This window comes from Vibrio sp. YYF0003 (assembly GCF_036350715.1).
Taxonomy (GTDB): domain Bacteria; phylum Pseudomonadota; class Gammaproteobacteria; order Enterobacterales; family Vibrionaceae; genus Vibrio; species Vibrio natriegens.
Window position 1 is genome coordinate 1 of the sequence record NZ_JAZDWA010000009.1, and the last position, 57,671, is coordinate 57,671.

Below are 57,671 nucleotides of genomic sequence, written 5' to 3' on the forward strand. Positions count from 1 at the left end.
GTATCATTGAAACCTAATTTGAAACCGAAGTTTCTAATTGGATTATCATCAACGAGTGCCCACACAGATTGATAGGTCTATATTGTTAAAGAGCTTGCTTTGCGAGAAACTTTTCTCTCAAAGCGGAGGTGCATTCTAGCGATTTAATTGTAAGTGTCAAACACTTTTTTCAACTAATTTTTCGTAGAAGCTTTTTACCTCTCCGACCCTGCTGAAGCCTTATCGCGTCTGCCGTGTCGGTGGATGCGCATTATAGGGAGAAGAATTTCTTTGGCAATACTAAAAATGCAATTATTTCAAAAAAACATGCCAAGTGGACATTTTCCATCCAACCTTAAAATTACCCCAAAATAACACTCAGCATTTCTACATATTACCCACAAAACCCTGTGGATAACTAAGCGTCAGTATCGAAGAAGTATGAAATTCGAGAACGCGGATTAAGATACTCTTTTATATTCTCTGGCAGTTTAGAAGGATGTATTGCGTTTACTATCCTTAAATCCTTCGACGCTAAATCAAGTATTGGGGCTTGGGTTCTCGGTACTGAGGGGTCATAAACCAAAACATTAGGGAGTAATAGATTCGAAGCATTCACTGAGATAACTAACCCAATCATGTTATTGGTCAGCTGTACGACTGTTCCCGGTGGGAAGACGCCCATAAACTTAATCAGGAATTTGAGGTTTTCTTCTTTATATAGATGTTTGCAATTCTTATATAGATGGGAAAGTGCGGTATACGGGATCTTTTGTTCTGAAGTAATTCTCGTATGACACAAGTTATCAAATGCATTTGCGACAATAATGATTTGGGCAAACTCGTTTATCTCATCACCTTGCAACCCCTTAGGGTAGCCAGAGCCGTCTCTTAACTCATGATGCTGCTCAATAACTGTCTTTGCCGTTTCAGGAAAGTCCTCTATTTGGTTAGCCAGATCCAAACCATACTTAGTATGCAGCTTTAAATAGTTCTCTTCGGGAACTGTCAGTGGTTCTTGTTTTCTTAATATAGCTGTTGGAATTTTCACTTTACCCATATCGTGAAACAATGCGGCAAAGGACAGCTCTTTCAATTGTTCAGCAGAGTAACCTTTTGCTCGTCCAATCATCATCGCGATAACCGCAACATTCAGCGAGTGAAAATAGATATCTTCATATTCGTTTTTGCCATTCATGAGATGCAGCGTGACATTATCGTCACACATTAACTTATCTACGATATCTTCGGTTAGCTGCTTTGCTTCGTTAACCGCAGCGACCGGACGATTACGAATTTTCATCATTACTGAGCGCATACGAGCGAGAGAACGCTCAAACTCTTTTTCACATTGAATCACTCTGCGTCGATAAGCACTCAGCTTTTCTATTCGTTTCTGCTTCTCTTGCCATAATGCTTTCGTTTCTAGATCTAACGAATCATCGCTCTTTACTTTATCTTCCCTATCTTGGTTGACAGGTAAGGGCAATGAATCGCTTTGCTCAGGATTAAAGTACACGAACTTAACGCCAAGGTGACGAATCATCTCAACTTGTCCCTGATCTTTAATTTTAAAGCTATTAAGTAAGAATGGGTGATCGTTCCATTTCAACGGTAGACGGATATGTAACCCTGGCTGAATGCGATCTACGGTAAGTTTAATTGCTGCCACTATTCACTACTGACTGGGGTTTCAATATAAGCCCTCAATTTTAAGGGAATTTATAATAAAATTCATCAGTAATGATTATCAATGAGATCAATAGTATTCATCACCTAATTGCCACTACTTCTACCAAGTGAAATAACGCTTTTTCTATATTAAAAGATGATGCTTCAAAGCAGAAACTTTGGTCGGTGTTCAGTCACAAATCAATCGCTATCTCAGTTGTAAAGGCTTACTTCCATTTATCGTTCTATTTAAGCAAGGCATAATAAATTTGAACATTCTTTAAAAACCCGGAGTCAGTAAATGAAAATTCTCGTTACAGGTGCCAGCAGCGGTATAGGATTTGAGCTAGTAAAACAGCTCTGCGCGGAACATCACGAAGTTTTTGCTACAGGCAGAAATAAGAATAAGTTAACAGAGCTACATCAACTGACTGGTTGTAAGTTTGCCTCCTATGATCTCACTGAGTCTCAGCAAGTGATGGATATGTTCAAGCAAGCGACTGAAGAACTAGGCGGGCTGGATGTCCTCATTAACAACGCAGGCATGAATACTCGTAAATGTGCAATTGATGAGTTTTCGCTAGAAGAGTTTGAACAGCAGTACGCGATCAACTTAAGAGCGCCTGCAATTCTATGTAGAGAAGCGCTATCGTTAATGAAAGAGCAGAAGTCGGGCTACATCATTAACGTCACCAGTACCGTTGCCAAACGGGCGAGCGAAACGATGGCGGTTTACACAACCATGAAACAAGGGTTAGCAGGTTTTACTGGCGTGCTAATGAAAGAAGCTCAACCTCATGGTATTAAAGTTACCAACTTATACCCAGGCGGCACTGATACCAACTTTAGGGCAGCCAGCCGACCTGAGTACATGCAACCCGAAAGCGTGGCTCGTACTATTTTAGGGTTATTAAAGCTTCCGGAAGATGTGGTGGTACATGAAATGATCTTTAGACCGCTTGTTGAACTTGAATAGCTCAACCGAAAGCACCTATTACCCCCTGAGTAAGATTTAGTATTCAGGGGATAACAGGTGTTTGAAGCCTCAGTAAATACCTAACAAGATAAATACCTCAGCCGATAACTTAACTTGATACTTGTTAATCAGTTGAACCTATAGGCTATTAGTTACAGCTTTAGCTTTACGAGCCTTTTTGCTTGCCCAGTATCCAGCTAATAGAGAACCTGAAATGTTGTGCCAAACTGAGAATATTGTTCCGGCAATTGCCGATGCTGGTGAGAAGAACTTCATTGCGAGCGCCGTAGCCAAACCTGAGTTCTGTAATCCCACTTCAAATGCAATTGTCCGACAAGTCGATTCATTAAAGCCAAGTAGACGACAACAATAGTAGCCCGCCGTCAAACCTAGGCCATTGTGTAAAATGACGGCCAAAGCTACCAATGGCCCAATGGTATTTAAGTTTTCAGCGTTTAAAGCCACAACGATGGCGATAATAACGACGATAGCGAGCATTGATATCAACGGTAATATCGCATTGACCTTAGCAACGGCTTTAGGAATAAAGGTGTTAATAATGACGCCTATTGAGACAGGAAGTAGTACGATCTTAACTAAGCTCATCAACATCCCAGAAACAGGCACATCAACACTTTGACCAATCAACCCTTCTACAAGTAATGGCGTTAATATCACGCCTAATAATGTAGATATAGCCGTCATTGAAATGGAAAGCGCAACATCACCTTTGGCCAGAAATACCATTACGTTAGAGGATGTTCCACCAGCAACGCTACCAACCAGTACCATGCCGACAGTAAGCTCCGTACTAAACCCTAATAAGAAGCTGATGAGCAAAGCGGCAAGAGGCATAATTAAAAACTGAAGAAATACACCAACACCCACCGCCTTTTTATGCTTGAGAACATTGAGGAAATCACTAGGAGATAAACTGATTCCCATAGCAAGCATGATAATCGTAAGTAAAGGGACGATTTGAGATTTTAAATCGACGAAGAGACTTGGTGAAAAGTAAGCGGTTAAGGCGAATATAACTGCCCAAACAGGGAACAGTTGGGTTAATCTCCCTATCATTTAGATGGTCCTTTTCTTTTAATAGTGATGTTGGCACTCCACCAAACTTTGCCTTTTAGTAACAAAGTTTATGACGCCAAAATGTAGATAGTTAAGACGAGCATCTTTTCACATATCTCATTATCAAAAAAGACAACCATACCAATACGGTTTGATATTTCATCATTAAACATAGAGAGCTCAGCATTGCACCAAAGTAGTGAAAGTCACTAGTGCAAAGTTTGCAAACTTCCAGACCATACTAGTGAATACAACTTTCTCTTGGATAGCCTTCCTCTACCTTCGGCGAGCTTAACCAAAAACCTCCAGCGCCAGAAAAATATCGCGAACTTACCTCCGAACCAAACTAGTACACGGAAATGGCAACCGATGAACCAAATCATGAATCATCAGCAAAGTGAGGAAAAAGTTTATAGATAAAACTGGGCAAGCCTTAGATTTTCAAACGCCTAAAACGACGAAAAGTCGCTATAAAGCGACCTTTCTAATATGGTACTGGTGGGCGACTTGACTGGGCTTGCATCCAAGCCGCCACGATGGATTTGAATTCACAAACTCCAGAAACAACAAAGCCCCGACTTTCGTCGAGGCTCTGTCTTAAAATATGGTACCGGTGGGCGGACTGATTGGACAGGCATTCCTGCCGCCACCGCGAAGGCAACGCTTGAACGTCAATTTCAATTTTCAAACGCCCAAAACGACGAAAGGCCGCTATAAAAGCGACCTTTCTTTGTATGGTACCGGTGGGCGGACTTGAACCGCCACGCCCGAAGGCAACGGATTTTGAATCCGTCGTGTATACCAATTTCACCACACCGGCATCTCTGGGCTATTGCCCTTTGATGTCTGGCATTATACGTAAGCTTTTGACCTGCGCAAGCAGAAAAACCTTTAATAACTATCGTTTGCTGATAATTTCGCCACAAACTGTGACAAAGGAGAGCTCGAACCCCGTAATCTTATCTCCGCCCACCTAGTTTACAGCTATCTTCCCAATATCTATGGCGTTTATAACCTGTTAACCGTGATATCAGAAACATAGCCGTTACCGATGCTCGACACCGCATCATGAATCATTTGGGCCGCATCTTCTGCTTTCATAAAACTGCTGAGATCTAATGACTTGCCACTGGTTTCCCAAAACTCCGTCGCCATCCCTCCCGGATAGACCGCAATAATTTTCATTGGTTTGCCTTTTAGTTCTAAACGAACAGACTCTATCAGACCTTTTACCGCCCACTTAACTGCGCAGTATGTGGACTCCTGAGCTTTCGGTTGTTGCGATGCAGTCGACATAATCACAACCACATTTACCGAGTGATCCTTGTAACGCTTAACCAACTCTCGCAAGACATTAATGGCAGAATTAAGGTTGTTGTTAATCAACTTTTGAATCTGTTCTGGCTCTTGATCTTCCAACAGCCCAAAATAACCACTTCCCGCACTATGAATCACTGTTTGGGGAGGCTGGTCTAATTGATCAAATAATTGTCCAACATCCTGATGCAAAGAGAGATCACAAGCTTGGTAACCAATGTTGTTAGATAGTCTGTTTGTGATTTCAGAGAGCTTACCCTCGCTTCGTCCCGTAAGGTATGTTGGCTGACCATCTGAATCGTAAAGCTTAGCCAACTCAGCCCCAAGTCCGCTACTAGCGCCTGTAATTAGAATCATTTTTTTACCTCTCTACTTCACACCATCTGTACGTTTGAAAATATGCTGATATACGTGCCTTTTCATTATGACTCATCAAACATTAATCAGACTTCAAAAAATTTAACCTATGCTTTAACAATACTAACGTTTTGAATTTTATATCCACTTTCGAATTATTGTTCGATAGGAGTCAGAGAATGACAGGATCTAAATGGCAGTGGTTGTTAAAACAGGTAACCCGCAAACTATGGGTTCGAACATCATTATTCGCCTTACTTGCGGTCGCTACCGCTTTGATGTCGATTGTTCTAAACGAATTCGTCGTACTGCCTCCCGCGATTAACGTCAGCAGTGAACTACTGAATAACATACTCAATATTCTGGCGACCTCAATGTTGGCGGTAACTACCTTTTCGCTCAATATCATGGTCTCAGCCTACACCGCCGCCAGTGCGGGAGTGACACCAAGAGCCACGAAGCTATTAATGGAAGACAGCACAACGCAAAATGCACTGGCGACGTTTCTCGGTTCGTTCTTATTTAGTCTGGTGGGGATTATCGCGCTTGGTGTTGGTGCCTATCACGAACAGGCGCGCATCTATCTGTTCATCGTGACTATGGTTGTCATCGTGATGATCATACTTACGCTGTTGCGCTGGATTCAGCACTTATCGGTACTTGGAAGAGTTTCAGAAACAACGTCAAAAGTCGAACAAGCTCTGATAAGTGCGATTCGCAAGCGTGGAAATGAGCCTTGGCTTGGAGCCCGCCCCTGGAGTCACCCTGAGCATAAACCTAGGGGAAGCAAACCTATTTACAGCCAAGAAATTGGTTACTTACAGCATATTGATATGCACCATCTTGACAGCATTGCCGAAGAGAACCAATGTACTATTTACATAGAACGTCAGCCGGGTAACTTTGTTTACTCAGGGCAACCCATCGCTTGGTTATGTGGAGAGCTAGAAGAAGAAAGCGAAGTTAGCGCAGCTTTCACCATTCGAACAGAGCGTTCCTTCGACCAAGACCCTCGTTTTGGCTTGGTCGTTTTGGCGGAAATAGCTTCAAGAGCACTCTCCCCTGCAGTCAATGACAACGGCACCGCCATTGATGTACTCGGGCGCGCTATAAGGGCATTGTCACTTTGGGGGGAGTTACTAAAGCAAAGACCCATAAAAACGCGTTTTCCTCGATTGTTTGTGCCTTCATTAAGCTGCCAAGATTTGTTTGATGATGTCTTTTTGCCGATAGCACATGATGGCGCAGCACAACTCCAAGTTCAGATTCGCTTGCAAAAATCATTGTTAGCGATATCGAGCATGCATCCCAAATTCTTCGCATCTCCGGCCCAAAAACTGTCAGAAAAAGCATTGGAACTCGCAATGTCTCAACATTATACCGAAGACGAAAAACACCAACTATCTCAGCTTTCTCATCAGGTAATAGACCAGAAATTTCATGGCTGAAAACCAAAACGATTCGAACTGAATTGAAGAATTCCCAATACATTCTCTCTTATCCCCGCCCCTATCAACGATAAGTACGGCTGTAAAAGGCTGGATTTCGCCACAATTGGAGACTCTGTGCGTTGGCTCTCTTTTCACATGGGGAGGGAATCTATATTCTGACGCACAATTTGTTAAGGTAAGTGATGGAATTATGACTACTTCTACAACTCTTCCAACGGCAGGACTCTTTCGTCGATTAGCTGCTTTGGTCTATGACTCGTTGATTGTCATTGCGATAGAAATGATGGCAGCCGGCGTGGTTATGGCCATTGTCTTTGCACTCAATGCCGCAGGGTTACTGAGCTATGGGGAATATGTCGATGCTGCGGATATGTTATCGAAGCACCCTGTAATAAGCCCAATCTTTACGCTGTATTTAGCGGTAGTTTGGATCTATTTCTTTGTTTTCTTCTGGACTCGCGCAGGTCAAACACTTGGTATGCGTGCCTGGAAACTTCAAGTACGTAACGCCGCTGACGATGCACCAATCACTGTTACTCAAGCGCTGATTCGTATTGCAACTTCAGGCTTCGGTTTAGCCAACCTGACGGTACCCATCGATCCGCAGAAACGCGGTTTCCACGACATGTGGGCCAAAACTAAAGTGGTTGTGTTACCGAAAGCACAATAAAAAAGGAAGGCATTGGCCTTCCTTTTTCTTTTTACAATTTTCTTCTTAGTAGCGATACCGCAATAGCAAGGAATACCAGGCTTGGTGCCAATGCGCCAAACACGGGAGGTATCCCGTATACCAGAGTCAACGGTCCGAAAAACTCACTGGAAATATAGAAAGTAAAGCCAGCGACTACCCCTGACAACACCCTTGCGCCCATCGTCACGCTGCGCAGCGGACCAAATACAAACGACAACGCCATCAACATCATGACCGCAATGGAGAGAGGTTGAGTCAGTTTACGCCAGAACGCAAGCTCGTAACGTGAAGCATCCTGTTCTGATGCTTTCAAGTAGGTCACGTAATCGTACAAGCCGCTAAGTGATAACTCTTCTGGCTTAACCGTCACAACGGCAAGCTTGTCTGGCGCAAGTGACGTTTGCCATTCCATTTGGTCGACACTTTGCTTGGATATCACGGTCTCACCTTGCATATCGGTGATTTGCACGTCTTTCATGACCCAGTTGTTGTCTTGCTCATAATCCACTTCTTCAGCAAAAATCACTTTCTGGAGGTTCTTATCCTCATCGAAGCGCCACATATTCAGCGCATACAATTTGTCGTCTTCGACTTTGCCGATAAAGATAAAATCGTTCGCATCCCGAGCCCAAACTCCGGCCCGGACGGACACAATACTACCGCCAGATATTGCAAAGGAGCGTAGGTCACGAGCCATCTTTTGAGCTTCTGGCGCGCCCCACTGACCAAGCGTCATAACAATAAGCATTAAAGGCACGGCGGTTTTCAATACGGATAAACCGATATCCAATTTAGAAAAACCTGCAGCCTGCATAACCACCAGCTCAGAGCTTGATGCTAGCATCCCCAAACCAATCAAAGCGCCCAGCAGTGCCGCCATTGGGAAAAACATTTCAATGTCGCGAGGAATACTCAACAGTACAAAGTAAAGAGCATGCATTAGGTCATACACACCTCGACCAACTTTACGCAACTGTTCTACGTATTTGATGATGCCAGACAAGCCAACAAAGGTGGCCAAAACCAAGGCTGTGGTCGAAATAATGGTTCTACCGATATAAAGGTCTAAGATTTTGAACACGGCTTACGCTAGCCTCTTCTTGCGGAATTTTTCTTTCATTCGTCGAGCTGGAACGCTGTCCATCATGTTAGCCAAAATAGCGACTATTAGTAACATCGCATTGATTGGCCACATTCCAACGGTCGTCGGTATAGAGCCATCTTCCAGTGCCGATTTCGTTGCGCTGATCGCCAGGAAGTAAGCCAAATAAATCAGAATCGCTGGGCCCATTTTGGCGAATCGTCCCTGACGCGGGTTAACTGCAGACAGTGGAATAACCAACATCGTGAGCAATGGAATACATACAAACAGTGAAATTCGCCATTGCAGCTCAGCTTGCGCTTCAGGATCCGGGTGACCAATCAAATCGGCCGTAGGGTAAGCTTCCCAGTCCCTGCCTTTCTTTTTCACTTCGCGCTGACCAATCACCCCTTCGTACTGATCGAACTTGGTGATCATATACTCCACGCGAGTAGGCACACCTTCATAGCGCGTACCTTCTTTCATCGTGATGATCTGTCGTCCATCTGACAGCTCTTTCACTTCGCCTGAAGAAGAAAACATCACGCTAGGCAGAACAGAATCCCGAGGGCGCATCTGGGCAACAAACACATTGCTCAGCGTGTTGTCTTTAATATCATCGATGAACACCACAGAAGAGCCATCTGGCGTACCCTGGAATTGGCCTTTTTGAAGAAGGTCGACGCTATTTTCAGCCGCAACCTGCTCGTAGAGCTGTTCCACTCTTTCTTGCGACCATGGTGATAACCAAAGAGCGTTAAATGCCGCCACAGCAGAAGTAATCAGAGCTAAGTAAAGTGCCGCTTGCACCAAAAACTTGTTTCCGATCCCCGTCGCATTCATAACGACAATTTCACTCTCCGCATAAAGACGACCAAAAGTGATCAATATGCCGATATACAAACTCAACGGCAGCATCAATAAGCCCATTGCTGGCATATTCAAACCAACAATTGAGAAGATCAATCCAGCTGGAATATCCCCGTCAGAAGCGTCTGCGAGAACACTAATGAACTTTTGGCTCAGAAACACCAAAAAAAGTACGAAAAAGATCGCAAATTGACTCTTGAGTGTTTCGCGGATCAAATATCTAACAATAATCACGCTGAAATTACCTATACAAAACTTGTTTTTTTGGTCGAATCACTATAGTTTCCCGTTGAACCATTTATTTTTTGAAAAATTATAAACTAAATGTTAGTCGCTTAATTAGCTCTGCATGTAAGCCTGGAGCTAAAATTCAACAAGTAAGCGATCATTATCTAACATTTAGAGCAATTTGTCTTCAGGATGTAGGAGTACGCATGGAGTTCAGTGTAAAAAGTGGCAGTCCAGAGAAACAACGTAGCGCATGTATCGTTGTTGGTGTGTTTGAACCACGTCGCCTTTCTCCAGTAGCCGAACAACTTGATAAAATCAGTGACGGTTACATCAGTTCATTACTTCGCCGTGGTGATCTAGAGGGTAAACCTGGCCAGATGCTACTACTGCATCAAGTACCAGGAGTGTTGTCAGAACGCGTTTTACTTGTCGGTTGTGGTAAAGAACGTGAGCTAGGCGAGCGCCAGTACAAGGAAATCATTCAAAAGACGATCAGTACACTTAACGAAACTGGCTCAATGGAAGCCGTATGTTTTCTGACTGAGCTGCACGTTAAAGGCCGCGACACTTACTGGAAAGTTCGTCAGGCAGTTGAAGCGACTAAAGATGGTCTGTACACATTTAACCAGTTCAAGAGCGTTAAGCCAGAAACTCGCCGCCCACTGCGTAAGCTTGTTTTCAACGTACCAACTCGTCGTGAATTGAGCCTGGGTGAAAAAGCGATCACTCATGGTCTTGCTATCGCGTCTGGCGTAAAAGCGTCAAAAGACCTTGGCAACATGCCACCAAACGTAGCAAACCCAGCATACCTTGCGTCACAAGCTCGTCGTCTAGCAGACGATTACGAAACCGTGACCACCAAAATCATTGGTGAGCAAGAGATGGAAAAACTGGGCATGACATCATACCTAGCGGTAGGTCGTGGTTCGAAAAACGAATCTATGATGTCAATCATCGAGTACAAGGGTAACCCTGACTCAGATGCAAAACCGATTGTACTGGTTGGTAAAGGCCTAACGTTCGATTCAGGCGGTATCTCACTGAAACCTGGTGAAGGTATGGATGAGATGAAGTACGACATGTGTGGTGCGGCATCTGTATTCGGTACAATGAAAGCGTTGGCGAAACTAAACCTGCCTATTAACGTGATTGGTGTTCTGGCTGGCTGTGAAAACATGCCGGGTAGCAACGCTTACCGTCCAGGTGATATTTTAACAACGATGTCTGGTCAAACCGTTGAAGTACTTAATACTGACGCGGAAGGCCGTTTGGTTCTTTGTGACGCACTAACTTATGTAGAGCGTTTCGAACCAGATTGTGTGGTAGACGTTGCTACGCTAACAGGTGCTTGTGTTATCGCACTTGGTCACCATATCAGTGGCGTACTTTCAAACCATAACCCACTTGCACATGAGCTGGTAAACGCTTCTGAGCAAGCAAGTGACCGTGCATGGCGTCTACCTATGGCAGACGAGTACCACGAGCAGCTGAAGAGCCCATTTGCTGACATGCAAAACATAGGCGGTCGTCCTGCTGGTACTATCACTGCTGGTTGTTTCTTGTCAAAATTTGCTAAAAAGTACAACTGGGCACACTTGGACATCGCAGGTACTGCTTGGAAATCAGGCGCAGCGAAAGGCTCAACAGGCCGTCCTGTCTCAATGCTAGTCCAATTCCTTTTGAACCGCAGCGGCCAAGAGACAGAAGAATAATTTCTGAACTAAATCGAAAAGGGCCGCAAGGCCCTTTTTTATTGTCACCATATTCTCTATAACAAGAGTCGTAAGGTGAGATCAGAACTAAGCGAGAGAATGATGCAAACCGCAACTTTCTACATCATCAAAGAAGACAGCCCACAAGCGCAGCTCACTGGCTTTGAAGAGTATGTTGTATTTTTGGCTCAGCACTTTGCCCGCCAAGGCGCTAAAGTATATCTGAACTGCAACGACAAAATGCATGCCGAGCAGCTCGCTGAAGCTTTCTGGCAAATTGATGCAGACAAGTTCATGGCACATAATCTCGTAGGTGAAGGCCCTAAATACGCCACCAACATTGAAATTGGGCATCATGGTGTAAAACCGTCTTGGAATCGCCAATTAGTAATTAATTTGGCGGAAAATGAGACAACCTTTGCGAACAAGTTTGCTCAAGTGGTAGACTTCGTGCCCTGCGAAGAAAAAGCTAAACAGCTCGCAAGAGAAAGATATAAAATTTACCGACAAGCAGGCTACCAACTGCAGACGATAGAAATTCAATATCCTTAAGGGTCAATCCTTATAGTTAAGCTCTCTCTTTAGAGAGTTCACTTATAGAGATTGACTAAGATTTACCATTAACCAGAATCAAACCTCTAAATAGTTGAGCTTCGATTAAGGCAGTTAAAGCCACAATCAGCCCAAATATGACGAGGAAAAATGAGCGCTATGGAAAAGACATATAACCCAACTTCAATCGAACAAGCTCTGTATCAGACTTGGGAAGAGAAAGGCTACTTCAAGCCACACGGTGACACTACTAAAGAATCATACAGCATCATGATCCCGCCACCGAACGTCACTGGTAGCCTACACATGGGCCACGCGTTCCAAGATACGATCATGGATACGCTTATCCGTTGTGAACGTATGAAGGGTAAAAACACCCTTTGGCAAGTAGGTACTGACCACGCTGGTATCGCAACTCAGATGGTTGTTGAGCGCAAGATCGCGGCAGAAGAAGGCAAAACCAAAAACGATTACGGTCGTGAAGCTTTCATTGACAAAATCTGGGAATGGAAAGGTGAATCTGGTGGCACCATCACTAAACAGCTACGTCGTCTTGGCGCGTCAGTAGACTGGGATCGTGAACGCTTTACGATGGATGATGGCCTGTCAAATGCAGTACAGGAAGTTTTTGTTCGTCTGTACGAAGATGACCTAATCTACCGTGGTAAGCGTCTGGTTAACTGGGATCCAAAGCTACACACAGCAATCTCAGATCTAGAAGTAGAAAACAAAGACACTAAAGGCAACATGTGGCATTTCCGCTACCCACTAGCGGATGGCGTAAAAACGGCTGACGGTAAAGATTACATCGTCGTTGCAACCACTCGTCCAGAAACCGTGCTTGGTGATACCGGTGTTGCTGTAAACCCAGAAGATCCACGTTACAAAGATCTTATCGGTAAAGAAATCATTCTTCCTATCGTTGACCGTCGCATCCCTATCGTAGGTGACGAGCACGCGGATATGGAAAAAGGCACTGGTTGTGTGAAAATCACACCTGCACACGACTTCAATGACTACGAAGTTGGTAAGCGCCACCAGCTACCAATGATCAACATTTTGACTTTTGACGCGAACATCCGTGACGCGGCTGAAGTATTCAACACCAACGGCGAAGCAAGCGACGCATACAGCACAGAGCTTCCAGCTAAATACCATGGCATGGAGCGTTTTGCTGCTCGTAAAGCTGTTGTTGCTGAATTCGACGAGCTAGGCCTACTTGAAGAAGTGAAAGATCACGATCTACAAGTTCCTTACGGTGACCGTGGTGGCGTGGTTATCGAACCAATGCTAACTGACCAATGGTACGTACGTACTGCGCCTCTAGCGAAAACAGCGGTTGAAGCAGTTGAAAACGGCGACATCCAGTTCGTGCCTAAACAATACGAAAACATGTACTTCTCTTGGATGCGTGACGTTCAAGACTGGTGTATCTCTCGTCAGCTATGGTGGGGTCACCGTATCCCAGCTTGGTACGACAACCAAGGCAACGTTTACGTAGGCCGTACTGAGGAAGAAGTTCGTAACAACAACAACCTAGAGTCAGTCATTGAGCTTCACCAAGACGAAGACGTACTGGATACCTGGTTCTCTTCTGCTCTATGGACGTTCGGTACTCAAGGTTGGCCAGAGCAAACTGACGATCTGAAAGTATTCCACCCTTCAGACGTACTAGTCACTGGTTTCGACATCATCTTCTTCTGGGTTGCGCGCATGATCATGATGACCATGCACTTCGTGAAAGACGAAGACGGCAAGCCACAAGTACCATTCAAAACCGTTTACGTTACCGGTCTAATCCGTGACGAAAACGGCGACAAGATGTCTAAGTCGAAAGGTAACGTACTTGACCCAATCGACATGATCGATGGTATCGACCTAGAGTCTCTGGTTGAGAAGCGTACTGGCAACATGATGCAGCCTCAGCTAGCGAAGAAGATCGAGAAGAACACTCGTAAGACGTTTGAAAACGGTATCGAAGCATACGGTACAGACGCACTGCGTTTCACACTTGCAGCAATGGCATCAACAGGTCGCGATATCAACTGGGATATGAAGCGTCTTGAAGGTTACCGTAACTTCTGTAACAAACTATGGAACGCTAGCCGTTACGTAATGATGAACACAGAAGAGCAAGATTGTGGCTTCAACGGTGGTGACATTGAATACTCACTAGCGGACAAGTGGATCGAGTCTCAGTTTGAACTAGCAGCGAAAGCGTTCAACAACCATATCGACAACTTCCGTCTGGATATGGCGTCGAACACGCTTTACGAATTCATCTGGAACCAATTCTGTGACTGGTACCTAGAGCTAACGAAACCTGTTCTATGGAAAGGCACTGAAGCGCAGCAACGTGGTACTCGTCGTACGCTAATCACGGTTCTTGAGAAAACGCTACGTCTGGCTCACCCAGTGATTCCTTACATCACAGAGACTATCTGGCAAAGCATCAAGCCACTAGTAGATGGTGTTGAAGGTGAAACAATCATGCTTCAAGCTCTACCTCAATTCGACGAAGCGAACTTCCATCAAGAAGCGCTAGACGACATCGAGTGGGTTAAAGCGTTCATCACTAGCATCCGTAACCTACGTGCTGAGTACGACATCAACCCGGGTAAACCACTTGATGTAATGCTAAAAGCAGCAAGCAAAGAAGATGCGACTCGTCTAGAAGCGAACAAGCAAGTACTGATGTCTCTGGCGAAGCTAGAAGCGGTACGCGTTCTTGAAGCTGGCGAAGAAACACCAGCGTGTGCGACAGCATTGGTTGGTAAGTCTGAGCTGATGATCCCAATGGCGGGCCTTATCGACAAAGATGCAGAACTTGCGCGTCTTGATGGCGAAATCAAGAAAACGCACGGCGAGATCAAGCGTATTGAAGGCAAACTTGGTAACGAAGGCTTCGTAGCGAAAGCACCTGAAGCGGTTGTTGCTAAAGAGCGTGAGAAGCTTGAAGGCTACAAAGAAACACTGGCTAAGCTAGAAGAGCAAAAAACCACAATTGCAGCTCTTTAATCGCTAAAGCAAAACAGAAGCCAAATGCTTCTATGCTTGAATCAAAAAGGTTGGTCATCAAGGCCAACCTTTTTTGTATCTTCCCTTCGCAACGCACTCATTGATAGCTTTCCCCTATTGAATTAATACTCACCACCCATTGGCGACAATGAGAATTATTATCGATAATAAACTCATCGAAACAAACACGATGAGTAATTATCATGAAAAAGACACTAACTTTCGCTGCATTACATTTTACTATCGCATTTAGTGTCGCTTACGTACTTACTGGCGACATCTTGATTGGTAGTTTAATTGCCATGATCGAGCCATCAGTAAACACGGTCGCTTTCTACTTTCATGAAAAAGCTTGGACAAGTGTTCCCGCTTTAAAAGCTCGTCAATTCATGACCAAGCTAAAAACCGCAAGTTTCGCAACAGTACACTTTAGCGTAGCGTTTACGGTGGTTTACTTGTTAACGGGTGATGCATTCATTGGTGGTGTCATGGCAATGTTAGAGCCATCTATAAACACGGTGGCGTACTATTTCCACGAGAAAGTTTGGTTACGTAAATCTGCAAACCAAACACCTTCATCTCACTTTGGTTTGCATCGACATGCCTAACCGCAATATATTGAGCCCTTAAGGGCTCATTTTTGTAGGCAAAGCATGGAACAAATAGCACACTTCACTCTCCGCTCTCTCACACCAGAAGATAACCCAAACATAGCAAGCGTCATTCGTCAGGTCTCAGCAGAGTATGGACTCACCGCTGACAAAGGCTATGGCGTGGCAGACCCAACACTAGATGACATGTATTCTGTCTACAACCAACAAGGCGCAGCGTATTGGGTGATTGAGCACAATGGTGTGATCGTTGGTGGTGGAGGTTTTGCGCCACTGGCAGGAGAGCCTAACGTGTGCGAGCTACAAAAGATGTACTTCTTACCACAAACTCGTGGGTACGGGCTGGCAAAACGTATTGTGGCTCTGAGTCTGCAATTAGCAAAGCAACTTGGTTATCAGAAGTGTTATTTGGAAACCACCGAGTGCTTAAAAGAAGCCATTGGTTTGTATGAGAAGTTGGGGTTTGAGCATTTAGATGCCCCGCTTGGACAAACAGGGCATGATGCGTGTGAAGTCGTGATGCTCAAATCGCTATAAGAATTTAAGCACACCCAATTTTAGAGTACTAAGTGGGTAACACAAAGATCCTGGCTTAATGCCACTGAAAAATCTTGGCGTTGCCCATCTAGCTCTACTGACAATTGGTAGAGATCGCTTGGATTTGGGTTATTGAGATCAGCGTATTTTGGCGCTTCGATCTGAAACAGAGCGCTAGCATGCTCAGCACGCACATCAATTGGTATGTGGTAAGTCATGCCGTTGAATTTGACCGATGCAGAAACCAACCCCGGTGCGAATGTTTGATAATAAAGATCAACCTTAAACTCACAACCACCACCATGGTGCCAGATCTGCTCAGTGGCAACGCGCTCTAAACGAACGTTGCGAATAAATTGTAGGTAAGGCTCCCGCCATACACCTATGCGATCGTCGCTTTTCTTATACTCTTGATCGGTAAGAGCGCACAGTTCCGGCCGATCTTCCTCAAACAGTAAGTCTTCTTCTTCCTCTAAGAATAAAATCTCAAAGCGGTTACGTCCCATCTGCATGAACGGACGAATGTCTTTCTTATACACATTCTGAGTACCATCGCAGTCAAACAGTGCCACGCCGTTCAACCGTACTTCGGCATGGTAGTCGACGCCACCTAATACCATTTCTACCGCAGGGAATGCCATCATGGACTCATCCACTTCAATATCATGCATTAAGTGCCATTCTTGCTGACAGATTACTTCTTCTGACAATTCATCGGGAAGTACCTGACTTAATGGAGCCGGGAAAGTGATGTCATCCTGAGGGATAGATAGGTCCGTAAGTGGAGAGACTTGCCATAAACCGGCGAGTGACTGTTGCATATACACCTTGAGCTAGATCAATTTTCTACGCATTATGGTAAAAAAACCACACAAGCTCAATGTGAATTAGTTTCATACCTTATCGTTATCAATTGTTAGACATAAAAAAACCAGCTAAATAGCTGGCTTTTTCAATCAAGGAGAGACTATTCTTCGTCTTCATCATCTTCGTCAGAGTATAGAGCGTCTTCGCCCTCGTAATAGGTACCCCAACCGTCATAAATAATGTCGTACTTTTCAGCGAGATGAACCAGCTTCTCAACTTGAGCATCAATTGCTTCTGCATCGAGTGCAGATTCCATCGTCGCATCACAGCAAAGTAGTTTGTTGCCGTCTTCGTCTTCTGTCTCTTCTGCTTCAAGTACTTCAAAGCCCATCTTAAATGCTTCAACAACCGCTTTTTCTAGCGTATCGAAATCTTCTGCAAATAGGTGGTGCTCAATTTCGTATAGCGAATCTGGATCGCTGCCATCTTCTAGCAATGCTGCAATGATATCGCGAGTCTCTTCCTTTTGAATCTCAATTAATTCTTCTACTGATAGATATTCATCTTCGTGAGACATGTTTTGGCTCCAGATTAGTTACTTGGTGGAAACGATCCGGTGAAATATGGCACGGATTGCGACGAAAAGCCACTAACAAACACCAAACCACAGTGATTGTTGTCAATTATTCCTTGATAAATATTAAACCCCTCTCACAAGGTCACAAAAAGTTAACAAGAAATGCTGTTTTGTAATATTCAGAAGATCCTAATTCGCATAAATAGGGCACAAACCAGCTCTCAATGCGTGTTTATGGTCCTATATTGAATACCGAGACGCCTTGCATTCTCTACTCAGCGAATAAAGAGAACCCCAAAATGCATATTTTAGAATATATATGCACATTTTATGCACTAAGCATGTAATATGCTCAAGTCAGACCAAAAGAATAAAAACGCACTTAACGCCAAAGCATAAAAACAACACAAAAAACCACCAATAGTATCCAATATCAACAAATCTGGATTTTTAATTTAAAATTAAAACGATTAACAAAATATTATCAAAGTTAACTAACTTGCATCTTATCCATAAGGTTGTCATAAATAGCGGCTGGTAAATCTGTAAGGACACAAAATGAGTAAGCTGTACGTTGGATCAGAAGTTGGTCAATTAAGACGAGTTCTTTTAAATCGCCCTGAGCGCGCCCTAACCCACTTAACGCCATCTAACTGTCATGAGTTATTGTTTGATGATGTTCTTGCGGTAGAAGCAGCAGGCGAAGAGCATGATGCTTTCGCTCGTACTTTACGCGACCAAGATGTAGAAGTACTTCTACTTCACGATTTACTAGTCGAAACCCTCGCGGTTCCAGAAGCGAAAAAGTGGCTATTGGATACTCAGATCTCTGATTTCCGTTACGGCCCGACCTTTGCCCGTGATCTTCGCGCGTATTTTACAGAGATGGACAATGAACACCTTGCTTCAGTATTGCTAGGTGGCTTGGCCTACTCTGAGCTCCCTATCAAATCATCTTCTATGCTACCGAAGATGCGTCGCCCTCTAGACTTTGTTATTGAACCATTGCCAAACCATCTATTTACCCGCGATACATCTTGCTGGGTATACGGCGGTGTTTCTCTGAACCCAATGATGATGCCTGCACGTCAACGCGAAACAAACCATTTGCGTGCAATTTACCGCTGGCACCCAATCTTTGCAGGTCAAGACTTCATTAAATACTTTGGCGATGAAGACCTACACTACGATAACGCTAACGTTGAAGGCGGTGATGTTCTGGTTATCGGTAAAGGCGCAGTTCTGGTAGGTATGTCTGAACGTACCACAGCGCAAGGTGTAGAAAACTTGGCTGCTAACCTGTTTAAAGCGGGTCAGGCAACAGAAGTGATTGCGATTGATCTTCCTAAACACCGTTCATGTATGCACCTGGATACGGTCATGACACACATGGATGTCGATACCTTCTCTGTTTACCCAGAGATCATGCGTAAAGATCTGGATACATGGCGTCTGACTCCGAAAGGCACTGACGGTGAAATGAATGTTGAAGCATCGCACAACTACCTACATGCGATTGAATCAGCACTTGGCTTAGATCAGCTGAAAATCATCACAACCGGTGGTGACAGCTACGAAGCAGAGCGTGAACAGTGGAATGATGCCAACAACGTCCTGACCGTGAAACCAGGTGTGGTAATTGGTTACGAACGTAACGTCTACACCAACGAGAAGTACGATAAAGCCGGCATTCAAGTATTGACGGTACCAGGTAACGAGTTAGGTCGTGGCCGTGGTGGTGCTCGCTGTATGAGCTGTCCGATTGAACGAGACGATATTTAATCTCTTTCCGAATCAGTGAATAAAAACTAAGGTTGATGTGAATACATCAACCTTTTTTAGTTTTTAATTAAAATAATTATTCACAATAAAAGCATTTATATGTTTTAATGCAGTGATTCAAAATCAATCACACGTACAAAGGGACGAGCTATGGCTTTCAATTTACGAAATCGCAACTTTTTGAAGCTGTTGGATTTCTCAACCAAAGAAATCCAGTTCTTGCTCGAACTGTCTGCAGAGCTAAAAAAAGCGAAATATGCAGGAACAGAGCAGAAGAAACTCCAAGGTAAAAACATTGCACTCATCTTTGAGAAATCTTCTACTCGAACCCGATGTGCGTTCGAAGTTGCGGCCTTTGATCAGGGCGCTCAGGTCTCATATATTGGTCCTTCTGGCTCACAAATCGGCCACAAAGAATCAATGAAAGATACCGCGCGTGTATTGGGCCGTATGTATGATGGTATCGAATACCGTGGTTTTGGTCAGGCGATCGTGGAAGATCTCGGTGCTTACGCAGGCGTTCCAGTCTGGAATGGCCTAACCGATGAATTCCATCCGACGCAAATCCTCGCTGACTTCCTAACCATGCAAGAGCATGGACGTGGGAAGAAACTGCATGACATCACCTTTGCCTACCTAGGTGACGCTCGCAATAACATGGGTAACTCACTGATGGTCGGCGCAGCTAAAATGGGCATGAATATTCGTCTTATTGCGCCAAAAGCGTTCTGGCCTGAAGAAGAGCTTGTTGCCACATGTCAGGAAATCGCGCAGCAAACAGGTGCCAAGATCACTCTGACCGAAAGCGTTGAAGAAGGCGTTAAGGGCTGTGACTTCTTGTATACCGATGTTTGGGTATCGATGGGTGAATCTGCAGAAGCTTGGGATGAACGTGTTGCCCTAATGAAGCCTTACCAAATCAATATGGATGTGATTAAACAGACCGGCAATCCACATGTGAAGTTTATGCACTGTCTACCCGCTTTCCACAATGATGAAACCACCGTCGGTAAAGAAGTGGCTGAGAAATACGGCATGAAAGGTTTAGAAGTGACGGAAGACGTGTTTGAGTCTGAATATTCTATCGTCTTCGATGAAGCAGAAAACCGCATGCACACGATCAAAGCCGTGATGGTGGCAACGCTGGGAAGTTAACGGATTTTAGTAACAAAAACCATGATGTAATCGCTTGCACTAGTAAAAGTTAGGCGTATAATGCTCGGCAATTTGTCTGAGGATTAAGAAATGACCACGCTGATTGCTGCCGTAACAACGCGATTTGCTCTAACTAAGCGACTACGCTTGCGTGGTGTTATTTTCGTTAATTCTATCGATTTTTAAACCTCCCTATTTGGGAGGTTTTTTTATGTCCAAAATTCCTCAAGGTTAATTTTGGAGATAGTCATCACTGTTATAGGGAAGAAGATCATGGCGAACTCGCTTTACCAGAAGCACATCATCTCTATTCCAGAGCTTTCACGTGAAGAGCTGGAACTTATTGTCGCAACCGCAGGTAGCCTGAAAAAGAAACCTCAACCAGAACTGATTAAAAATAAAGTCGTTGCGAGCTGTTTCTTTGAGCCATCAACACGCACACGCCTGTCGTTTGAGACGGCAATTCAACGTGTGGGCGGCGACGTCATTGGTTTTGATAACGATGGAAATACTTCATTGGCGAAGAAAGGCGAAACCCTTTCTGATTCCGTACAAGTCATCTCTTCGTATGTAGACGCTTTCGTGATGCGTCACCCTCAGGAAGGTGCTGCACGTCTGGCGTCTGAGTTTTCAAACGGCGTACCGGTGATTAACGCAGGTGACGGTGCAAACCAGCATCCAACTCAAACTCTGCTAGACCTTTACACCATCGCAGAAACGCAAGGCCGCTTAGATAACCTTAATGTGGCATTCGTTGGTGACTTAAAATACGGTCGCACCGTTCACTCACTGACTCAGGCTCTGGCGAAGTTCAATAACATCCGCTTCTTCTTTATCGCTCCTGAAGCACTGGCAATGCCTGACTACCTTTGTGAAGAACTGGATGAAGCTGGTATTGAATACACCCTGCTCACTGACATGGAAACCGTCATTCCTGAGCTTGATATCCTCTACATGACCCGCGTACAGAAAGAGCGTTTTGATGAGTCAGAATACGCACACATAAAATCCGCTTACATCCTGACAGCCGCAATGCTGGAAGGCGCACGCGAAAACCTTAAAGTACTGCACCCTCTACCACGTGTAGATGAAATCACAACGGATGTTGATAAAACACCGCACGCTTACTACTTCCAGCAGGCTCAAAACGGCGTATACGCCCGTCAGGCTTTGTTGGCGCTAGTTCTTAACGAAACACTGTAATCGAGGAGAAAAGACATGGCTAAAGAAACTCAATTGCAGGTAGAAGCAATCAAAAACGGTACCGTAATCGACCACATTCCAGCACAAATCGGCATCAAAGTACTGAAGTTGTTCGATATGCATAACTCGTCTCAGCGAGTGACCATCGGCCTTAATTTGCCGTCGTCAGCGATAGGTCATAAAGACCTGCTGAAAATTGAAAATGTCTTCATCAACGAAGAGCAGGCGAGTAAGTTGGCACTGTATGCACCACACGCAACCGTGAACCAAATCGAAAACTACGAAGTAGTGAAAAAGCTGGCGCTAGAGCTTCCAGAAAGAATCAACGACGTATTTGAATGTCCAAATACAAACTGTATTTCTCACAACGAGCCAGTAGAGAGCAGCTTCAAGGTATTTGAGAAGAAAGAAGAGATTCGCCTGAAGTGTAAATACTGTGAAAAAGTGTTCTCAAGAGAGATCGTTACTGAGCGATAATTCAGTAAACATTTCAGACCTCTAATAAGTTTAAATGCCCTGTATTTACGGGGCATTTTGCTCTTTACCTACCATAGATTTAGAGGCACACTGACACTCTTTATTCGCTAAAACAGATGGAACAAATAAAATGACAAAAGTACTTCACACGGAATCAGCACCAGCAGCAATCGGCCCTTACGTACAAGGCGTAGATCTTGGCAACATGGTTCTTACTTCTGGCCAAATCCCTGTTAACCCTGCAACAGGTGAAGTATCTGCGGATATCGCAGAGCAAGCGCGTCAGTCTCTAGACAACGTAAAAGCTGTTGTAGAAGCTTCTGGCCTTAAAGTGACGGATATCGTGAAAATGACGGTTTTCGTTAAAGACCTGAACGACTTCGGCACAGTTAACGAAGTGTACGGCAAATTCTTCGACGAGCACCAAGTAGCAAACTACCCTGCTCGCTCTTGTGTTGAAGTTGCTCGCCTGCCTAAAGATGTTGGTATCGAAATCGAAGCTATCGCGGTTCGTAAATAAGTTAAACGCGTTAGTTCATTTGAATTAAAAATGGGTAGCCTGAGCTACCCATTTTTATATGCTTGTATTTGGAAGATTAAGCGGCGTTACGCTGTTTAACTTCTTCATCCAACTCTTGCAGCTTCTCTTTCATCTGCTCACGACAAGTGTTGGCTAACTCACGAATCCCTTCTTTGGTACAACCTTCTGTGCTAACTGGTGGCATCATTTCCACAATGACATGGCCGTTATTCCAGCGGTTCAGTTTGAGCTGATCAGTTGAACTACAAACGATAGGGATAATTGGCACGCCCGCACCAATTGCTGCGTGAAATGCACCTGTCTTAAATGGCAGTAAACCACGACCACGAGAACGCGTACCTTCTGGGAACATCCAAACCGACACATCACTCTCTTTCATGCTCTTAACCACTTGATCAATCGTGCCTTTCGCTTTTGAGCGGTTAGCACGGTCAATCAGAATGTTACCCGTCAACCAGTAAAGCTGACCAAACAGTGGCATCCACGCCAGGCTCTTTTTACCCACCGTTACCACTTTTGGTGTTACCGCCGCAGAAACCGTAAACATGTCCCAGTTGTTTTGGTGGTTTGCAATGTAAATGTGCTGACCACGCGAGTAAGCATCTTCGGGAAGACGTAGTTCAAGTTTAACCCCAAAAACACGCGACATCTTGGCAAACAGACGGCCAAAGGTGAATACGTGTTTAGGGTTTCGTGGACTTAACAGGCAGTAACCACAACCACCAATAAACATCACAATAGCAAAAATTGCGATAGCAAACACACGTAACAGTGCAATCATTCTTATTCTCCAGAAACCGACTTCTAACAGATACAGCTATTAATTTCTCTTACTATGAAAAAGAGAGTGATATAAAAAAGCCGAAACCTGAGTTTCGGCTCTTCATATCCAAATCATCTGCTGTGCAGTTTAACTTGTCACGCTCACGCGCTCAATATTTGCGCCAAGTGCAGCCAGTTTATTTTCAATTTTGTCGTAACCACGGTCGATGTGGTAGATACGATCGACGATGGTTTCGCCTTTCGCAATACAACCTGCAATAACCAGACTTGCAGAAGCACGTAAATCTGTTGCCATTACTTGTGCTGCGCTCAAAGATTCAACGTCACCACAGATAACCGTGTTGCCTTCGATCTCAGCTTTAGCGCCCATGCGCATCAGTTCAGGAACGTGCATAAAACGGTTTTCAAAAATGGTTTCCGTGATTACGCCGCCGCCTTTCGCCATCATGTTCAATAGCGTGAATTGCGCTTGCATATCGGTTGGGAAACCCGGGTGTGGAGCAGTACGGACAGTCACGGCTTTTAGCTCACGATCGGTCATATCAACAGAAATCCAGTCTTCACCGGTTTCTACCAAAGCACCCGCTTCTTCAAGTTTCGAGAGTACCGCTTCAAGCAAATGTGCGTTGGTATTGCGACATACAACTTTACCGCCAGATACCGCTGCAGCAACTAGGAATGTTCCCGTTTCAATACGGTCAGCAACAACACTGTGCTTACAACCGCCAAGACGCTCAACACCTTCAATCGTGATGGTATCTGTACCAGCACCAGTGATTTTTGCACCCAGTTTGTTTAGGAACTCCGCCGTGTCCACAATCTCAGGCTCACGAGCAGCGTTGTCTAGTGTGGTTTTGCCTTCAGCAAGTGTCGCCGCACACATAATAGTAATAGTGGCGCCTACGCTCACTTTATCCATCACGATATGCGCGCCCTTCAGGCGACCATCGACTTCTGCTTTTACGTAACCATCTTCTAAAGTGATGGTTGCGCCTAATTGTTCTAGACCAGTAATGTGTAGATCAACCGGACGAGCACCGATCGCACAACCACCTGGTAAAGAAACCTGACCTTGGCCAAAACGCGCAACTAGAGGACCTAAAGCCCAGATTGAAGCACGCATGGTTTTCACCAAGTCGTACGGTGCACAGTATTCATTGATGCTGCTTGGATCGACGTGAACCGAGCCGTTACGGTCTACTTTAGCGCCTAAACGCTTTAGCAATTCCATGGTTGTATCAATATCACGAAGGTGTGGCACATTCGCCACTTCTACTGGCTCTTCAGCCAAAATAGACGCAAATAAAATCGGCAGTGCTGCGTTTTTTGCACCTGAAATGGTCACTTCACCGACTAACGGTTTGTCTGACCCAATAACTCGAAACTTTTCCATCAATAAACCTTAAAGCGACATCAGTTTCTTATCACGAGCCCACTCTTCTGGTGTGAACGCTTTAATTGATAATGCATGAATGTCATTACGCTGGATGTAATCCATCAGAGGACCATAAATTAATTGTTGCTTCTTGACGCGGCTCATTCCCTCAAAGCAAGCATCAACAGCAACCACTTCATAGTGGCTACCTTCACCTTTCACATGCACTTCTTGAAGGTTTAGTGCTTCTTCTAATAACTGTTGTACTTTTGCGCTGTCCACAATTTACCCCTGATAATTCTGTATGTGTTTGTCCACTAACGATTCAACGTTACTTAGTTGAAACAGAGTGCGCAGTTGCGCGGGCACGAAACTGAGCATTATATGACAGTTTTGCTTTTTTGCATGCTCTATTAAGTGAATTAGCATCACCATTCCCGCAGAGTCGACTCGCACCACATCTTCTAGCGAACACTCAATCTCCGCTTGAGAAGGCTTCCATTGCAGAGCATGAGCCCACAATGAAGGCACTGAATCTCTGTCCAGCGCTCCAGAGAGCTTCAGGTTATTCGTGGTTAAGTTCCACTGAGCGTGAGACTGCGCCATTACTTTTTCGCCTCAAAACGAATCGGTTCCGCCGCCAATTTCTCAAGATCCTTCGCTACTGCCAAAATACCATCCTGGCGAATTTTCGAGTTCCACTCCGACTGCTTGCTTGATAAAAGGCTTATGCCTTCAGCAATCATATCGAACGCTTCCCATTCACTGGTTTTGTTATCTTTACGCAGTTTAAATTCTAGCTTGATGTTAGGACGCGGAGCATCAATGATATCGACTTTAACACTCGTAATTCGATCAGATGGATCAAGTTTTGGCTCCGGGCCAAACTCAATTTTCTGATCGCTGTACTGAGTCAGCACTTGCGCGTAAGACGCTATCAGGTAACCATGAAACGCATCAATAAACTCGAGCACATCTTCACGTTTAGTCCCTTTGAGATTTGGGCCTAACAATTTTAATGCGGCGTAACGGTAGTTGACGTAAGGCATCAACTCTTCTTCCACAACCACTTTAAGATGGTTGGGATCTTGTTTAATTTTTGGCTGCTCCGCTTTTAAGCGGTCAAACGTAACTTCTGACACTTGCTTCATCATTTGATAAGGCTGTGTTTTATCAACTTCTGCCGCATTCAAGTTAAAAGCTGCGAAAACCGCGACAACTGAAAGTAGTAATCTCTTCAACATAGTTATTCCTTACTTGAATCGTCTGAGCCACCCACGCTGTAAAGCACCTGACCAATTAAGTCTTCAAGTACTAAAGCAGATTTCGTGTCTTCGATGGTATCGCCATCAACCAACATCACTTCGTCATCAAAAACGAAGCCAGGTACCAAGCCAATGTATTGCTCGCCGATCAGTCCCGATGTCAGAATCTGAACACTCGATGTTTCAGGGAACTGATTGTATTGGCTATTGATCGATAAACTGACTTCTGGCAACAGGTTGTCTGGGTTGAGAGTAATATCACTCACTCGACCAATAACAACGCCACCTACCTTGACTGGTGAGCGGACTTTCAAACTACCAATATTATCAAACTCGGCTTTGAGGGTGTAAGTATCACCAGAGCCCATACTTTTTACGTCAGCAACTTGAAAAATCATCACAAGAATCGCGCAAATTCCCGCTAATACAAAGCTGCCAACCCATAATTCTGTTTTACGTGTTTGTTGCATGATTAATTCCCAAACATCAATGCTGTCAGTACAAAGTCTAGCCCCAGTACTGCTAAAGAAGAATGCACAACAGTGCGTGTAGTTGCTCGGCTGATCCCTTCCGAAGTCGGAATCGCATCGTAGCCATTAAACAGAGCGATCCAAGTAACAGTAATCGCAAACGCAAAGCATTTGATCATACTGTTGCCAATGTCCTGCCCCAGTTCGACAGAAGATTGCATCGCCGCCCAAAAACTGCCGTGGTCGACCCCTTTCCAGTCAACGCCGACAAGCTGAGCTCCCCAGATACCGACCGCCATGAAGATCATTGCTAGCAAAGGCATCGAGATAGCGCCAGCCCAAAAGCGTGGTGCAATCACTCGCTTCAACGGATCCACCGCCATCATTTCCAAGCTGGAAAGCTGTTCCGTCGCTTTCATCAAACCGATTTCTGCGGTTAAAGCAGAACCAGCACGTCCGGCAAACAGCAGTGCAGTAACAACAGGACCAAGTTCACGCAGCAAAGAAAGCGCAACCATTTGGCCAAGGCTGCCTTCTGCGCCGTAATCCACCAGTACAACATAACCTTGCAGACTCAATACCATACCGATAAACAAGCCCGATACGACAATAATCGCCAGAGACTGAACACCTACGGAGTAAAGCTGTTTGATGAGTAAAGGAAAGCCCTTCGTTGGTTGAGGCTTTGATAACAACGCGCCCAACAACATTAACGTTGCACGGCCAAAAGCTTCACAGATGGATAATGTGCGTCGACCTAATGAGGCGACAAATTGAATAAAGCTATCGACCATCAAATAAATCCTTTTCGATACTTTGAGAAGGGTAGCTAAACGGCACAGGGCCATCTGCATCGCCCTGTAAGAACTGCTGCACACGCGGATCAGGATTCTTTCTTAGATCATCTGGTGTACCAAAAGCGATGATTTTACCGTTGGCAAGTAAGTAAACCCAATCGGCAATACTCATGACTTCTGGCACATCGTGTGAAACGACGATAGAGGTCAACCCCAAAGCTTGGTTCAGGTTGCTAATCAGTTCGACCAACACGCCCATAGTGATAGGGTCTTGTCCAACAAATGGCTCGTCATACATGATCAAATCAGGATCGAGTGCTATCGCTCTGGCCAGTGCTGCGCGACGTGCCATACCACCAGAGAGTTCACTTGGCATTAACTGAGCCGCGCCGCGTAAACCAACCGCTTCGAGCTTGAGCAGTACCATTGTACGAATCAACTCTTCTGAAAGATTGGTGTGTTCACGGAGAGGAAAAGCCACATTATCAAATACATTCAAATCTGTGAACAAAGCGCCAGACTGGAACAACATGCTCATCTTTTTACGAGCATGATAAAGTTTTTTGCGTGACAGGGTTGGAATGTTATCGCCATCAAACCAGATCTCGCCTTGTTCGGGATACAACTGACCGCCGATCAAGCGTAACAGCGTGGTCTTACCGATTCCCGATGGCCCCATAATTGCGGTCACTTTACCTTCAGGAACGTGCAGATCGATACCATCAAAGATCGTGCGATTTCCGCGTGAAAAAGTGAGATTGTTAACGGTGACTAAATCGTTATTCGACATATCATCCCTTCTACTATCGGAGCGTTGGAACTCGCTGTATCATCAAGCCAACTCACGTCCGAATGTTTTTAATTTGTAACCATCGTGCTCCAACAACGTTAAGGTGTATGGTTGACAACCTTCGTACACAAGAGCGGTGGTTAGAAAGCGAAAAACGGCTTCGGTTCATTTATTAGGCTGCAATCATAAGCACATTAGCTGCGAATTAAAAGCACTGTTCGATTAAATAAAGTCGGTCAAATTCAATCAATTCTTGATGAACGATGACAGAGTCATGGCTTAATATTTAAATCTTAATGCAGAATCATTGCTTTAACAGTAGTGATTAGATGAGAGAAAATTAAACACAATTTCGTTACTAACCTTTAATTTATTCGTTGTTTATCTTCCATTTTCCGCTGCAAAAGGTCAAAATTAGCGGTTACTCATCACTCTCATTTAATAGTTAGGAATTATCATGCTCGAAGCCGTAGCGTTGCTTATCGTCGGTCTTGTTTTACTTGTCTGGAGTGCAGATAAACTTGTTTTTGGTTCTGCAGCCATAGCCCGCAACGTTGGCATTTCACCTCTTGTGATTGGTATGACAATCCTGGCTATGGGCTCCTCAGCCCCTGAAATGATGGTTTCTGCTACCGCAGCCCTGGATGGAAAGACCGACACCGCAGTTGGTAACGTTCTGGGTTCTAATATTGCGAATATTGCATTAATTCTGGGGATCACGGCGCTCATTAAGCCCCTTTCGATCAGTTCTGGAGTTATTCGTCGTGAACTGCCTTTGATGATAGCAGTCACATTACTTGCCGGTGTAATTCTTTGGAATAACCACCTCGGCTTTTACGAAGGTGCCCTTCTGTTTGTGCTGTTTGGGGCATTTTTATTTGTGATGTTGCAGATCAGCCGCAAAGAGCAAAAATCGGGTGACGCATTCCTCGATGATCAGGAATCTGAAATCCCAGAAGGTGTAAGCAACTCAAAAGCCGCAATCTGGGTAGTTCTTGGTTTAGTATTACTGCCTGTGTCAGCGAACATTTTGGTGGATAACGCGGTTATCATTGCTAAGCATTTTGGTATGAGCGATCTCGTGATCGGCTTAACCATCATCGCTATTGGTACCAGTCTGCCAGAGCTTGCCGCTTCTCTTGCTGGGGTACTCAAAGGTGAAGACGACATGGCAGTGGGTAATATCATTGGCTCGAACGTATTCAATATTCTCGCGGTAATGGGCATCCCTGGCATCATCAATCCATCCATGTTAAGTGAGTACGCAATGGGTCGTGACTTCTGGGTCATGCTGGGCGTTTCGCTACTGCTGGTTGCAATGTGTTTGGGAAGATCTCGCAGCATTAACCGTGTGGAAGGTGCCGTTCTTTTTGTTTGCTTCATTGGCTACCAAGTTTACCTGTTCGCGAACATGACCGCTTAACCACCTTATCTTTTCGTAGACATAAATTGGAGCTCTGATATGTCCCGTCAATTTGATTTTCGCGCTGCTGCAAAGCAAGTTCTTGATATTGAAGTTGCCGCTCTGCAAGAGCTGGATAAATACTTTGATGACCAATTTGAACAAGCTTGCGAAATGATACTTTCCAATAGCGGAAAAGTGGTCATCATGGGCATGGGCAAATCAGGCCACATTGGAAATAAAATTGCGGCGACGCTTGCAAGTACAGGGACTTCGGCGTTTTTTGTTCATCCGGGTGAAGCTTCGCATGGTGACTTAGGTATGATCAGCGCCGGAGACATTGTGATTGCCATTTCAAACTCTGGCGAATCCCATGAGATCCTGTCGCTGTTCCCGGTATTGAAACGCTTGAACATCAAGATCATCAGCATGACGGGCAAGCCAGAATCGAACATGGCGCAACTTTCAGATTTGCACTTACAGATCACGGTACCACAAGAAGCCTGCCCTCTTGGTTTAGCACCAACCAGCAGTACAACAGCAACGTTAGTCATGGGCGATGCCTTGGCGGTTGCGCTGCTTCAGGCTCGTGGATTCTCTGCTGAAGACTTTGCGCTTTCGCACCCTGGTGGCGCTTTAGGAAGAAAACTGCTGCTTAAGTTGTCTGATATTATGCATTTTGGAAATGCTCTGCCGAAAGTCTCTCCTGATTCGCTGATTCGCGACGCACTTCTGGAGATTTCTGAAAAAGGACTGGGTATGACCGCCATTGTCGATGAGCACGATGCTATGCTTGGTATATTCACTGATGGCGACTTACGCAGAACTTTAGATAAGCGTATTGATATTCATACAACCGCCATTGGCGAAGTGATGACGCAAAGCCCAACAACTGCGCATCCAGACATGCTTGCAGTTGAAGGTCTCAACCTCATGCAAAGCAAAAATATCAATGCGCTGATTTTATGTAATAACGGTAAAGTGGTCGGTGCACTTAATATGCATGATTTACTAAAAGCGGGTGTGATGTAAACTCATCACAACCACTTATTACACAGATTAAGGCAATAGTCAGGGACGTACTGAGCTAGAAGATAGGCCTCTAATTTATGAGTTTTACTCGCCTTATTTATTTGCTCTTGATATTCGTTATTGCATGGTGTGCTTATTATATAGTGACACCAAAAAGCACAGATACGATTCAAGTCGCACCAGATTCGGAACTGCCCATGTTCAGTGGTACTGGACTGGAAAATATCACCTATGGTGAAAATGGTGTTCGCAGTTACATCATTCGCTCCTCCAACTTAGATTATTATGCTAAGAGTGGAGAAACTATATTTAACAACCCGACATTAATGGTTTACCGTGAAGGTAGTGTCGTTGAGTGGAAGGTGACAGCTACAAGAGCTGTGTTAGATGAAAACCAAACGCTGACCTTATATGACAAAGTATTAATGCAGAACCTATTAGAAGGGGCAAGCTTTGATACCATGGCAACGGATAAGCTGGTGATTAACCTAACCAATCGTGATTTTAAAGCTGACCAACAAGTGATGTTGGTTGGACCACAATTTGAAACTACAGGAGGCGCAATGCAAGGGAACTTGAAACAGCATACTGCGACCCTGACAGATAACGTTCAAGGTCGATATGAAACCGTTACACCTTAGCCTACTAGCACTGGTTTTGGCGGCGCCTCATGCGCTGGCACTTAAGTCGGATACTCAACAGCCGGTTTACATAAACTCTGACACCCAACAGGTGGACATGAAGAGTAACCAGGTAATTTTCAGTGGTGATGTATCTCTTAAGCAAGGTAGCATCAATATCGATGCTGATAAGATCGTTGTCACTCGCGATCCTAAAACAGAAACAATTAATCAAATTCAGGCATTTGGCCAGCCAGCGACGTTCTCACAATTGATGGACGACGGTAAAACATTGAGTGGTCAGGCGACCGAGTTGGATTACCGTATATCGACTGACGAATTAACCATGAAAGGTCACGCTCAGCTAGCCCAAGACGGTAACACCATAAAAGGCTCGACAATCCGTTACCAAATCGGTCAACAAAAACTGGTGGCAGACAGCTCTGAAAACGAGCGTGTCACGACTATTTTGCAACCTAATCAGCTAGAGAAATAATATGGCGGTACTGAGTGCGAAAAACCTGGCGAAAAGCTACAAAAAACGCAAGGTGGTTACCGATGTCAGCTTAGAAGTGGAATCAGGTCAGATTGTTGGTCTACTGGGTCCTAACGGTGCAGGTAAAACGACATCCTTCTACATGATTGTCGGATTAGTGCCTCGTGATGAAGGTGTCATCACCATCGATAACCAAGACATCAGCATCTTGCCAATGCACAGTCGTTCGCGTCTTGGTATTGGCTACCTTCCTCAGGAAGCATCTATTTTTCGTAAGCTGTCAGTTGAAGACAACATTATGGCCGTTCTGGAAACTCGTCAGGAAATGACCAGAGAAGAACGCCAGGATAAACTGGAAGATTTGTTAGAAGAATTCCACATACAGCACATCCGAGCCAGCGCAGGCATGGCACTATCGGGTGGTGAACGTCGTAGGGTTGAAATTGCACGAGCTTTAGCGGCAAATCCTCAGTTTATTTTATTGGACGAACCTTTTGCTGGTGTTGACCCAATTTCAGTTGGTGACATCAAAAAAATTATTGAACACCTGCGCGACAGAGGCCTCGGTGTGCTTATCACCGACCATAACGTACGCGAAACACTAGACGTATGTGAAAAAGCCTATATCGTAAGTCAAGGACACCTAATTGCATCGGGAACTCCGGATGAAGTTCTCAACAATGAACAGGTGAAACAAGTTTATCTCGGTGAACAATTCCGTCTATGATTATATTAGGAACGGTAAGATTCTGAGCATTACAAGGTAAGTAACACTGAATGAAACCTTCATTACAATTAAAGCTAGGTCAGCAGTTAGCCATGACACCTCAGCTGCAACAAGCGATCCGTTTATTGCAGTTGTCGACCCTCGACCTTCAACAAGAAATTCAGGAAGCATTGGATTCAAACCCATTATTGGAAGTTGAAGATGGCCAAGATGAGCCTCTAGCTAACGGTGAAGATAAATCAGAGCTGGATGCATCTGAAAATAGCACCAGCGCTAACGAACCTACAGAAATTGACGTTCCTGACAGTTCCGATGTAATTGAGAAATCTGAAATCAGTTCAGAACTTGAAATCGACACCACTTGGGATGATGTTTACAGTGCAAACACTGGCAGTACAGGGCTCGCTCTGGATGACGATATGCCGGTGTATCAAGGTGAAACGACCGAGTCACTGTACGACTATTTAATGTGGCAGTTGGATTTAACCCCGTTTAGTGAAACCGACCGCACCATCGCAATGGCGATCATTGATGCCATTGACGAATATGGTTACTTAACCCTCTCTCCAGAAGAGATTCATGAAAGCTTCGATAACGAAGATATTGAACTTGATGAAGTAGAAGCGGTACGTAAACGTATTCAACAGTTCGATCCTCTTGGCGTGGCATCGCGAAATCTACAAGAGTGTCTGCTACTTCAATTAGCGACCTTCCCTGAAGATACGCCGTGGCTTGAAGAAGCCAGAATGATTCTGACCGATCACATCGATCATCTTGGTAATCGCGATTACAAACTGGTTATCAAAGAAACCAAATTAAAAGAAGCGGATCTGCGTGAAGTTCTCAAACTCATTCAGCAACTGGACCCTCGCCCGGGAAGCCGCATCACTCCAGATGACACCGAATACGTTATTCCTGACGTGTCCGTATTTAAAGATAATGGGAAATGGATGGTCTCCATTAACCCAGATAGCATTCCAAAACTAAAAGTAAATCAACAGTACGCCCAGCTCGGCAAAGGCAATAGTGCAGATAGCCAGTACATTCGTAGCAATTTGCAAGAGGCAAAGTGGTTAATTAAGAGCTTAGAGAGTAGAAACGAGACGCTACTCAAAGTTGCAAGATGTATTGTTGAACATCAGCAAGATTTCTTCGAGTATGGTGAAGAAGCCATGAAGCCGATGGTATTAAATGATGTAGCCTTGGCAGTCGATATGCATGAGTCCACGATTTCTCGTGTTACAACACAAAAATTCATGCATACGCCACGTGGTATTTTTGAATTGAAGTACTTCTTCTCCAGCCATGTTAGTACAGATAATGGTGGAGAATGTTCGTCAACGGCAATTCGTGCACTCATTAAGAAACTGGTCGCGGCAGAAAATACTGCAAAACCACTTAGTGACAGTAAGATTGCCGCTCTTCTGGCTGACCAAGGGATTCAGGTCGCGAGACGTACGATAGCAAAATATCGAGAATCCTTGGGTATCGCCCCTTCAAGTCAGCGTAAACGCCTACTTTAGGCACTAACTGAAAAGGAAAGTCTATGCAAATCAATATTCAAGGCCATCACGTTGATCTTACCGATTCAATGCAAGACTATGTTCAAACTAAGTTTCAGAAGCTCGAAAGATTCTTCGACCATATAAATCAGGTCCACGTTGTACTAAAAGTTGAAAAATTAACTCAAATCGCGGAAGCTACGCTCCACGTAAATCAAGGTGAAATCCACGCGTCAGCTGATGACGAGAATATGTATGCCGCGATCGATTCGCTGGTAGATAAACTGGTTCGCCAACTTAACAAGCACAAAGAAAAACTACACAGTCATTAATCATGCAACTGAGCGAAATACTGTCATTGGACTGCACGAAAAGTGCAGTCCACTGTACAAGTAAAAAACGAGCCCTTGAAATGATCAGCCGCATCGTCGCCGATCATACGGGTCAAGATTCTACCGAACTGTTCGAGTGCATGCTCAACAGAGAGAAAATGGGCAGTACTGGTATCGGAAACGGTATTGCTATTCCGCACGCAAGAATGCAATCAAGCGATAAAGCCGTTGCTGTGCTTCTTCAATGTGATGAAGCGATTGAATTTGATGCGATCGATAATCGTCCTGTCGATTTACTTTTTGCACTCCTTGTACCAGAAGAACAGTGCAAAGAGCATCTCAAGACTCTATCCTCTATGGCAGAGCGTCTGAGCGACAAGCAAGTACTCAAGTTGTTGCGCAATGCTCAAAGTGATCAAGAACTTTACGACATCATGATTCACCAATAAGCAGGACAATTAACCATGCGACTAATCGTTGTAAGCGGGCATTCCGGTGCGGGCAAGAGTATTGCGCTGCGTGTACTGGAAGACTTAGGTTACTACTGCGTTGATAACTTGCCAGTCAATTTGCTTGACGCATTTGTTCAGTCCGTTGCCGATAGCAAACAGAACGTTGCGGTGAGTATCGATATCCGCAACATTCCTAAAAAGCTCAAAGAATTCACAGGGACACTGGAAAAGCTCAAACAAGAGTTAGACGTGACCATGCTATTCTTAGATGCGGATAAGGAAACGCTACTTAAACGCTACAGTGAAACCCGTCGTATCCATCCCCTGTCACTTGGCAATGAATCGCTCTCGCTTGATCAAGCTATCGAACGAGAAAAAGAGATTTTGAGGCCACTTAAAACTCATGCGGATTTGGTACTTAATAGTAGTGGACAGTCGCTGCATGAGTTGAGTGAGACGGTTCGCATGCGAGTTGTGGCGCGCGAAAGCAAAGGGCTGGTGATGGTATTTGAATCTTTTGGGTTCAAATATGGCCTGCCTTCCGATGCCGATTATGTCTTTGATGTGCGATTTTTACCTAACCCACACTGGGAGCCGGGACTACGCCCATATACGGGTTTAGATGCCCCGATCGCCGCGTTTTTAGAACAGCATCAATCTGTCCTCGATCTAAAGCATCAAATAGAGAGCTTTATTGAGAATTGGCTTCCGCTGTTAGAAAAGAATAATCGCAGCTACCTCACTGTCGCCATAGGTTGTACGGGAGGGAAACACCGCTCGGTGTACCTGACACAACAAATCGGTGAGTACTTCGCGAAGAAGGGACACAAAGTGCAGATTCGTCATACCTCACTAGAAAAAAATGCTAAGGAGTAACGGTGGAATTAAGTCGCAAAGTATTGATCCAAAATCGTCTCGGCCTTCACGCGCGTGCCGCAGTAAAGCTAGTGGAACTGGCACAAAGTTTTGAAGCCGTCATCACCATTGATAACGAAGAAGACATCACCGCGACAGCTGATAGTGTGATGGGACTTCTTATGCTTGAGTCGGCTCAAGGTCAATACGTCACGATTCATGCCGCTGGCGACCAAGCAGAGCAAGCCCTTGACGCGGTGTGTCTGCTCATTGAAGATAAGTTTGAAGAAGGTGAGTAACACACTCACCTTTTATTTAATTTAATCAATGACTTCAAACCAAATCTTTCCAACTCCATTATCCTGAAGTAAGCAAACAACTTTGTGTTTGTCTTCAGTTTCAGTCATATCTCCTTCCGTTCTTTTACTGAGTTGCTTTCTTTTAGCAAATAATTTTGTTTAGTTTCACAAGTTGTTATTAAAAGGCGCCTAGAATTAAGTTATTATTCAACGCATTGTAAACATCAGGAATTGGGAGGAACGAATGGCAGAGCAAATAGAATTCGACCAAGCTCACCAAGCCCTCCAAGAAGTCACAGAAGCGTTGGAAAACGGACGCTTCGTCCATGTTCGCCGTCAACTCCAGGACATGGAACCTGAGGATATCGCTCACCTTTTAGAAGCGGCGCCACGTAAAAGCCGTGACGTGCTTTGGCAACTGACCGACCCTGAAGACTACGGTGAGATTCTTGACGAACTCAACGAAGACGTCAAAGACAACCTTGTATCCAAAATGGCCCCTGAAGCGCTTGCTGAAGCAACAGAAGGCATGGATACCGATGACGTTGCTTACGTACTGCGTAGTTTGCCAGATGACCTCTCACGCGAAGTCCTATCCCAAATGGACTCAGCAGATCGTCTTCGCGTAGAAACGGCCCTTTCCTACCCCGAAGATACCGCTGGTGGTCTAATGAACACCGACGTTATCACTATTCGTGGTGACGTCGACGTCGATGTAGTCTTACGCTATCTACGCATGAAAGGCGAACTGCCAGAAGCAACAGATGCACTGTATGTCATTGATGAAGAAAGCAAACTAATTGGTGAACTGCCAATCACAATGCTTATCACGACCCAGCCTGATGTCAAAATTATCGACATTATGGAAGACGCGGACGAAGCAATCACGGTGGATACCAGTGATTCTGATGTCGCGAGCCTGTTTGAACGTCGTAATTGGGTGTCGGCTCCAGTCGTGGATGAAAACCAACATCTCGTTGGCCGTATTACAATCGATGACGTGGTTGACGTTATTCGTGAAGACGCTGAACACTCGATGATGAGTATGGCGGGTATGGACGATGATGAAGATACCTTCGCACCTGTCGTTAAATCTGCGCGTAAACGCAGTATTTGGTTGGGTGCTAATGTTCTCGCTGCACTAGCAGCAGCCTCGGTTTCTAACATGTTTGAAGCGACTCTGGACCAAATGGCGGCGATTGCGGTCTTGATGACCATCGTACCATCTATGGGTGGGGTTGCTGGTAACCAGACAGTAGCCCTTGTCATTCGTGGCCTTGCCCTTGGTCATATCGGTGACGCAAACAAGCGAGAGCTGTTGATGAAAGAAGCGGCCATCGGTTTGCTTAACGGCATCATGTGGGCGCTGATCATCGGTGGTATTGTCGTAGCCTGGAAAGGCAACTGGATGCTGGGTGGCATTATCTCTGCCGCCATGCTGACCAATTTACTCGTTGCTGGTATCGCCGGGGTGAGCATTCCAATTCTGCTTAAAAAGATGAACATCGATCCGGCTCTGGCTGGTGGTATGGCGCTGACAACCGTCACGGATGTCATTGGCCTGTCGGTGTTCCTCGGGCTCGCAACCATCATGATCTAAAGTTGCCGCTAACGAATAAAAAAAGCCTGATGTTAAGTTAACATCAGGCTTTTTGGTATTTGAATCAGGCTTAAACTTACTCGCCAGCAACCTTCATAGTATCCAGTAAGATAGAGCCAGTCTGAATCTGAGAACGTGTTTCGACATCACTGCCAACGGCAACAATCTTGTTGAACATATCTTTTAAATTACCTGCAATGGTAATTTCAGACACTGGGTACTGAATTTCACCGTTTTCGACCCAGAAACCAGCCGCACCGCGAGAGTAATCGCCCGTGACGACATTCACGCCTTGCCCCATTACTTCAGTAACAAGAAGGCCAGTACCAAGCTCTTTCAGCATTTGCTCAAAGTTCTGTCCCGTCGATTTCACGTACCAGTTATGAATACCACCAGCATGGCCAGTTGGGTCCATTTTCATTTTACGCGCTGCATAACTGGTCAATAGATACGTAGCCAGTACACCATCGGTGATAATTTCACGATCTTGTGTGTAGACACCTTCACTATCAAACGGGCTAGATGCCAATCCGCGTAATACGTGCGGACGCTCTGAAACATTGAACCACTCTGGCAGAATTTGCTTACCAAGATGATCGAGAAGGAAGGACGATTGACGGTAGAGGTTGCCGCCACTTATCGCCATAACCAAATGCCCAATCAAGCCTGTCGCAACATCTGCAGCAAACATTATTGGGTATTGTCCAGTTTTGAGTCTCTGTGCATCCAGACGGTTAACGGTGTTTTCAGCGGCTTTACGTCCTACCGTTTCAGGTGTCCAAAGGTCATCACGATGACGAGCAACCGTGTAGCTGTAGTCACGCTCCATTTCACCGTTCTTACCCACGCCAATCACACAACAACTGGTGCTGTGACGACTCGAAGCGTAGCTTGCCAGCAGGCCGTGACTGTTGCCGTAGACCTTCACGCCATAGTGGCTATCGTAGCTCGCACCGTCACTTTGTTTGATTGCGCTGTCGTAGCTAAGCGCTTCTTTTTCTGCCGCGATCGCCACTTCTGCAGCGTAATCCGGATCTGGAGAGTCTGGGTGGAACAGGTCCAAATCTGGAATCGAGTCAACCATGTACTCTTTTGCTGCTGGCCCTGCGAACGGGTCTTCGGATGTGTAATGAGCAATATCCAGCGCCGCGATAACCGTTTGTTCAATCGCAGCCTCACTCAGATCGGACGTAGACGCACTGCCCTTACGCTGACCTCGGTAAACGGTAATGCCAAGTGCACCATCGCTGTTGAATTCGACATTTTCTACGTCCCCCATGCGGGTAGAAACACTTAAACCAGTGCTTTTAGTAATTGCGACTTCTGCGGCATCAGACTTAGTCGATGCAAGCTTTAACGCTCTTGCGACGGCCTGTTCTAGCTCGGTACGTTGCTCAGCAACCTGCTGTTTAATATCCATTGTCTTTCACATCTTGTATTTGATGTTCAATAGAATAACAAGAATTTCGCTTTCTCCCCACGATTCTTGTTAAAATAGTCATAATATTAATCAAAACACAGGCAACTGAAATGGCACGTAAGAATCAAAAAGCGCCATGGGAACCAGAAGAAGAGATCATCTGGGTAAGTAAATCCGAGATGAAGCGAGACATGGAAGAACTGCAAAAGCTGGGCGAAGAGCTTGTCGGCCTAAAGCCTTCAGTTCTCGAAAAGTTTCCATTGAGCGAAGACCTGAGAGAAGCAATTGCGGATGCACAACGCTTTAAAAACGAAGCGCGTCGTCGCCAATTGCAACGTATCGGTAAACTGATGCGTTATGAAGATCCAGAGCCAATCCAGGCAGCACTGGATAAAATTCGTAACAAGCACTCTCAATTGACGGCAGTCTTCCACAAGCTGGAAGCATTGCGTGATCGTGTAGTGGAAGAAGGCGATAAAGCCATTGATGACGTAGTAGAGCTGTACCCAGAAGCCGATCGTCAACGTCTACGTCAACTGGCTCGCCAGGCAGCGAAAGAGAAAAAATCGGGTAAACCAGCGAAAGCGTACCGCGAAATATTCCAAATCCTTAAAGGCCTTAACGAAGAAGAATACTAATTCTTTGAAAAATAAGCCCAAAAAAAGCAGACGACTTCGTCTGCTTTTTTATTGCGACAATGATGCTTATACAATGCGGTTTACGCTTTCTCCGCGTTCAAATGCGTTAATATTTTCAATTAAGATGTCAGCTAAACGCTGAATAGAAGAGTCACTGCCCCATGCTACATGAGGGGTCAGCAGCAAGTTTGGCATTGCCATGTTTGCGATCAAAGGATTGCTTTCATCAGCCGGCTCTTGAGTAAAGACATCAAAACCCGCCGCCGAAATTTCACCACTTTGTAGTGCATCCACCGTCGCCTGTTCGTCAACCAAACCACCGCGGCCGGTATTAATCAGGATAGCCGTGGGCTTCATTTGCTTTAACTCCGCGTCGGCAATGAGATTACGCGTGTGTTCACTCAATGGGCAATGCAGTGTAATTGCATCCGATTGCTTGAGAACGTCTTCAAACGGTACATAGCCTTGTCGGCATTCAGCTGCACCTTTTCGTTCAGCAAACAATACTTTCATTCCTAAAGCTTGTGCTAATTTTGCTGTTGCCTGCCCTAGCGCACCACTACCAATAATGCCTAATGTGCTTCCACTAATATCGCCAATAGGGTGAGTAAAAAAGCAAAACTGCTTGTTGCGTTGCCACTCGCCTGCTGCGATATCTTGATGGTAGCCGAAGAGGTTGCGGCGTAGCGCGAACAACATAGCAATCACGTGTTCCGGAACGGTTTGGATCGCATAGCCTTGAACATTCGCAACAGCAATATTATGCGCTGAGCAGTAATCCACATCGACGTTATTAAAACCCGTCGCGGCAACCGCTACCATTCGTAGCTTAGGTAATTGAGTCAGCACTTGCTGATCAAGAATGACTTTATTGCTGATGACAATATCAGCATCAGCTAGTCGTTCAACAACTTGAACTGGGGAAGTAAGACCATACTCAACCCACTCATGCTCAAAGCTAGGACGTGGTACTTGAATATGGTCAGGGATCGTAGCTCGATCAAGAAAGACGACTTTTGGCAGTAACATAACGACTCCTTGTTCACTGCCTTAGAATAAGTTTATGGACGTGGCAGTGTTTTGTAATCTGGTAATTTACGCTCTGGGTCGAAATAGTCAAAGATCATCTCTTCCGCTTCCGGATAAAAATCACACGGAACAAAAATACTGCGTAACCAATGGGTTTTTGGATGGTAAAAGCTCAACTCCGCTGCGTGTAACTCTAAGCGTTCTGAGAATGCCTTGGCCTCGTCCATTGCATAGAATTCATCGCCCACAATAGGATGACCCAAAGCTTGCATATGCACGCGGAGTTGATGAGAGCGCCCGGTAATAGGCAATAGACGCACGATCGTCGTCTTAACACCATTTTCGTGCTCTTCGAGTTTCGCAACCTGGAAAAGTGTTTTGGATGGTTTGCCATCTTCAAAGCAGACTTTTTGCAGCGGACGGTTCGGCCAGTCACAGATCAATGGAAGATCAATCTCACCTTCTTGCTGATCGATATGCCCCCACACTCTTGCATAGTAGATTTTGTGCGTTAAGCGAAACTGAAATTGTTTCTTCAAGGCACTCTCTGCTCGCTTGTTTTTCGCTAACACCATCAAGCCTGAAGTCGACATATCTAAGCGATGTACGACCTGAATATCTGGGTACTGCTCTTGCAGGCGGCTCCACATACTATCGTGATGCTCGGCAAGACGTCCCGGAACGGATAATAAGCCAGAAGGCTTATTCACAGCCAAAATTTGTTCGTCTTCAAAAACGATGTCAATCCAAGGGTCGGTTGGTGGCGTGTATTCAAGCATTGCCATTGGCAGAGTCTCAAGAAATTAAAAACGCCGCGATTATAACGAGGCCTTGTCAAAAAGACATTTTATTTGAAATTAAAAACCCCCACAAACTAAAAGGCATTACAATGTCAACAAGGGGGCAAAAAAACAAAAAATATCGGGATGTAAAATTAGTTTGACAAGGTAAGCAATAAGTTTATAGAGTGCTAGAGAAAGCCTGCTATTCCTGATGCTTCATATCCTTGAAGCCTCACTATTAGACATACAAAAAAATAAATACATTCAGGTTCAAACACATCATTTTTAAACATTACCGTGCGCTTAACGCCATTACTTCTCAGATATAGCGAAATAATGCTGTGAGGTGCTCCCCAAGGCTCGCTTGGGAACAAATAAAATAACAAGGACACGAAGCATGGACTCCGCCGTAACATCACCACCCCAATCCAAAATATCCTTATTCTTTCGCTCGCTAGGCCCAGGGATCCTTATGGCTTCTGCGGCCGTCGGTGGCTCTCACCTGGTTGCGTCGACAAAAGCCGGTGCTATCTATGGCTGGCAACTCGCTGCGCTAATTCTGCTGGTAAACTTTTTTAAGTACCCATTTTTCCGCGCAGGCGTGCAATACACCATGGGCACAGGCAAAACACTGGTTGAAGGCTATGCGGAAATGGGCCGCCCTTACCTCTGGGCATTTTTATTCTTAAGCGCCGTTTCCGCCGTGATTAATACCGCTGCCTTGTTAATGTTCAGTGCGAGCCTGCTGGGCTATTTCATTCCATTTTCGTTATCTATGGCTTCGCTGAGCATCATTGTGATCGCGACGTGTCTGATCATTCTTTTTGCTGGGCACTACAAAGCGCTCGACACGCTATCTAAAGTCATCATGTCGGTATTGACCATTGCAACTCTGCTTGCCGCTGCGATTGCGTTTGGCAATCCGGTAGAACAAGTTGCGAATTTTGAATCACCATCAGTGTGGTCCATTGCTGCAATTGGCTTTATTGTTGTGACGATGGGCTGGATGCCAGCCCCTATCGAGATTTCGTGTTTAACCTCTGCATGGTTAAAGCGTCAGTCCAGCGAGCAAGAAGTGACGGCCCGCTCGGCTCTGTTCGACTTTAACGTCGGCTACATTGGTACAGCGATTCTTGCGATTGTCTTTTTATCGCTTGGCTCACTGATGTTGCATGGCTCAGGTGTTGAGCTGAAAAGTTCTGGCGTCGGTTTCTCTCACCAGCTTGTGGGATTGTATGCCTCAACGATCGGTGAGTGGTCTCGTTACCTAATCGCGGTCATTGCATTCTTCTGTATCTTCGGTAGTACGATCACTGTCATTGATGGCTACTCACGCGTGATTTCGGACTCGCAACGTCTGTTACGTTCGCAGCCAGACACAAATCCGAAAGCAACCTCAGCTATCATGCTAGTGGTCTCTTTGCTAGCGCTGGGTATTGTGACCTTCTGGGCTTCGGCACTACTACCAATGTTGAACTTTGCAATGATTCTGGCGTTCATGACCACACCATTCTTTGCGCTATTAAACTACATTCTTGTGAGTAAAACTGACTTGCCTAAAACATTGGCAGTTGGACCTAAACTGAAGTGGTTGTCGATTGTAGGTTTGATTTATCTGTTCGGCTTCCTGGCGGTGTTTGTCTGGTGGAAGTGGCTAATGTAATTAGCTTCAAAGTATCTAAAACGTACGCAGATAAAAAGAAAAAGGCCTTCAATAGAAGGCCTTTGTTATTTGGTTTAAATACGGATTATTAGTTGTGGCTGACAACAATCAAACGTAATGAGTCCAGCTGTACCTGAGCTTGATTAATGTAGCCTGTCAGCTCTTTAATCTGTGCATCAATCGTTTCAATTTCTTCGTCACGAATGTTCGGGTTGACTGCTTTCAGTGCCTGCAAACGCTCAAGCTCTGCGTTCAAGCTATGCTGCATATCTTGCTGAGCCTGCTTGCGCACTTCTTCGACTTTCTGCTCAACCAGTCCATCACCTGCTTCAATCAAACGGTGCACATCTTTTTGTACCGACGTCACTAGCTTACTGCCAAGATGGCGGTTTACCGGGCTCAGCTGACGGTTGAAGCTTTCAAACTCAACTTGCGCAGATAAGTCGTTACCGCGCGCATCCATCATTAGGCGAATTGGTGTTTTTGGCAGGAAGCGGGCAATGCCGCTGCGTTTCGGAGCCTGAGCATCCACAGCGTAAATCAATTCAAGCAGAATCGTACCAACTGGCAGTGCTTTATTCTTCAGTAAAGAAACAGCAGACGTACCCACGCCTTCACTCATCAGAAGATCGATACCACCCTGGATCATCGGGTGTTCCCAGCTGATAAAGTGCATATCTTCACGCGACAGCGCAGTTTCACGATCAAACGTAATGGTCGCACCTTCATAAGGCAGACCCGGGTAGCTCGGTACCATCATGTGTTCAGATGGCGTCACAACCAATGCGTTTTCGCCTTTGTCATCCTGGTTCAGGCCAATAGTATCGAACAGTGACAAAGCAAAAGTCACCAGATTGGTATCACCATCCGTTGAAGAAATTTTTTCAACGATTTGCTGCGCTTTTTCACCGCCGTTAGAGTGCATTTCTAGCAGACGATCACGACCTTGCTCCAATTGAGATTTCAGCTGTTTGTTCATTTTCGCTGATTCTTCAATAATGTCGTCCAGTTCACTGGTGTCACCAGATGCCAGAATCTCAATCAGAGCATCCGAGTATTTATCGTAAACCGCACGACCGGTTGGACAAGTCTCAGCAAAGGCATTCAAGCCTTCGTCGAACCAACGAGCCAGAATCGCTTGTGACGTACCTTTCAGGTAAGGAACGTGAATATCAATGTCGCGGTTTTGACCGATACGGTCTAAACGACCGATACGCTGTTCAAGCAAATCTGGGTTGAACGGCAGATCAAACATCACCAACTGGTTAGCGAACTGGAAGTTACGACCTTCTGAGCCAATTTCACTACAGATAAGAACCTGAGCGCCACCCTCTTCCTGAGCAAAGTAAGCCGCGGCTTTGTCTCGTTCTAGAATTGACATGCCTTCGTGGAACACGGTCGCACGGATGCCTTCACGTTCACGTAACGCCTGCTCTAACTGCAATGCGGTACTGGCACGCGAAGCGATAACCAGGATCTTCTCACTGCGTTTTTCTGTTACTTTTTCCAGTAACCAGTTCACACGTGAGTCAAATTGCCACCAGCTTGATTCGTCACCTTCAAACTCCTGGAAAATCTCTTCCGGATAGAGGTTTTTCATCGCACGAGCTTCAGAACTCATCTTGCCGCCGATCATGCCAGCGACACGCATTGAGGTTGTGTATTGCTGTGGGATATCCATTGGCATCAAGTGCACATTACGCGCAGGGAAACCTTTGATGGCCGCACGTGTGTTTCGGAACAAAACACGACCTGTACCGTGGCGATCCATCAGGTTGTCGATCAATTCCTGACGGGCTGACGCTTTGTCTTCTTCATCGCTGTTGCTTTCAATAATTCGGAAAAGCGGCTCAACATCCTGCTCAGACAACAGTTCAGTTATTTGGTTTTTAGCGTCGTTAGGCAGTTTTTCACCAGTAAACAGTGAAGTAATCGCATCAGCAACGGGTGCGTATTGCTCTTCTTCCTCAACAAACGCTTCGTAATCGTAGAAACGATCAGGGTCAAGCAGGCGCAGACGAGCAAAGTGACTCTCACGACCTAATTGCTCAGGTGTTGCGGTCAGTAGTAATACGCCTGGTGTGCGTTCAGCCAAACCTTCAACGACTTGGTATTCACGACTTGGTTTGTCCTGGCTCCACTCTAGGTGATGCGCTTCATCGACAACCAGTAGATCCCACTCTCCTTCCAGAGCTTGCTCAAAGCGCTTACGGCTTTTGCGCAGGAAATCCAGTGAACACAATACGTATTGCTGGGTATCAAATGGGTTTTCTGCATCCGCGAAGGCTTCAATACAACGCTCTTCATCAAAGATTGAAAAATGCAGATTGAAACGACGCATCATCTCTACCAGCCATTGGTGTTGCAGTGTTTCAGGCACCACAATCAAAATACGCTCAGCGCGACCCGACAAGACTTGCTGGTGAATGATCATACCCGCTTCGATGGTTTTACCCAGACCAACTTCATCGGCCAGGAGTACACGAGGCGCGTGACGGCGACCGACTTCATGCGCAATGTAAAGCTGATGGGGAATCAGACCAGCACGCATACCGCAAAGACCACGCATTGGGCTCTTATGTTGTTCAAACTGATTGGTGAGTGCACGGTAACGCAGAACGAAGTTGTCCATACGATCGATTTGACCTGCGTACAACTTATCTTGAGGTTTGTTGAAGCGAATTTGGTTGCTGAGGAAAATTTCGCGCAGTACGACTGCGGTTTCCTGAGTATCTTCACGGGTACCGAAGTAAGTGTACAGACCTTCATCTTCCAGCACTTCTTCGACCTTCAGAGACCAACCTTCCTGGCAATCGATAACATCACCAACGTTAAACGTCACTCGGGTAACAGGTGCATCATTGCGTGCGTAAACTCGGTTTTCCTCTGATGCTGAAAACATCAACGTCACAGTACGAGCATCCATCGCAACTACCGTACCCAAACCTAAATCGCTTTCCGTATCACTAATCCAGCGCTGCCCCAAAGCAAATGTCATGAATTGACTACCTCGTTATTAATTCTTGATTCGTATTTCTTGTCGGTCTACTCATGCCCTCAGGCATGGATAATAGTTTAGATCTGATTCTGGCTTCTGCTACGCCGATCGCACTTGTCATGCCACTTTAGACTGAGCAATATTTAGTCAGCTCAACATGATAAATTGCTCGTAGCCTATACGCAGAAAAAGGCCGCTAATATTACTTTAAGCTGTGATTTAGGTCACGTCGAAACCGCACTAACAGGGAACTTTTTTTCCCAAATCGTAAGTGCAATCAAATTGTAAAAAAACCATGTCAATTATTACATTGCTGCAAGCAAATATTACGTATACTTTTGATTAGGAGCGTTTAAATTTATTGCATATACCATTGGCATAGAGTTTAAGCGCATAGGTACACGATTAGGATCAACACGGGTTTGCATAAGTTGTCTTGCTACTCAGTTGCACACTAACCGACGATAGCCCGACAACCTCTATTGCAAGCAATCAGAGTTAAGTCAGTTCACCCTTAAAGTGACTTAACAACTCGCAAGCACAGCCGCACTTAGGCAAGGAGACGCTATGGGCGATACCGATCGGAAACTTTTTGTACTTGATACCAATATTCTTCTTCACGAGCCCTTCGCTATATTCTCTTTCAAAGAACACGATGTCGTCATACCTATGACCGTTTTGGAAGAACTCGACCGAATTAAAGACAGCAAACGCGATGTTGCACGAGATGCTCGTGTTGCGATTCGCGCTTTGGAAGACATGTTTAAAGATGCTACGCCAGATGAGATTTCAGAAGGCATTCCAGTATCAAAAGACAATCCAGATCAGGGAGCTATTTCTATTTTGGCGGACTTCGAATTGCAGGAAACCGTCAAAGCCTTCGCCGACAAAGCTGGTGACAACCGCATCCTCAACGCGGTGCTTTATCTGCAAAACAAACGAGCACCACGTGAAGTGGTGTTAGTAACAAAAGACATCAACATGCGTCTTCGCGCCAAAGGAGCTGGCGTACGTTTTGTTGAAGACTACCGAACCGACCAACTGATTGACGATGTTCAATACCTCACCAAAGGCTTTCAGCAACGTGAAGGCGATTTCTGGAGTGGCATTGATGAAGTCGAAAGCTACGCTCTGGGCGGAAAAACCTACCACAAGCTCAGCCGTGAGCCTTTTGATCCAACATTCATAAACCAATATGTGATTGATGAAGACAGCGACTTTGCTGGCCGCGTTGAAACCATCAATGAAGACAAACTTACCCTGCTCGACCTTAGTCGCGAACGTATGATGCATCGCCGAGTCTGGGATATTACGCCGAAGAACATCTACCAAGCGATGGCATTAGATGCACTCGTCGATCCGGACATCGATTTGGTGATCCTGACAGGTGCTGCGGGTAGTGGTAAAACCCTGTTAGCCATGGCGGCGGCCCTTGAACAAACCATCGAGAAAAAGATGTTCGATAAGATCATCGTAACCCGTAACACGCCAGATATCGGCGAATCGATCGGGTTCCTGCCTGGCTCGGAAGAGGAAAAAATGATGCCATGGTTGGCTGCGGTGACCGATACGTTGGAAGCGCTGCATAAGCACGACCATTGCACAGAAGGATCTCTGAAATACATTTGCGATAAAGCCAACATTCAGTTCAAATCGATAAACTTTATGCGAGGCCGTTCGATTCAAAATGCGTTCGTACTTCTTGATGAATGCCAAAACTTAACCGCTTCACAAATCAAGACCATCATCACCCGTTGTGGTGAAGGCACCAAAATCGTCTGTTCCGGTAACCTGGCCCAGATCGATTCCCATTACCTAACACCAGTTACATCTGGTTTGACTTACATGGTTGAACGCTTCAAGAACTTTGAAGGCAGTGCGAACATTCACCTTAACGGTGTGGTACGTAGCCGTCTGGCAGAGTTTGCGGAAGAAAACCTATAGGCTTAAATTCTCTTTTACTCAAAACAAAAGGGCGCTCCAATGAGCGCTCTTTTTATGATTTGTAGCGTTAACGTTACTCTGTACCACCAACCGTCAGTGAGTCCAGCTTCAGCGTTGGCTGACCTACGCCAACAGGAACACTTTGCCCTGCTTTACCACATACACCGACGCCTTTGTCGATGCTCAGATCGTTACCGACCATCGAAACCTGCTGCATGGCTTCTATGCCAGAGCCAATCAGTGTCGCCCCTTTCACCGGACGCGTGATTTTACCGTTTTCAATCAAATACGCTTCAGACGCAGAGAAGACAAACTTACCTGAGGTAATATCGACCTGACCGCCACCAAAGTTTGGCGCGTACAGACCTTTTTCCACAGTAGAGATGATCTCTTCAGGTGTGTGTTCACCCGGCAGCATGTAAGTATTGGTCATGCGTGGCATCGGCAAGTGCGCGTAAGACTCACGGCGGCCGTTACCGGTTGGGTTAACACCCATTAGGCGCGCGTTAAGCTTATCTTGCATGTAGCCTTTCAATACGCCATTTTCGATCAGTGTATTGTACTGGCCATTGACGCCTTCATCGTCGACGTTCAAAGAGCCGCGCAGATCTTTCAGTGTGCCATCGTCCACAATGGTACAAAGCGAAGACGTCACTTGCTGCCCCATTTTACCCGAGAAAACCGACGATTCTTTACGGTTAAAGTCACCTTCTAAGCCGTGGCCTACCGCTTCATGCAGCAAGACGCCCGGCCAGCCAGAGCCAAGTACCACAGGCATCATGCCAGCTGGTGCCGCTTCGGCTTCTAAGTTAACCAAAGCCATGCGAATCGCTTCGTCGGCATAGTGGAAGGCTTGCTTCACGCCGTCCGTTTCAGAAAGGAAAAAGTCGTAACCAAAACGACCACCACCGCCTGCACTACCACGCTCGCGGCGTTCCCCTTTCTGGGCTAATACGCTGATAGACAAACGCACTAATGGGCGAATATCGCCTGCGTAAGTCCCGTCTGTTGCGGCCACTAGCATTTGTTCATGTACGCCACTGATGCTGATAGAGACTTCTTTGATCAACGGCTCTTTAGTACGGATGTAAGCATCAAGCGATTTCAGCAGTTCGGTTTTTTGCTGTTTTTCCCAACCTGCCAGAGGGTTAACCGCTTCATAATAAGCTTGGTTATCCGTGCGTTTAAAGGCCTGCACCTTACCATTTTGACCTTGCTGGGCAATGCCTCGCGCCGCGATAGCACTTTGTTTAAGACCGTCCAGATTAATTTGGTCGGAGTATGCGAAGCCGGTTTTTTCACCGGTTACAGCACGAACACCGACACCACAATCAATATTAAAAGAGCCATCTTTGATGATGCTGTCTTCTAGAACCAGAGACTCATGCCAGCTGGACTGAAAGTAAATGTCCGCATAATCGATCTGACGTGTCGCAATGCTGGCGAGTGTGTCAGCAATGTCTTGTTCTGTCAGACCATTTGGGGCGATGAGTGCCTGTTCTATTTGGTTTGTGCTCATAGTTAGCTCTTTTATTTCCGTCTCAATTCATTTTGAAAGCGACTGTGTTGAGTCAGCGGCATATTCTGCCTTACTTGCTGGGTTTGTGACAAATCTATCTCTGCCACCAACAAACCGACTTGGTCTTGAAATTGTTTGTGAATGCGTCCCCAAGGGTCAACGACCATCGAGTGCCCCCACGTTTTTCGTCCGCAAGGATGGGTACCAGTTTGATTGCTGGCCAATATCCAGCACTGAGTTTCTATCGCTCTGGCACGCAATAGTATCTCCCAATGTGCTTCACCAGTCACAGCGGTGAAGGCAGCAGGAACGACAATGATCTCCGCACCAGCTAAACGCAGCTCTTTGTATAATTCAGGAAAACGTAAGTCATAGCAAATACTCAAACCAACACTGCCGATATCTGTTTCTGCGACCACCATTTGGTTACCCGCTGTAAAGGTATCAGATTCTCGATAGCTGCCATGGCCGTCTGCAACTTCAACGTCAAACATATGCAGTTTGTCATAATGAGCAATGCACTTACCATGCGGCGGAAGGACTACGGTAGTTGTCGTCACGCCTCTGGCCGTTTGAATAGGCATGCTACCGACGATCAAAGTCAGTTGGTTGTGTTTAGCAATATCAGCCAAACGCTGTTGTAACACACCACTTCCGAGCGGTTCGGCATGTTGATGGTACTCTTCACGGCTGGCAAACAATACTGAATTTTCGGGAGTAAGAACCAGTTTCACTCCCTGACTAGCCGCTAATTCACACTGTTTTTCGATAAAGGCCAGATTCTCTTCGATATCTGGACCAGAAGTCATTTGAATGATGCCAACACGTTCCATGTGTTTTTCCTTCCTTAAATTCCTTTGAAAACTGAGGTGGTTTATTGTGCCTGCTCACGCAGCTTTTCTGGCAGCTTATATTCACCCTGACTACGCGATATCTCTTTAACCGTCGGTGATTCGAGCGGCCCTTTGACTTCATAGTTGACTTGAGTAAATACCTCAACCACTGGAGAAATCACCGTCGAGATAGCCAACACGTACAAAGCGGTTTGTGGCGCTACGGCGAAGGCTGTCAGCATTGGTAAACCAGACGTAATATCAGGAGTAAATTTCACCTCAGCATCCACTAATCTTTTCGTTACGTCAGCCATGCCACGAATCTGCATTTCCCCGGCGAGCGCATCCATGACGATATCATTGGTGACGAAGATGCCATCTTGAATCTTGCCCGTGCCAGTAATCGAATTGAACGCCATTCCGTTATCAAATACGTCGGTAAAATCGAGCTGCATCTTACGAATGATAGAGTCCAGACTGAACAAGCCAAGCAAACGAGCCGCTCCACTTACTTCGCTGATGACCCCTTTGCCAAATTCCGTCGATACATCACCCTGTAGTGTTTGGGTTTTCATCGACCAAGGTGCGCCATCCCACTCCATATTGGCATTAAGTTCAAATGGCGCTTGCTGGATCCCTGAAGTAATGCCAAAGCGTTCCATAAGATCGGTATTGTTATCGCCTTTAACCTTGAAGCTCAAATTGGAATGACTGCGCTCGTCAGTCAGTTCCCACCAACCACTCATATCAATGCTGTTCTTGCCACTACTGAAGTTAAGCTTTTTCCACTCCAGACGATCATCGCTACGTTGCAAGTCGACATTCACCTTGCCCACTTTATACCCTTGCAACCAGAAATCATTAATTTTCAGTTTTAAGTTTGGCATTTCATCGTGAAATTGGCGGTCAAATTTGGTGATTAACGGCGCACTTTGATCTTCACTAGCAAAGATGGAGCTTCGCTCTTTCTCGATTTCATCGAAACCTGGAATGTACAAATGCAGATGATCTAACGATACCGACAAGTCATTCGGTTTCAGATAGTTCGCTGTGCCTTTTACTTCCTGACTGTTCACCCGCATTCGCCAGTTTTCTTTCTTTTTACTGGCATTAAGGTCAACGTCATGAAATTCAATCTTGGCGAGCTTTAAGCTCTGAGTCTCAATGTCTACCCGGGTTGGTAACGGGATTGTCGGCGTCTTCATATTGGAGAGTACTGAAGGGGCACTATTCGAAGGTACATTCAGCAATTCTAACCACTTGTCGACATCAATTTCATCAAGACGTATTGAGGCATCATGTCCGATAACTGGGGTCGTCTTGAAACCACCTTGTCCAACCATCAAATTGGTCGCAGTGAGGAGCGGTACCTCACCAGTAATGTCTATCTCCGTCTGGTATTTTGCGTTAGGAATCTCCAAACGGGCAGAAATGTTCTCTTGGTTTCCTGATGCCTGTAACTTCGCCAGACCAGACTCGCCCGCTTTTTTCGCTAGCGGATACGGATACTTACTGACGACTCGATTGAGTTGCGCTAATACGTCAACTTGATAGGTAAAACCCACATCATTAAGCTGTAAGCCGATGTCCATTTGCCACGGTGCGTGACCAGAAACTAAGTTCAGCCATCGCTCCCCAACATAAGGTTTGAGTGGTTCTACGTCCCAGTCGCCCAGCGTATTGATAGTTACATCGTAGCCTTGCTCAGCACTTTCGCCGCGGAAATCGACTGAAATTGGCTGCGTGAGTAATTCTGCTGCGAGGCCTGAAGTCGTGACCACATCATTATCAAAATTGATGCGTCCGGTCGCGTTTTCCAAAGTCATTGGCGGCGCATCAATATCGACGCGATTGTCTTTCAGATCCGCGTAACCCCACGCTCTAGGTTCATTCTCTTTATTAAACGGAATATTGAGCTGGAACTCTGAGTAAACCGAACCACTGACTTGTAACGCCGTCAACGCCGCACCGACCGAGTCAACTAATGGCGTCGCCATCATGTAATCGCGGACTTCATTACCCGGCGCTCTGGCTTTGGCTTCAATCTCAATATGTCCGTCCGGAGCCAGTCTCGGAATGCGGCCAGTAATTCGCTCAGCAGCAACGCCATTGAGTGTCGCCGACTTTGAATCCAGGTACATGACATCATTTTCGAACAACAAATCCAACTGTAAATCGGTAATAGATGGCCAAGCAGTATCAAAGCTGAATTTTGCGTCTTTAAGGCCGACCCAAGCCTGAAACATACCGTCATGTTGCTTATACGGGAAATCGCCAAGTTCGCCGTACCACAGCAACTTGGCGGTATTCACTTTACCGCCTTGAATCGCGGTAGAAAGGTAATCGGTCAGGTCTTGCCCTAAAGCTAAGGTCGGTAAGTAACGCCAGGTTTCGCCAGCATTGTACAGATCCGCCTCGGCGTAGAATGACAGGAACGGACTTTGGTCTTTCGGGAAATCTAAGCGGAAAGCACCCAAAACCTGTAAATCGGGGGTAGCGGCAGTCACTTTATCTGCCCACAAACGCCAGCCTTGTTGGTCTTGTTGCCAGACAATCTCGACTTCGCCTTGTTTAATATTCAGCGGCGCCTGAAAAACGTCACCATAAGGGAAGACATCATCAATCACCGTCACATTGGCTTTAGCCTGATTAACGTTACCCGACACGCTTCCCTGAACATGCTGGAAACCCGGCAACAGCTTCCACTGCGTCAAACCCAGCTCATCAAGTTCAGCGGAATAGCGCAACGTCTCCCATCCACCATTCATTGATAGACGGATATCTTCCAGTCGTCCTTTCGGCTCTATTTGATTGATAAATTTACTGGTCGACTCAGACTCTGGCGCAAGCTTTATCAGCGGCGTGATGGATTCAATATCGATTTCAGAGAGGTTAAGCGCCCACCCGGAAGGCTGCCAGTCAAACGCAACGTCTAGCTCTGGCCATTGCTTTTCATCTGTACGAACTTGAAGTGAGTGACCATTTACTTTCCATCCATTTTTATCGGGTAGCAGCTTAAAGATACCGGATTCAATGAATAGTTCATGGCTGCCATTTTCGTTCCAGACTAACTCTGACGGCTGCAGTTCTACATAAGCATAATTAGGCTGACTGTGTTTCAGGGTTAGCCAGGTATTTAAGCTCACTTTACCGGACTCGACGCCGGATTCCACTTGCATATACGTGGTTAGCCAAGGCGCAACAGAGACATCCTGAGCACTAACATAAAACTCACCCGAGACATCGCGCAATGAACCATGGTCTTTAAAGTTAGCACTTACCAACAGGGAGTTAATCTTAGCATCGGCGATACTAACCGTCCCTTCTGCTAGATGGCGCTTACCCTGATTGCTCCAACGGAGTCTTTCGATATCCAAGCGTCTCGTTTCACCGGAAACGGATTTATACCAGATACGCGAATTCGTGATGGTGAAGTCTTCAAACTGACGCAGCAACAGTGAATCTAATTGGTCGATTAGCTTCACTTCACTTTCCCCGGATGTCGCCACGGGCATTTCGCTTTCAGCATTCGGCAGAAGACTGACGCTGCGAATATCCAGCGCTAAATTGTGGATGGTGAGATCCGCTACGACGGGTTTGAACTGGAGAAGTGACTGAATCAAATCAAATTCAATCTGAAGTTCATCAACGGCGAAACGCGCTTCCTTGTTGTTCGGCAGGTTCGCTTCTAAACCAAGTAACGCAATAGACGGGTGGCTGTTTTGCCAAGAGCCAGCAACGCTGGAGATAGAAAAGTCAAAACCTGTGCCTTGTTTGACCCAGGTTTTGATCTCATCTTGGAAATGGTCGAGCTGTGGTAATGTGACACGCAATGTCGTCACGACAATCGCGAGTAAAACCAAAACAGTGGCTAAACTCCACGCACAAAATCGCCCCAAACGGTTAAAACCAAAATTCACAAATGTCCCAATTACATCATTACAACGTCAAACTGTTCCTGAATGTACAGAGGCTCAGCCTGAATTCGAACTTGCTTACCAATAAAGACTTCGAGTTCTGCCAGCGCATGTGACTCATCACCAAGTAATGCTTCTGCAACGAACGGTGACGCATAAACAACAAAGTTGTCAGCATCGTACGCTCGATTCACTCGGGTGATTTCGCGCAGAATCTCGAAACATACTGTCTCGACCGTTTTCACTGTGCCGCGACCTTCACAAGTAGGACAACCAGAACAAAGAATATGTTCAATACTTTCGCGCGTACGTTTACGAGTCATTTCAACCAGACCCAGTTGCGTAAAGCCGTTAATGTTGGTTTTTACGCGGTCTTTCGATAACGCAGCTTCAAGAGAAGTGAGAACACGTTGACGATGCACTTCAGAGGCCATGTCGATAAAGTCGATAATGATGATGCCGCCAAGGTTACGCAAGCGCAGCTGACGAGCGATCGCCTGCGTGGCTTCAATATTGGTGTTGAAAATCGTCTCTTCTAAGTTACGACGTCCGACAAACGCACCAGTGTTAATATCAATGGTCGTCATCGCTTCGGTTTGATCAATGATCAGGTAACCGCCAGACTTAAGCTCAACTTTACGTTCCAATGAGCGTTGAATCTCGTTCTCCGTATCGTACATATCGAAGATAGGCTTATCGCCTTCATAAAGCTCAAGTTTGTCGGTCAGTTCAGGGACATATTCCGAGGTAAACTCTTGTAGATTGTCATACTCCAAACGCGAGTCGACCAGAATCTTATCCAGCTCTGTGCCAACAAAGTCACGCAGAATACGCTGCGCGAGGCCGAGCTCACCGTAAAGCGTCGAACGCGTTTTATATTTAGAACGACGCTCCATAACTTTAAGCCATAAGCGCTTTAAAAAGGCCGCGTCCTGAGAAAGTTCTTTTTCATCCGCACCTTCTGCCGCGGTACGAATAATGAAGCCACCGTGTTCATCACAGTATTGGTTAACGACTTTCTTCAAGCGTTCACGTTCACGTTCACTTTCAATGCGTTGTGATACGCCTACGTGGCTTGCGCCAGGCATGAAAACCAAGTAGCGGGAAGGAAGGGTAATGTCGGTCGTTAAACGTGCGCCTTTGGTGCCAAGCGGATCTTTAACCACTTGCACAACGATATCCTGCCCCTGGCGAACCAGCTCAGAAATATCACGAACCTGAAACTGTTGCTTTTCGTTTTCGGCAACACACTCTGTATGCGGTACGATATCAGACGCGTGCAAAAATGCCGCTTTATCTAAACCGATATCAACGAAAGCCGCCTGCATACCCGGAAGTACGCGGCTGACTTTACCTTTATAAATGTTACCTACGATACCGCGACGAGACTCGCGTTCGATATGAATTTCTTGTAGCACTCCACCTTCAATCATGGCCACACGAGTTTCACTCGGGGTCACGTTTAGCAGCAATTCTGCACTCATGTGCACACCTCAAAATAATTATAAAAATTCTTGAATTAGCTGATCGGTTTCGAACAAAGGTAAGCCTACTACTGCGTGATAACTGCCTTCGATTCGGGTGACAAAACGTCCTCCGAGTCCCTGAATACCATAACTTCCAGCTTTATCGCATGGTTCGCCTGACTGCCAATATTGTTCGATTTCTTCGTGAGTCAATGGCTTGAACCAAACATCAGTGATAACCACCACTGAATGTTGTTTTTGCGATGAAACGACACTCACCGCGGTCATTACCTGATGGCGACGACCAGATAAGCGAGTAAGCATACGCTTCGCATCTTCGAAATTTGTTGGTTTCTCTAACACGTGGTCATCACATACCACCACAGTGTCAGAGCCTAATACAACGGAATCAGGCTTAGCCAACGCTAAGCCTGCCTGAGCTTTTTCCAGAGAAAGGCGCAACACATAATCTTGCGCCTGCTCATGGGCCTGTTTGGCTTCCTCAACATCTGGCAATACGATGTCAAAATCGTAACCCAGTTGAGCAAGCAACTCCTTTCTTCTTGGAGAGCCCGAAGCGAGAACGAGTGATAAGCTTTTTTTCACACTTTTACCTAACGTGCCATGCTCGACGCACTCGTCGCATTAATAAAAACATCCATGGCCAAAGTATACAGTTTATTGCCGCCGTCCACAGGGATAATGGGTTAAATACTACGTCCTGGTTCAAATATTCCCCACAGAATATCAAAAGTTCCAGTAACACGGTAAAAAACGCAATTAAAATCGATTGTTGCCACAATGCCATATTACGGATTAACAAGAAGTTCAGCGCGACCAAATAGATGATGATCGACATCATCATGCCCCGAATTCCCAACGTCGAACCGACTAATATGTCCCATATCAGGCCCAGAATTAAAGCACTACCAACGTTAACGCGGTTCGGCAAAGCCAACACCCAGTAACAGGTGACTAAAAACAGCCATGACGGACGGAATAGCTCCAGATCTCCCGGCCACGGAATAGTTTGCAAAACCAGCGCAACAAAGAAGCTAACGCCAATAACCATTCGGCTTCGAAATACATTACTCGCCATCAGTTACCTCTTGTTCCACTTGCTCTGCATTTTCATCAACATTGGATTGCAACACTTTGTGCTGACGATCTTCATTTGGCCAAATGAGTAGAAGGTATCGCAGACGATCAAACTCAACCACTGGCTCCGCTTTAATGGACGCGAACTCCTGACGAGTATCGTGATCCACGATAGTGACATTCGCAACCGGATAACCTTCTGGATAAATACCGCCTAATCCTGACGTCACTAACAAATCGCCAACCTGAATATCAGTGCTGGTTGGAATATGTTCGAGTTGGATTTCATCCATTTCACCATTGCCGGACGCGATCACTCTGATGTCGTTACGGATAACCTGAACAGGAATGGCGTTCTTAGCATCAGTCAGAAGCAATACTCGAGCGTTATGCGCTGCAACAAACGTTACCTGACCCACAATGCCTTTTTCGTTGATAACTGGCTGACCCACGTACACACCGTCGATCTGGCCTTTATCTATCACGACCTGATGGCGATAAGGTGACGTGTCGACCGCCATAACTTCTGTCACGACTTTCTTCTCATCGCGGACAAAGGATGATCCCAACAGTTTGCGTAAGCGTTGGTTTTCTTCTCTATATTGATCGAGCAAGATCAGCTCGCTTTTCAGACGTAGCACTTCTCGCTTTAAATTACGATTGCCTTCCACGAGCGTCTGACGAGTATTAAAACGCTCAAAGACACCATCGAACATACTACGAGGTAAATTAGCGGCATACTGAATTGGCGCGACAGCACTGTTCAGTAAAAATCGAACGTTAGAGAACGTATCCAGACGACTATCCGCCAGCATTAAGCTCGCCGACATGATGACAGCAAAAAACAGACGTAATTGCAGAGATGGTCCTCTGCCAAAGATCGGATTCATCTTG

Annotated in this window: 52 protein-coding genes, 1 tRNA gene and 1 pseudogene; 27 read left to right on the top strand and 27 right to left on the bottom strand. The window is 45.6% G+C overall.

The annotated features are described in order from the left end of the window. Positions 1-397: 397 nt before the first annotated feature. Entirely contained in the window at positions 398-1,651 is a 1,254-nt protein-coding gene (locus V1U08_RS20250; protein WP_330471323.1) for an HD-GYP domain-containing protein, read from the bottom strand. 300 nt (positions 1,652-1,951) lie between these two features. Here V1U08_RS20250 and V1U08_RS20255 point away from each other — a divergent pair, with 300 nt between their 5' ends. Then, positions 1,952-2,626 (top strand): SDR family oxidoreductase, encoded by a 675-nt coding sequence (locus tag V1U08_RS20255; protein ID WP_330471324.1) that lies wholly within the window; start codon positions 1,952-1,954, stop codon positions 2,624-2,626. Positions 2,627-2,764: 138 nt separating this feature from the next. Here V1U08_RS20255 and V1U08_RS20260 read toward each other — a convergent pair whose 3' ends face one another. The 3 genes from V1U08_RS20260 to V1U08_RS20270 all read right to left on the bottom strand — a co-directional run bounded on the left by V1U08_RS20260 (position 2,765) and on the right by V1U08_RS20270 (position 5,377). Further along, positions 2,765-3,703 (bottom strand): bile acid:sodium symporter family protein, encoded by a 939-nt coding sequence (locus V1U08_RS20260; protein WP_014233048.1) that lies wholly within the window; start codon positions 3,701-3,703, stop codon positions 2,765-2,767. A 735-nt stretch (positions 3,704-4,438) separates the two neighbouring features. Beyond that, positions 4,439-4,523, bottom strand: a tRNA-Leu gene (locus tag V1U08_RS20265). Positions 4,524-4,711: 188 nt separating this feature from the next. After that, complete coding sequence (locus V1U08_RS20270; protein ID WP_330471325.1) at positions 4,712-5,377, bottom strand: SDR family NAD(P)-dependent oxidoreductase; 666 nt, start codon at positions 5,375-5,377, stop codon at positions 4,712-4,714. A gap of 179 nt (positions 5,378-5,556) precedes the next feature. On the opposite strand from V1U08_RS20270, the gene V1U08_RS20275 reads away from it, so the two are divergent. Both V1U08_RS20275 and V1U08_RS20280 read left to right on the top strand, forming a co-directional pair. Beyond that, the gene (locus tag V1U08_RS20275; RefSeq protein ID WP_330471326.1) at positions 5,557-6,825 is read left to right on the top strand and encodes a DUF2254 domain-containing protein; all 1,269 of its coding nucleotides are present in this window, start codon (positions 5,557-5,559) and stop codon (positions 6,823-6,825) included. Between the two features lie 193 nt (positions 6,826-7,018). Beyond that, positions 7,019-7,498 carry an RDD family protein gene (locus V1U08_RS20280; RefSeq protein WP_014233051.1) on the top strand — a complete coding sequence of 160 codons (480 nt, stop codon included), beginning with the start codon at positions 7,019-7,021 and terminating at the stop codon, positions 7,496-7,498. Positions 7,499-7,529: 31 nt separating this feature from the next. On the opposite strand, the gene lptG is transcribed toward V1U08_RS20280, so the two are convergent. Further along, positions 7,530-8,600, bottom strand: coding sequence for an LPS export ABC transporter permease LptG (lptG, locus tag V1U08_RS20285; protein ID WP_014233052.1), 1,071 nt, complete (start codon positions 8,598-8,600; stop codon positions 7,530-7,532). Positions 8,601-8,603: 3 nt separating this feature from the next. Then, a complete protein-coding gene (lptF, locus tag V1U08_RS20290; protein ID WP_020334475.1) occupies positions 8,604-9,704 on the bottom strand; it encodes an LPS export ABC transporter permease LptF in 1,101 nt (366 codons plus the stop codon). Positions 9,705-9,904: 200 nt separating this feature from the next. Here lptF and pepA point away from each other — a divergent pair, with 200 nt between their 5' ends. The 5 genes and pseudogenes from pepA to V1U08_RS20315 form a co-directional block, all read left to right on the top strand. Beyond that, positions 9,905-11,413, top strand: coding sequence for a leucyl aminopeptidase (pepA, locus tag V1U08_RS20295; RefSeq protein ID WP_020334476.1), 1,509 nt, complete (start codon positions 9,905-9,907; stop codon positions 11,411-11,413). 102 nt (positions 11,414-11,515) lie between these two features. Further along, entirely contained in the window at positions 11,516-11,965 is a 450-nt protein-coding gene (locus V1U08_RS20300; RefSeq protein ID WP_014233055.1) for a DNA polymerase III subunit chi, read from the top strand. A gap of 159 nt (positions 11,966-12,124) precedes the next feature. Next, on the top strand, positions 12,125-14,983 hold the full coding sequence (locus tag V1U08_RS20305; protein ID WP_330471327.1) for a valine--tRNA ligase: 2,859 nt from the start codon (positions 12,125-12,127) through the stop codon (positions 14,981-14,983). A gap of 203 nt (positions 14,984-15,186) precedes the next feature. Then, complete coding sequence (locus tag V1U08_RS20310; RefSeq protein WP_065297407.1) at positions 15,187-15,591, top strand: DUF2061 domain-containing protein; 405 nt, start codon at positions 15,187-15,189, stop codon at positions 15,589-15,591. 69 nt (positions 15,592-15,660) lie between these two features. Further along, positions 15,661-16,131: pseudogene (locus tag V1U08_RS20315) on the top strand (GNAT family N-acetyltransferase); the annotation flags it as partial. A gap of 20 nt (positions 16,132-16,151) precedes the next feature. Here the strand turns inward: V1U08_RS20315 and V1U08_RS20320 are convergent. Further along, positions 16,152-16,952 carry a glycosyl hydrolase 2 galactose-binding domain-containing protein gene (locus tag V1U08_RS20320; RefSeq protein WP_330471328.1) on the bottom strand — a complete coding sequence of 267 codons (801 nt, stop codon included), beginning with the start codon at positions 16,950-16,952 and terminating at the stop codon, positions 16,152-16,154. Between the two features lie 146 nt (positions 16,953-17,098). Beyond that, positions 17,099-17,515 (bottom strand): ribonuclease E inhibitor RraB, encoded by a 417-nt coding sequence (rraB, locus tag V1U08_RS20325; RefSeq protein ID WP_014233060.1) that lies wholly within the window; start codon positions 17,513-17,515, stop codon positions 17,099-17,101. Positions 17,516-18,073: 558 nt separating this feature from the next. Between rraB and arcA the strand changes: the two genes are divergently transcribed. The 5 genes from arcA to V1U08_RS20350 all read left to right on the top strand — a co-directional run bounded on the left by arcA (position 18,074) and on the right by V1U08_RS20350 (position 22,652). Beyond that, entirely contained in the window at positions 18,074-19,297 is a 1,224-nt protein-coding gene (gene arcA, locus V1U08_RS20330) for an arginine deiminase (RefSeq protein WP_014233061.1), read from the top strand. 150 nt (positions 19,298-19,447) lie between these two features. Then, positions 19,448-20,452, top strand: a complete 1,005-nt coding sequence (locus V1U08_RS20335) for an ornithine carbamoyltransferase (RefSeq protein ID WP_330471329.1) — start codon at positions 19,448-19,450, stop codon at positions 20,450-20,452. A gap of 273 nt (positions 20,453-20,725) precedes the next feature. After that, entirely contained in the window at positions 20,726-21,655 is a 930-nt protein-coding gene (pyrB, locus tag V1U08_RS20340; protein ID WP_330471330.1) for an aspartate carbamoyltransferase, read from the top strand. Positions 21,656-21,670: 15 nt separating this feature from the next. Beyond that, positions 21,671-22,132 carry an aspartate carbamoyltransferase regulatory subunit gene (pyrI, locus tag V1U08_RS20345; protein ID WP_330471331.1) on the top strand — a complete coding sequence of 154 codons (462 nt, stop codon included), beginning with the start codon at positions 21,671-21,673 and terminating at the stop codon, positions 22,130-22,132. 130 nt (positions 22,133-22,262) lie between these two features. Then, on the top strand, positions 22,263-22,652 hold the full coding sequence (locus V1U08_RS20350; RefSeq protein ID WP_014233065.1) for a RidA family protein: 390 nt from the start codon (positions 22,263-22,265) through the stop codon (positions 22,650-22,652). Positions 22,653-22,728: 76 nt separating this feature from the next. Here V1U08_RS20350 and V1U08_RS20355 read toward each other — a convergent pair whose 3' ends face one another. The 8 genes from V1U08_RS20355 to mlaF form a co-directional block, all read right to left on the bottom strand. Continuing rightward, positions 22,729-23,454, bottom strand: coding sequence for a 1-acylglycerol-3-phosphate O-acyltransferase (locus V1U08_RS20355; RefSeq protein ID WP_330471332.1), 726 nt, complete (start codon positions 23,452-23,454; stop codon positions 22,729-22,731). 129 nt (positions 23,455-23,583) lie between these two features. After that, entirely contained in the window at positions 23,584-24,849 is a 1,266-nt protein-coding gene (murA, locus tag V1U08_RS20360; RefSeq protein ID WP_014233067.1) for a UDP-N-acetylglucosamine 1-carboxyvinyltransferase, read from the bottom strand. Positions 24,850-24,858: 9 nt separating this feature from the next. Then, positions 24,859-25,113 (bottom strand): BolA family iron metabolism protein IbaG, encoded by a 255-nt coding sequence (gene ibaG, locus V1U08_RS20365; RefSeq protein ID WP_014233068.1) that lies wholly within the window; start codon positions 25,111-25,113, stop codon positions 24,859-24,861. A 3-nt stretch (positions 25,114-25,116) separates the two neighbouring features. Further along, entirely contained in the window at positions 25,117-25,437 is a 321-nt protein-coding gene (locus V1U08_RS20370; RefSeq protein WP_065302910.1) for an STAS domain-containing protein, read from the bottom strand. Beyond that, positions 25,437-26,075 carry an MlaC/ttg2D family ABC transporter substrate-binding protein gene (locus tag V1U08_RS20375; RefSeq protein ID WP_020334486.1) on the bottom strand — a complete coding sequence of 213 codons (639 nt, stop codon included), beginning with the start codon at positions 26,073-26,075 and terminating at the stop codon, positions 25,437-25,439. Before V1U08_RS20375 ends, V1U08_RS20370 begins: the two co-directional genes overlap by 1 nt. 2 nt (positions 26,076-26,077) lie before the next feature. Beyond that, positions 26,078-26,566, bottom strand: a complete 489-nt coding sequence (gene mlaD, locus V1U08_RS20380; protein WP_014233071.1) for an outer membrane lipid asymmetry maintenance protein MlaD — start codon at positions 26,564-26,566, stop codon at positions 26,078-26,080. 2 nt (positions 26,567-26,568) lie between these two features. After that, positions 26,569-27,360, bottom strand: a complete 792-nt coding sequence (gene mlaE, locus V1U08_RS20385) for a lipid asymmetry maintenance ABC transporter permease subunit MlaE (protein WP_014233072.1) — start codon at positions 27,358-27,360, stop codon at positions 26,569-26,571. Beyond that, a complete protein-coding gene (mlaF, locus tag V1U08_RS20390; protein WP_014233073.1) occupies positions 27,350-28,153 on the bottom strand; it encodes a phospholipid ABC transporter ATP-binding protein MlaF in 804 nt (267 codons plus the stop codon). The genes mlaE and mlaF overlap by 11 nt, the downstream gene beginning before the upstream one ends. Positions 28,154-28,610: 457 nt before the next feature. On the opposite strand from mlaF, the gene V1U08_RS20395 reads away from it, so the two are divergent. From V1U08_RS20395 to mgtE, 11 genes are all read left to right on the top strand, one after another. Beyond that, positions 28,611-29,576 (top strand): calcium/sodium antiporter, encoded by a 966-nt coding sequence (locus V1U08_RS20395; protein WP_014233074.1) that lies wholly within the window; start codon positions 28,611-28,613, stop codon positions 29,574-29,576. 39 nt (positions 29,577-29,615) lie between these two features. Then, positions 29,616-30,587, top strand: coding sequence for an arabinose-5-phosphate isomerase KdsD (gene kdsD, locus V1U08_RS20400; RefSeq protein ID WP_014233075.1), 972 nt, complete (start codon positions 29,616-29,618; stop codon positions 30,585-30,587). A 77-nt stretch (positions 30,588-30,664) separates the two neighbouring features. Next, a complete protein-coding gene (lptC, locus tag V1U08_RS20405; protein WP_014233076.1) occupies positions 30,665-31,228 on the top strand; it encodes an LPS export ABC transporter periplasmic protein LptC in 564 nt (187 codons plus the stop codon). Further along, positions 31,209-31,703 carry a lipopolysaccharide transport periplasmic protein LptA gene (gene lptA, locus V1U08_RS20410; protein ID WP_014233077.1) on the top strand — a complete coding sequence of 165 codons (495 nt, stop codon included), beginning with the start codon at positions 31,209-31,211 and terminating at the stop codon, positions 31,701-31,703. The genes lptC and lptA overlap by 20 nt, the downstream gene beginning before the upstream one ends. Before the next feature lies 1 nt (position 31,704). Next, entirely contained in the window at positions 31,705-32,430 is a 726-nt protein-coding gene (lptB, locus tag V1U08_RS20415) for an LPS export ABC transporter ATP-binding protein (RefSeq protein ID WP_014233078.1), read from the top strand. Positions 32,431-32,480: 50 nt separating this feature from the next. Next, complete coding sequence (locus tag V1U08_RS20420; protein ID WP_330471333.1) at positions 32,481-33,953, top strand: RNA polymerase factor sigma-54; 1,473 nt, start codon at positions 32,481-32,483, stop codon at positions 33,951-33,953. A gap of 23 nt (positions 33,954-33,976) precedes the next feature. Beyond that, positions 33,977-34,264, top strand: a complete 288-nt coding sequence (gene hpf / locus V1U08_RS20425) for a ribosome hibernation promoting factor (protein ID WP_014233080.1) — start codon at positions 33,977-33,979, stop codon at positions 34,262-34,264. A gap of 2 nt (positions 34,265-34,266) precedes the next feature. Further along, positions 34,267-34,713 (top strand): PTS IIA-like nitrogen regulatory protein PtsN, encoded by a 447-nt coding sequence (gene ptsN / locus V1U08_RS20430; RefSeq protein ID WP_014233081.1) that lies wholly within the window; start codon positions 34,267-34,269, stop codon positions 34,711-34,713. 15 nt (positions 34,714-34,728) lie between these two features. Next, a complete protein-coding gene (rapZ, locus tag V1U08_RS20435; protein ID WP_014233082.1) occupies positions 34,729-35,592 on the top strand; it encodes an RNase adapter RapZ in 864 nt (287 codons plus the stop codon). Between the two features lie 2 nt (positions 35,593-35,594). Continuing rightward, the gene (locus tag V1U08_RS20440; protein WP_014233083.1) at positions 35,595-35,870 is read left to right on the top strand and encodes an HPr family phosphocarrier protein; all 276 of its coding nucleotides are present in this window, start codon (positions 35,595-35,597) and stop codon (positions 35,868-35,870) included. A gap of 244 nt (positions 35,871-36,114) precedes the next feature. Further along, positions 36,115-37,470: a magnesium transporter gene (gene mgtE / locus V1U08_RS20445; RefSeq protein ID WP_014233084.1), complete on the top strand. Its 1,356-nt coding sequence runs from the start codon at positions 36,115-36,117 to the stop codon at positions 37,468-37,470. A 76-nt stretch (positions 37,471-37,546) separates the two neighbouring features. Here the strand turns inward: mgtE and pmbA are convergent, their stop codons facing one another. Then, entirely contained in the window at positions 37,547-38,890 is a 1,344-nt protein-coding gene (gene pmbA, locus V1U08_RS20450) for a metalloprotease PmbA (RefSeq protein ID WP_243974989.1), read from the bottom strand. 110 nt (positions 38,891-39,000) lie between these two features. Between pmbA and yjgA the strand changes: the two genes are divergently transcribed. Further along, positions 39,001-39,528, top strand: a complete 528-nt coding sequence (yjgA, locus tag V1U08_RS20455; protein ID WP_065297414.1) for a ribosome biogenesis factor YjgA — start codon at positions 39,001-39,003, stop codon at positions 39,526-39,528. 66 nt (positions 39,529-39,594) lie between these two features. Here the strand turns inward: yjgA and V1U08_RS20460 are convergent, their stop codons facing one another. Both V1U08_RS20460 and rluA read right to left on the bottom strand, forming a co-directional pair. Continuing rightward, the gene (locus V1U08_RS20460; protein ID WP_330471334.1) at positions 39,595-40,557 is read right to left on the bottom strand and encodes a D-2-hydroxyacid dehydrogenase; all 963 of its coding nucleotides are present in this window, start codon (positions 40,555-40,557) and stop codon (positions 39,595-39,597) included. 32 nt (positions 40,558-40,589) lie between these two features. Further along, a complete protein-coding gene (gene rluA / locus V1U08_RS20465) occupies positions 40,590-41,342 on the bottom strand; it encodes a bifunctional tRNA pseudouridine(32) synthase/23S rRNA pseudouridine(746) synthase RluA (protein ID WP_329348824.1) in 753 nt (250 codons plus the stop codon). Positions 41,343-41,736: 394 nt separating this feature from the next. Between rluA and V1U08_RS20470 the strand changes: the two genes are divergently transcribed. Continuing rightward, entirely contained in the window at positions 41,737-43,002 is a 1,266-nt protein-coding gene (locus V1U08_RS20470) for an NRAMP family divalent metal transporter (protein WP_330471335.1), read from the top strand. A gap of 88 nt (positions 43,003-43,090) precedes the next feature. On the opposite strand, the gene rapA is transcribed toward V1U08_RS20470, so the two are convergent. Next, positions 43,091-46,000 carry an RNA polymerase-associated protein RapA gene (gene rapA, locus V1U08_RS20475; protein ID WP_014233090.1) on the bottom strand — a complete coding sequence of 970 codons (2,910 nt, stop codon included), beginning with the start codon at positions 45,998-46,000 and terminating at the stop codon, positions 43,091-43,093. A 567-nt stretch (positions 46,001-46,567) separates the two neighbouring features. Here rapA and V1U08_RS20480 point away from each other — a divergent pair. Further along, positions 46,568-47,944 carry a PhoH family protein gene (locus V1U08_RS20480; protein ID WP_014233091.1) on the top strand — a complete coding sequence of 459 codons (1,377 nt, stop codon included), beginning with the start codon at positions 46,568-46,570 and terminating at the stop codon, positions 47,942-47,944. A 73-nt stretch (positions 47,945-48,017) separates the two neighbouring features. Here V1U08_RS20480 and tldD read toward each other — a convergent pair whose 3' ends face one another. From tldD to mreC, 7 genes are read right to left on the bottom strand one after another with little or no spacing between them, the layout of a single operon-like run. Then, the gene (gene tldD / locus V1U08_RS20485) at positions 48,018-49,463 is read right to left on the bottom strand and encodes a metalloprotease TldD (protein ID WP_020334495.1); all 1,446 of its coding nucleotides are present in this window, start codon (positions 49,461-49,463) and stop codon (positions 48,018-48,020) included. A gap of 11 nt (positions 49,464-49,474) precedes the next feature. Then, positions 49,475-50,296 (bottom strand): carbon-nitrogen hydrolase family protein, encoded by an 822-nt coding sequence (locus V1U08_RS20490; RefSeq protein ID WP_330471336.1) that lies wholly within the window; start codon positions 50,294-50,296, stop codon positions 49,475-49,477. A gap of 41 nt (positions 50,297-50,337) precedes the next feature. Next, positions 50,338-54,216, bottom strand: coding sequence for a YhdP family protein (locus tag V1U08_RS20495; protein ID WP_330471337.1), 3,879 nt, complete (start codon positions 54,214-54,216; stop codon positions 50,338-50,340). An 11-nt stretch (positions 54,217-54,227) separates the two neighbouring features. Continuing rightward, positions 54,228-55,697, bottom strand: coding sequence for a ribonuclease G (gene rng, locus V1U08_RS20500; RefSeq protein WP_014233095.1), 1,470 nt, complete (start codon positions 55,695-55,697; stop codon positions 54,228-54,230). An 18-nt stretch (positions 55,698-55,715) separates the two neighbouring features. Continuing rightward, positions 55,716-56,285 (bottom strand): Maf family protein, encoded by a 570-nt coding sequence (locus tag V1U08_RS20505; RefSeq protein ID WP_065297419.1) that lies wholly within the window; start codon positions 56,283-56,285, stop codon positions 55,716-55,718. 4 nt (positions 56,286-56,289) lie between these two features. Continuing rightward, positions 56,290-56,778, bottom strand: coding sequence for a rod shape-determining protein MreD (mreD, locus tag V1U08_RS20510; protein ID WP_014233097.1), 489 nt, complete (start codon positions 56,776-56,778; stop codon positions 56,290-56,292). Then, entirely contained in the window at positions 56,768-57,667 is a 900-nt protein-coding gene (mreC, locus tag V1U08_RS20515) for a rod shape-determining protein MreC (protein WP_330471338.1), read from the bottom strand. The genes mreD and mreC overlap by 11 nt, the downstream gene beginning before the upstream one ends. Positions 57,668-57,671 lie beyond the last annotated feature (4 nt).

Excerpts from the sequence above, each read along its gene's own strand:
- V1U08_RS20270 (WP_330471325.1), bottom strand. The coding sequence starts at position 5,377 with ATGATTCTAATTACAGGCGCTAGTAGCGGACTTGGGGCTGAGTTGGCT.
- V1U08_RS20490 (WP_330471336.1), bottom strand. The coding sequence starts at position 50,296 with ATGGAACGTGTTGGCATCATTCAAATGACTTCTGGTCCAGATATCGAA.
- pyrB (WP_330471330.1), top strand. The coding sequence starts at position 20,726 with ATGGCGAACTCGCTTTACCAGAAGCACATCATCTCTATTCCAGAGCTT.
- pyrI (WP_330471331.1), top strand. The coding sequence starts at position 21,671 with ATGGCTAAAGAAACTCAATTGCAGGTAGAAGCAATCAAAAACGGTACC.
- rluA (WP_329348824.1), bottom strand. The coding sequence starts at position 41,342 with ATGGCAATGCTTGAATACACGCCACCAACCGACCCTTGGATTGACATC.
- mreD (WP_014233097.1), bottom strand. The coding sequence starts at position 56,778 with ATGGCGAGTAATGTATTTCGAAGCCGAATGGTTATTGGCGTTAGCTTC.
- tldD (WP_020334495.1), bottom strand. The coding sequence starts at position 49,463 with ATGAGCACAAACCAAATAGAACAGGCACTCATCGCCCCAAATGGTCTG.
- V1U08_RS20305 (WP_330471327.1), top strand. The coding sequence starts at position 12,125 with ATGGAAAAGACATATAACCCAACTTCAATCGAACAAGCTCTGTATCAG.
- mlaE (WP_014233072.1), bottom strand. The coding sequence starts at position 27,360 with ATGGTCGATAGCTTTATTCAATTTGTCGCCTCATTAGGTCGACGCACA.
- V1U08_RS20300 (WP_014233055.1), top strand. The coding sequence starts at position 11,516 with ATGCAAACCGCAACTTTCTACATCATCAAAGAAGACAGCCCACAAGCG.
- mlaF (WP_014233073.1), bottom strand. The coding sequence starts at position 28,153 with ATGTCGAATAACGATTTAGTCACCGTTAACAATCTCACTTTTTCACGC.
- V1U08_RS20260 (WP_014233048.1), bottom strand. The coding sequence starts at position 3,703 with ATGATAGGGAGATTAACCCAACTGTTCCCTGTTTGGGCAGTTATATTC.
- V1U08_RS20280 (WP_014233051.1), top strand. The coding sequence starts at position 7,019 with ATGACTACTTCTACAACTCTTCCAACGGCAGGACTCTTTCGTCGATTA.
- mgtE (WP_014233084.1), top strand. The coding sequence starts at position 36,115 with ATGGCAGAGCAAATAGAATTCGACCAAGCTCACCAAGCCCTCCAAGAA.
- murA (WP_014233067.1), bottom strand. The coding sequence starts at position 24,849 with ATGGAAAAGTTTCGAGTTATTGGGTCAGACAAACCGTTAGTCGGTGAA.
- rraB (WP_014233060.1), bottom strand. The coding sequence starts at position 17,515 with ATGTCTCACGAAGATGAATATCTATCAGTAGAAGAATTAATTGAGATT.
- V1U08_RS20460 (WP_330471334.1), bottom strand. The coding sequence starts at position 40,557 with ATGTTACTGCCAAAAGTCGTCTTTCTTGATCGAGCTACGATCCCTGAC.
- pmbA (WP_243974989.1), bottom strand. The coding sequence starts at position 38,890 with ATGGATATTAAACAGCAGGTTGCTGAGCAACGTACCGAGCTAGAACAG.
- hpf (WP_014233080.1), top strand. The coding sequence starts at position 33,977 with ATGCAAATCAATATTCAAGGCCATCACGTTGATCTTACCGATTCAATG.
- kdsD (WP_014233075.1), top strand. The coding sequence starts at position 29,616 with ATGTCCCGTCAATTTGATTTTCGCGCTGCTGCAAAGCAAGTTCTTGAT.
- V1U08_RS20255 (WP_330471324.1), top strand. The coding sequence starts at position 1,952 with ATGAAAATTCTCGTTACAGGTGCCAGCAGCGGTATAGGATTTGAGCTA.
- arcA (WP_014233061.1), top strand. The coding sequence starts at position 18,074 with ATGAGTAAGCTGTACGTTGGATCAGAAGTTGGTCAATTAAGACGAGTT.
- lptC (WP_014233076.1), top strand. The coding sequence starts at position 30,665 with ATGAGTTTTACTCGCCTTATTTATTTGCTCTTGATATTCGTTATTGCA.
- V1U08_RS20375 (WP_020334486.1), bottom strand. The coding sequence starts at position 26,075 with ATGTTGAAGAGATTACTACTTTCAGTTGTCGCGGTTTTCGCAGCTTTT.
- V1U08_RS20310 (WP_065297407.1), top strand. The coding sequence starts at position 15,187 with ATGAAAAAGACACTAACTTTCGCTGCATTACATTTTACTATCGCATTT.
- lptB (WP_014233078.1), top strand. The coding sequence starts at position 31,705 with ATGGCGGTACTGAGTGCGAAAAACCTGGCGAAAAGCTACAAAAAACGC.
- V1U08_RS20420 (WP_330471333.1), top strand. The coding sequence starts at position 32,481 with ATGAAACCTTCATTACAATTAAAGCTAGGTCAGCAGTTAGCCATGACA.
- V1U08_RS20350 (WP_014233065.1), top strand. The coding sequence starts at position 22,263 with ATGACAAAAGTACTTCACACGGAATCAGCACCAGCAGCAATCGGCCCT.
- pepA (WP_020334476.1), top strand. The coding sequence starts at position 9,905 with ATGGAGTTCAGTGTAAAAAGTGGCAGTCCAGAGAAACAACGTAGCGCA.
- V1U08_RS20335 (WP_330471329.1), top strand. The coding sequence starts at position 19,448 with ATGGCTTTCAATTTACGAAATCGCAACTTTTTGAAGCTGTTGGATTTC.
- V1U08_RS20395 (WP_014233074.1), top strand. The coding sequence starts at position 28,611 with ATGCTCGAAGCCGTAGCGTTGCTTATCGTCGGTCTTGTTTTACTTGTC.
- V1U08_RS20480 (WP_014233091.1), top strand. The coding sequence starts at position 46,568 with ATGGGCGATACCGATCGGAAACTTTTTGTACTTGATACCAATATTCTT.
- mlaD (WP_014233071.1), bottom strand. The coding sequence starts at position 26,566 with ATGCAACAAACACGTAAAACAGAATTATGGGTTGGCAGCTTTGTATTA.
- V1U08_RS20275 (WP_330471326.1), top strand. The coding sequence starts at position 5,557 with ATGACAGGATCTAAATGGCAGTGGTTGTTAAAACAGGTAACCCGCAAA.
- V1U08_RS20470 (WP_330471335.1), top strand. The coding sequence starts at position 41,737 with ATGGACTCCGCCGTAACATCACCACCCCAATCCAAAATATCCTTATTC.
- V1U08_RS20355 (WP_330471332.1), bottom strand. The coding sequence starts at position 23,454 with ATGATTGCACTGTTACGTGTGTTTGCTATCGCAATTTTTGCTATTGTG.
- ptsN (WP_014233081.1), top strand. The coding sequence starts at position 34,267 with ATGCAACTGAGCGAAATACTGTCATTGGACTGCACGAAAAGTGCAGTC.
- lptA (WP_014233077.1), top strand. The coding sequence starts at position 31,209 with ATGAAACCGTTACACCTTAGCCTACTAGCACTGGTTTTGGCGGCGCCT.
- mreC (WP_330471338.1), bottom strand. The coding sequence starts at position 57,667 with ATGAATCCGATCTTTGGCAGAGGACCATCTCTGCAATTACGTCTGTTT.
- rapZ (WP_014233082.1), top strand. The coding sequence starts at position 34,729 with ATGCGACTAATCGTTGTAAGCGGGCATTCCGGTGCGGGCAAGAGTATT.
- V1U08_RS20320 (WP_330471328.1), bottom strand. The coding sequence starts at position 16,952 with ATGCAACAGTCACTCGCCGGTTTATGGCAAGTCTCTCCACTTACGGAC.
- rng (WP_014233095.1), bottom strand. The coding sequence starts at position 55,697 with ATGAGTGCAGAATTGCTGCTAAACGTGACCCCGAGTGAAACTCGTGTG.
- V1U08_RS20370 (WP_065302910.1), bottom strand. The coding sequence starts at position 25,437 with ATGGCGCAGTCTCACGCTCAGTGGAACTTAACCACGAATAACCTGAAG.
- rapA (WP_014233090.1), bottom strand. The coding sequence starts at position 46,000 with ATGACATTTGCTTTGGGGCAGCGCTGGATTAGTGATACGGAAAGCGAT.
- yjgA (WP_065297414.1), top strand. The coding sequence starts at position 39,001 with ATGGCACGTAAGAATCAAAAAGCGCCATGGGAACCAGAAGAAGAGATC.